Raw genomic sequence first — 57,671 nt, forward strand, 5'->3', positions numbered from 1 at the left:
ACAACGCGCTGGCGACGATGGGCGCGGGCCTGCCGTCGGCGATCATGGCCTCGATCCTGTATCCGCAGCGGCGGGTGCTGGCGGTGTGCGGCGACGGTGGTTTCATGATGAACAGCCAGGAGCTGGAGACCGCGCGCCGGCTGGGCCTGAACCTGGTGGTGCTGATCCTCAACGACGGTGCCTACGGCATGATCCGCTGGAAGCAGGCGGTGGATGGTTTCACCGATTACGGCATGACCTTCAGCAACCCCGATTTCGTCAAGTACGCCGAGGCCTACGGCTGCAGGGGGCACGAGGTGACGGCGATCGAGCAGTTCATCCCGACGCTGGAGGCGGCCTTCAACGAGGGCGGGGTGCACCTGGTGTCGGTACCGATCGATTACTCGGAGAACCAGCGGGTGCTGGTGGATGAGCTGCGGCAGGCGTTCCCCGGAACCCGGTAAGGCCGGAGCACGGCCGGCCGATCCGCCCGGTAGGTGTCGACCTTGGTCGACACGCAGAGCGCCAACCAAGGTTGGCGGCTACCGGGCCGGGGCCGGGGCAGGGCGGTTTTGGTATGCTGGGCAACCGGCTGTGCCGGGCGCAGCATCCCCCCTCACTACACGATTCCCGCAGATCCATGAGCGAAGCTACCGATACCCCCCCCGTCGACGAAAACAAGTTGATCGCCGAGCGCCGTGAGAAACTCAAAGCGCTGCGTGGGCAGGGCATCGCGTACCCGAACGACTTCCGTCGCGAGGACTTCGCCGGCCGCCTGCAGGAAGAATTCGCCGATGCCGAACAGTGGACCGCCGAGGCGCTGGAAGGCAACGGCCGCCAGGTGAAGATGGCGGGCCGCCTGATGGCCAAGCGCATCATGGGCAAGGCCAGCTTCGCGCAGATCCAGGACGAGTCCGGCCGCATCCAGCTGTTCCTGCAGGGTGCCGTGCTGGGCGATGCCTACACCGCCTTCAAGGGCTGGGACGTGGGCGACATCATTGCCGTTGAAGGCGGCCTGACCCGAACCAAGACCGGCGAGCTGTCGGTCAAGGCCGAATCGATCCGCCTGCTGACCAAGTCGCTGCGCCCGCTGCCGGACAAGTGGCATGGCCTGGCCGACGTCGAGCAGCGTTACCGCCAGCGTTACGTCGACCTGATCGTGACTCCGGAGTCGCGCGCGGTCTTCATCAAGCGCTCCAAGATCATCCGCGCCATGCGCGCGTGGCTGGACAACCGCGACTTCCTGGAAGTCGAGACGCCGATGATGCATTACATCCCCGGCGGCGCGGCGGCCAAGCCGTTCACCACCCACCACAATGCGCTGGACCTGGACCTGTACCTGCGCGTGGCGCCGGAGCTGTACCTCAAGCGCCTGACCGTGGGTGGCCTGGAGCGCGTGTACGAGATCAACCGCAACTTCCGCAATGAAGGCGTCAGCACCCGCCATAACCCGGAATTCACCATGATGGAGCTGTACGAGGCCTATGCCACGTACAACGAGATCATGGATCTGACCGAAGGCGTGATCCGTGACGTGGCCAAGGCGGTCAACGGCGGCACCGAGGTGGAGTGGGACGGCGCGAAGATCGACCTGGGCCCGGCGTTCCGCCGCTGGCGCATGGACGAGGCGGTGCGCCACCACAACCCGGAAATCTCCGCAGCGGACTGCACCGACCGTGACGCGCTGCTGCGCCATTGCGAGCGCCTGAAGATCCGCGTCAAGCCGTCCTACGGCTGGGGCAAGCTGCTGCTGGAGATCTTCGAGGCCACCGTCGAGCACACCCTCATCCAGCCGACCTTCATCACCGACCACCCGGTGGAGGTCTCGCCGCTGGCCCGTGCCAACGACAATGATCCGGGCTACACCGACCGCTTCGAGCTGTTCGTCAACGGCAAGGAGCTGGCCAATGGCTTCTCCGAGCTGAACGACCCGGAAGACCAGGCCCAGCGCTTCCAGGCCCAGGTGGCCGCGAAGGAGGGTGGCGACGACGAGGCCATGCACTACGACGCCGACTACATCCGTGCGCTGGAGTACGGCATGGCCCCGACCGGCGGCCTCGGCATCGGCGTCGATCGCCTGGTGATGCTGCTGACCGGCAGCAGCTCGATCCGTGACGTGCTGCTGTTCCCGTACATGCGTCCGGAGCAGTAAGTCGTCTTTTTGACTCCTGATTGTGCGCGCCGTCGCGAAACGAGACGGCGCGATTGACGCCTCCCGCACTCGGCGTATCGTTATTGCACTACCTTGACGCCTGTTATGGCTTGATCGGCGCCAAGGGGAGTGCACAGTGTGGAGAGCCCGCTTCACAATGTGATGACGATCATGAACCGGGACGCATGACACGGGAGTCAGGCCGATGCAGGGTGCGAGCGTTCGCAGCGGCAGAGTATCCTCGCCTGCTGATGATCCAGCATGGTCGAAAAACCAGGCAGAGTACGCGTTGAACATCGTCATTGTTGACGACCAGACTTCCGCCCGGACGATGCTGCGTCACGTCATCGAGGACATCGCGCCGGAACTGAGCGTGTATGACTTCGGCGATCCGCTGACCGCATTGGCGTGGTGCGAAGCGCATCCGGTCGACCTGCTGCTGCTCGATTACCGCATGCCGGAGATGGACGGGCTGGAATTCGCCCGCCGTTTCCGTCGCCTGCCCAAGCACCGCGACATTCCGGTGATCCTGATCACCGTGGTCGGCGACGAGCCGATCCGGCAGGCGGCGCTGGAAGCGGGTGTCATCGACTTCCTGGTCAAGCCGATCCGTCCGCGCGAACTGCGTGCGCGCTGCTACAACCTGTTGCAGCTGCGCCAGCAGACCGAGAACGTAAAGCAGCGGGCGTTGTCGCTGGAGCAGCGCCTGCTGGCCAGCATGCATGAAGTCGAAGAGCGGGAGCGCGAGACGCTGTCGCGGCTGGCGCGCGCGATCGAGTTCCGTGATGCCGGTACCAGCGCCTACCTGGAACGCATGGCGCGCGTGGCGGGCTTGATCGCCGACCAGCTCGGGCTGCCTGAAGAAGAGGTGCGCCTGATCGAGATGGCCGCGCCGCTGCACGACATGGGCAAGATCGCCATCCCCGATGCAGTGCTGCTCAAGCAGGGAAAGCTCAACGAGGAGGAGCTGGCGATCATGCGCCGGCACCCGCGCATTGGCCATGAACTGCTGAGTGGTAGCCAGAATCGCTTCATCCAGGTTGGCGCATTGATCGCACTGCGTCATCATGAACGCTACGACGGCAGTGGCTATCCCGATGGGCTGGTCGGCGATGCAATTCCGCTGGAAGCGCGCATCGTGGCCGTCGCCGATGTCTTCGACGCCCTGATATCACCCCGTCCGTACAAGGAAGCATGGACCATGGAAGCCACCCTGGCTTATCTCTACGCCCAGCGTGGCCGTCTGTTCGATCCCCGATGCGTGGACGCGCTGCTGCGCGGCCGCGAACAGTTGGACCAGATCTGCGCCGAGCATTCGATGGCGTCCGCGCGCCCGGGGCTGGGCGCGTGAAACGGCTGTTGTCGCAGCTGCGGCTGCGCCTGTCCCAGCGCCAGGACAGTGAGCACGGCCAGCAGATCGTCCGCATTGTCCTGATCAGCCTGATCCTGGCCTACGTGCTGTTGCCGGCGCCGCGCCACGATCTGCCGCACGCGCAGTACGTGGGCGTGCTGGCCATCGTACTGACCGGCCTGAGCCTGTCGCTGCTGCTGTTCGGTTGGCTGTTGTGGCGGCCGGCGCGTTCCGATCCACGTCGCGTGCTGGGCATGCTGGCCGACTACGGCCTGATCGCTGCCGGCATGGTGCAGATGGGTGAGCCGCTGGCGTGGGTCTACATCGTGGTGATGTGGGTGACGGTCGGCAACGGCATGCGCTTCGGCAACCACTACCTGTACGTGGCGGTGGCAATGGCGATGGCCAGTTTCGGTTGCACCGTGCTGCTGACCCCGTACTGGCAGCAGAATTTCCGCCTGGCCATCGGCCTCTGGCTCGGCCTGGCTGCGGTGCCGCTGTATTTCTCGACACTGCTGCGGCAGCTGACCGAAGCGATGGCCGAGGCGCGTCGCGCCAGCGAGGCCAAGAGTCGTTTCCTGGCCAATATGAGCCACGAGTTCCGCACGCCGTTGAACGGCCTCAACGGCATGACCGAAGTGCTGGCGACCACGCGCCTGGATGACGAGCAGCGCGAGTGCCTCAACACCATCCAGGCATCGTCGCGCAGCCTGCTGGCGCTGGTGGAGGAGGTGCTGGACATTTCGGCCATCGAGGCGGGCAAGCTGCGCGTGGTAGCCGAAGACTTCGCCGTGGCCGATGTGATCCAGGCGATCGGGCTGATCCTGTTGCCGCAGGCCAAGGCCAAGCGCCTGGATTACCGGGTGAAGGTGGCCGACGGCGTGCCGCCCCGCGTGCGCGGCGATGTCGGGCACCTGCGGCAGATCCTGCTGAACCTGGCCGGCAATGCGGTCAAGTTCACCGACCAGGGCCGGGTCGAAATCCGTGTCAGCGTGGTGCAGGCAGATACCAGTGGCGCGGTGCGGCTGCGCTTCGACATCCTCGACACCGGCATCGGCGTGGCCCCGGCCATGCGTGCTCGGCTGTTCGACGCCTTCGAGCAGGCTGACGTCAGCATGGCGCGCCGCCACGAAGGCACCGGCCTGGGTACGACCATCGCCAAGGGCCTGGTCGAAGCCATGGATGGCGACATCGGCTATCTGGAAAACCCGCCGCGCGGCAGCCACTTCTGGGTCGAGTTGCCGTTCGCGCCACCGCAGCCGTTGGTGCCGGGCGCGGTGCCGAGCCTGACCGGCGACGAGGATGTGGGGCCTGGCGGCAACGTGATCGCCTTTGCCGATCCGTTCCTGCGCCATCGCGCCCGCGTGCGCAGCATGCAGATCCTGGTGGCCGATGACCACGAGGCCAACCGCATGGTCCTGCAGCGTCTGCTGCAGAAGGCTGGCCACCGCGTGCTGTGCGTGGATGGCGGTGAGGCGGTACTGGATGCGCTGGCCGACAGCGAATTCGACGCGGTCATCGTCGACCTGCACATGCCGGGCATGAGCGGGCTGGACATGCTCAAGGAGCTGCGGGTGATGCAGGCCGGTGGCGGGCCGCGCACGCCGGTGCTGGTGCTCAGCGCCGATGTCACGCCCGAGGCGATCCAGCGTTGTACCCAAGCCGGCGCGCATGCGTTCCTGGCCAAGCCCGTGGTGGCGGTGCGCCTGCTCGATACCCTGGCCGAGATCGCCAGCAACGCCCAGTTGAAGACCATGGCCGCGCCGGTGGTGCGACCGATGGCGCTGCAGGATGGGGTGCTCGACAGCAGCGTGCTGGACGAGCTGGCCTCGCTGGGCATGGGGGAGGGCTTCGAACGTGAGTTCATCCGCCAGTGTCTGGAGGACGTGGCGAGCTGCATGGGCAAGGCCGAGCAGGCCGGCGAGGCCACGCAGTGGGATGTGTTCCGCGAACAATCCCACGCGATCAAGGGCGTGGCCAGCAACCTCGGCCTGATGCGCGCGTCCAATCGTGCCGGCGAGCTGATGCGGATGGCCGACTGGCAGCTCAAGACCGAATGGCGTCCGCGCCTTGGCATCCTGCAGGAGGCGATCAAGGAAGGCCGGCGCGCGCTGGAGGCACGGGCCGAACGCCGACTGCGCGGCACTGCTGATGATGGTGAGGCGCGCTAGGGTTTGATGGTTCGTCGCGCGAGTCCGAGAATCCGTTGTGCCGCTGATTTCGCTGTGCGCAGTATCCGGGCGAGGGCGTTTGACGCGCCCCTTGGCTTCTGATCGGAGTCGGACGGCTGACGTATCGATTCCCGATGTGTCAGCAGCAGGGTTTGCGGGTGCGGCTGGCGTTGGCCCCCCTCTACATACCAGCGGATCAAGGTGTGATTCGGCGCGTCGTACTCGATGCCTTCAACGAAGTACTCGGACATGCGTGGGTAGCGTTCCAGCAAGGGCCCGAGGTGGGTCTTCATCCATGCCAGGAGATCCATGTGAAAAGCACGCCAGGGCTCTCCATAAGGTGATTCGGCAGTGGTTGCCGAAAGGCCCAGAGCGTTGATGCAGAAGCTGAGCAGGTGGACAGCGTCCAGGCTGGGGCATTCACGGATGCTTGAGAGCATGCGTCCGGCGATGTGCTCCTGGAACTGCCTTCCTGCGGCCGACGCACGAATGGGGTGCGAGAACAGGTGTTCCCAGATGAGCGAGAACTGGATTTTTGTGGCCGAAGCCTGCGGGGCCTTCATCTCTGCGGCTGACTCGATCAATGAGAACGCCATGGCTTCGATATAGCTGATTGCCGGCTCCCCTCGTCCTGTCGATGGAAGCGGTGTCTCCGGAAGCTGGGCGATCAATCTGCCAATGAACTGCAGCTCCATTTCGACACGTTGGTAGGGCTCGCTCCGGAACGTTACAGGCTCCCTGATCTGTGCAAGGTCGGAGGTCTGGCGTTCAATGAAGAAGCGTGCCCAATGCAGTGCGTGGGGAGGTTTCGGCCACGGATTATCCATCCATGCTGCGTGCGCCAGGGATACCAGGCCGAGATAGGCGCGCCACTGGGGGAGGCTCAGTCTGACTGCAGACCCCTCGCGTGGAGCCAGCAGGTCTGAGGAGTAGTCGAGTAGCGCGCGGTTGCAGACGAGTGCGGAAGATGCCGGGTGAGGGGGCGCCTCATCATCGATGTCATTTGCGGGGAAGTAGTCCTCGTTGTAGAGGAACGATCCATCGAGTCTGATTGCTTCAGCAACCAGATTCTCTGCAAAACGGATGGCGGCGGGATGTGGCCGATCAGTGGATGGGATTTCCCTGAAGAATGCAGGAATGGCGGTCGGGCACTCAACTACGATGGTGCGACAGAAGTTCCGATCCTTGAATCGATGGGCGATTCGCTCTGCGCATGCGTGCACGGATTTTTCGTTGCTGGGCGCTGTTTCCGGTGCATGCAGGTGGCGAGCGATCGCTCCCATGGAGCGACCTAGTTCCTCGACCAGTACTGAAATTTCATCTGGCCGTCCGCGATCGATGATCTTCTGGACGGCCTCGGAAAAGCGGTTTGCGTTGGCGGCACTGAATCGATTCGATGATGAGAACGCCGCGATTGTCCAGGCGATCAATGTGGCGAAGAACACGGCAGCAAGAGCGGCCTGCCAGGTCTCGGGAGTGAGCAATGATCCGGCGATGACCGGCCGGGATGTGGCGCGCCACCAATCGGTGAGGAGAGTAAGGCAGCCCACCGAGATCATCGCAATCATCGCGAACTTCTCGACGTGAATTCTCGCGGTTGCGACGCGGAATCGATACCTCACGTCGAATATGGTCCAGACCAGAAGGAGCAACGCCAATCCCGAGAGAAACTCCGGGAAGCCGAAGAGGCGAGGGGCATCACTTCTGAGATGAATCCACTGGATTCCAGCACCGAACAAGCAACTGAACATTGATCCCTTCTTGCAGCCTCGACGGCTCCATTGCCATCAGCGGGATTATCGGTGTTCATCTTGCGTGCTGGATAGGCCCGAGGTTCGTTGTTCTGCCGGCCGGTCCGGCTGAAGTTGTTGCACCCATAAAAAAAGCCCGGTGGCCAACCGGGCTTGAACCCATCCTGGGGGAGGGATGAATCAGGCCGCGTCGAGGCTGGCGCGACGGGTCTGGGCCTTGATCAGGCGATCCATGGTGCGCAGCGAGCGGTCGCCGAGAGCCAGGGCAGAATCGACCCATACCTTGGTGATCTCCAACAGTTCGTCGTAGCTGACAGGCTGGGCAATGCCGCGCGCGGCGTTCATCGCCAGATAGGACTGCGGGGTGCGCTGCTGTTGGCGGATCAGTTCCTCGACCGCCGCGCGGCCTTCACCCTTCTTTACCAGCACGTCGACCACGCCCATCGCATGCATTTCCTCGGCGCTGTAGACCCGGCCGTCGAGGATGATCTTCTCGGCCAGGTGCGGCGATACCCGGCGGCACAGGAAGGAGTAGGCGCCCATGCCCGGGAACAGGCCGAACAGAACCTCGGGCAGGCCGAGGCCGCTGCCTTCCTCGGCGACGATGGTGTGGCAGGCCAGGGCCATTTCCAGGCCACCACCGAGGGCGTCGCCCTGGATCAGGGCGATCGAACGGACATCGCCGCCGAACCCGGTATGCAGGTGGTGCACACCCTCCACGCAGCGCTGGGCGTAGTTCAGCAGGAGGTCGCGGTTGCCTTCGCGGATCAGGCGGGTGAACAGGTCCAGGTCACCGCCCAGGTTGTAGGCGACGGCGTCGGAGGCCAGCACGAAATGCCGCAGGGTGCCGCTGTGGCGCTCGGCAGGGCTGCGGGTGATGGCCGCCATGTAGCTCCACATCTCGTCGAGCATGTCCTTGCGGCAGCAGGGACGGATGCCGGTGGCGGCATCGGCATGCATGAACAGCCAGTGGGCAGCGCCGTCGGCACTGTCTTCGGTACGGATGGTGGCAAAAGGCGAGCCGCTTGAGGGCAGCTTTTCGATGGTACTCATGGAAGGGTCCTCGGCATGCGGCCCGCAGTGTCAGGTGGGTGGCCGGCGGGCCGAACGGTCCACACACGCGGCGATGCTACACCGGCTCAGGGGCGTCGCATGCGAAAGGGCCCGGGACGTTTCCGCCCCGGGCCCTGTGCCGTTCAAATTGCCGGAAACCCTTACTGGGCGGGCGTATCGCGGAGTTCGCGACGGAGGATCTTGCCGACATTGGTCTTCGGCAGTTCCTTTCGGAATTCAACGATTTTGGGGTGCTTGTAGCCGGTCAGGTTGGCCCGGGCATGCTCCTTGACCATTTCGGCGGTCAGGTTCGGGTCCTTCTTCACGATGACTACCTTCACCACCTCACCGGACTTCTCGTCCGGCACGCCGACCGCGGCCACTTCGAGCACGCCCGGCATCATCGCGATCACGTCCTCGACTTCATTCGGGTACACGTTGAAGCCGGACACCAGGATCATGTCCTTCTTGCGGTCGACGATGTAGAAGAAGCCCTGTTCATCCATCTTCGCCATGTCGCCGGTGTGCAGCCAGCCGTCGGCGTCGATGGTCTTGGCGGTTTCCTCCGGGCGCTGCCAGTAGCCCTTCATCACCTGGGGGCCCTTGATGCAGAGCTCACCGACCTCGCCCAGCGGCAGGATCGCGCTGTTGTCGTCCTTGATGCAGGCGTCGGTGGACGGAATCGGCAGACCGATCGAGCCGTTGTACTCGGTCAGGGTGAGCGGGTTGATGCAGGCCGCGGGCGAAGTCTCGGTCAGGCCATAGGCCTCGACCAGGGTCACGCCGGTGACCTTCTTCCAGCGCTCGGCCACGGCGCGCTGCACGGCCATGCCGCCGCCCAGGGTGACCTTCAGCGAGGAGAAGTCGACCGTGTCGAAGCCGGGGGTATTGAGCAGGCCGTTGAACAGCGTGTTGACGCCGGTGATGGCGGTGAAGCGCACCGACTTGAGCTCCTTGACGAAGCCCTTCATGTCGCGCGGGTTGGTGATCAGGTGGTTGCAGCCACCGAATTTCATGAAGACCAGCCCGTTCGCCGTCAGCGCGAAGATGTGGTACAGCGGCAGGGCGGTGATGATCCACTCCTTGCCCATCTCGATGCCGGACGCACTGATCCAGGCCGAGGCCTGCTGCATGTTGGCGATCAGGTTGCGGTTGGTCAGCATCGCGCCCTTGGCGACGCCGGTGGTGCCGCCGGTGTATTGCAGGAACGCAATGTCGTCGTGGTCGATCTCGACCTTGGGCAGGCTGTGGCGGCTGCCGAGCTTGAGCGCCTGGCGGAAGCGCACCGCGCCCTTGAGATGGTAGTTGGGCACCATCTTCTTGATGTACTTCAGCACGAAGTTGACGATCACGCCCTTGGCACCGAGCAGGTCGCCCAGGCCAGTGGTGATCACGTGCTTGACCGGCGTATCGGCGATGACCTGCTCGACGGTGTCGCCGAAGTTGTCGACCACCACCAGTGCGGTCACGCCGGCATCGACCAGCTGGTGCTTGAGCTCGCGGGCGGTGTACAGCGGGTTGACGTTGACCACGGTCAGGCCGGCGCGCAGCACGCCGAAGGTGGCCACCGGGTACTGCAGGCAGTTGGGCATCATCAGGGCGACGCGGTCACCCTTCTTGAGCTTGAGCTCACCCAGCAGGTAGGCCGCGAACTGTTCGACCAGCGCGTCGGTCTCGCCGTAGGTGAGGACCTTGCCGAAGCTGGAGTAGGCGGGACGGTCGCGGAATTTCGCGACGGAAGCGTCGAAGACCGAAGCTACCGAATGGAACTCGTTGACGTCGATCTCGGCGGGAACGCCTTTCGGATAGCTCTGCAGCCAGGGACGATCCAGACTCATATTCCCCCTCCAGGAATCGTGATGTATTAGGTTCCGGCCCTGAGCGTATCGACAATGGCCGGTCATTGCAGCATACCCCGCCGTAGGGAAAACGCGAAGAGGCCCCGAAGGGCCTCTTTGCCTGGTAGTGCCGGCCGCTGGCCGGCATCTGCAGCAACCGCGATGTCGGGCAATGCCGGCCAGCGGCCGGCACTACCCTGGCCCGGGGCGGGCCGTCTGCGTCAACCCTGCTTGCGTACCGGTGCGCCGTTGGCCTTGTAGTACGGCGCGGTGCTGCGGGCCAGCGGGGTGCGGCCGCGGATCACGTCGGCCAGCTTCTCGGCCATCATGATGGTCGGCGCGTTGAGGTTGCCGGTCACCACCTGCGGCATGATCGAGGCATCGACGATGCGCAGGCCTTCCAGGCCGTGCACGCGACCCTGGCCGTCGACCACTGCCATCGGGTCATCGGCATGGCCCATCTTGTTCGAGCACGACGGGTGGTAGGCGGTCTCGGCATGCTCGCGCACGAACGCATCGATCTGCGCATCGGTCTGCAGCGCGCTGCCGGGGGAGATCTCGCGGCCGCTGTACGGTGCCAGCGCCGGCTGCGCGAAGATCTCGCGGGTGATGCGGATCGCCGCACGGAACTCGCGCCAGTCCTGGTCGTGCGACATGTAGTTGAACAGGATGCTGGGATGTTCGCGCGGGTCCTTCGAGCGCACATGGATGCGACCGCGGCTGGGCGAGCGCATCGAACCGACGTGCATCTGGAAGCTGTGCGCCTTGATCGGGTTGGAGCCGTTGTAATTGATCGCCACCGGCAGGAAGTGGTACTGCAGGTTCGGCCAATCGAACTCGGCGTCGCTGCGGATGAAGCCACCGGCCTCGAACTGGTTGCTGGCGCCGATGCCGGTGCCCAGGAACAGCCACTCGGCACCGATGGCCGGCTGGTTGTACAGCTTCAGTGCCGGCGCCAGCGACACCGGCTTCTTGCACTCGTACTGCAGGTACATTTCCAGGTGGTCCTGCAGGTTGGCGCCGACGCCCGGCAGGTGGTGCACCAGGTCGATGTCCAGGCTGCGCAGCAGGTCGGCCGGGCCGACACCGGAGCGCTGCAGGATCTGCGGCGAGGCGATGGCGCCGCCACACAGCAGCACTTCGCGGCGGGCGGTGGCACGCTGCGGCTGCTCGTTGTGCAGCCACTGCACGCCCACGGCGCGCTTGCCCGAGAACAGGATGCGGTCGGTCAGCGCGTGGGTGACGATGGTCAGGTTCGGGCGCGGCTTGGCCAGGTCCAGGTAGCCGCGGGCGGTGCTGGAGCGACGGCCCTTCGGGGTCACCGTGCGGTCCATCGGGCCGAAACCTTCCTGCTGGTAGCCGTTGAGGTCGTCGGTGCGCGGGTAGCCGGCCTGCACGCCGGCTTCGACCATCGCAGCGAACAGTTCGTTGTTGCCGGCCTTCGGCGTGGTCACGCGCAGCGGGCCTTCGCCACCGTGATAGTCATTGGCGCCGATGTCGCGGGTTTCCGCCTTGCGGAAGTACGGCAGGCAGTCCAGGTAGGTCCAGTCTTCCAGGCCCGGCATGCTGGCCCAGTTGTCGTAGTCCATCGCGTTGCCGCGGATGTAGCACATGCCGTTGATCAGCGACGAGCCGCCCAGGCCCTTGCCGCGGCCGCAGTCCATGCGGCGGTTGTTCATGAAGGGCTCGGGATCGGTCTTGTACGCCCAGTTGTAGCGCTTGCCCTGCAGCGGGAAGGCCAGTGCCGCCGGCATCTGGGTACGGAAGTCGAGCCGGTAGTCCGGGCCACCGGCTTCCAGCAGCAGCACGCTGACATCGGCATCTTCGGTGAGGCGGGTGGCCAGCACGTTGCCGGCCGAACCGGCGCCGATGATGATGTAGTCGTACTCGTTATGGGTGCTCATGGGTGTCTCCTGCAGGCCGGGGCGCGCTGCATGCAGGCGTCCCGGCGGGATGTCGGATCGGCGCGGTGGCCGGACGAGGGGGCGTGCTCGCGGCGCGCCGGTCAGAACACGCTGGCGTAGTCGCCCAGCTCGACCTGCACCGACTTGATGCGGGTGTAGTGGCCGAGGGTGGAGATACCGTTCTCGCGGCCGACGCCGGACTCCTTGTAGCCACCGACCGGCATTTCGGCCGGCGATTCGCCCCAGGTGTTGATCCAGCAGATGCCGGCTTCCAGGCGGTGGATGATGCGGTGGGCGCGGCTGACGTCCTTGCTGACCACACCGGCGGCGAGGCCGAAGGTGGTGTCGTTGGCGCGGCGCACCACTTCGTCTTCGTCGTCGTAGGCGAGGATGCTCATCACCGGCCCGAAGATCTCTTCCCGGACAATCGTCATGTCATCGCGGCAGTCGGAGAACACGGTCGGCAGCACGTAGGCGCCGTTGGCCAGCGCGCCTTCGGTGGCACGGCCACCGCCGGTCAGCAGGCGGGCGCCTTCGGCCTTGCCGCTTTCGATGTAGCGCAGCACGTTTTCCATGTGCGGGAAGCTGGTCAGCGGGCCGAAGTTGGTCTCGGCGGCCATCGGGTCGCCGATGCGGATGCGCTTGACGCGCTCGACAACGGCGGCTTCGAACGCGGCCAGCATGCTGCGCGGCACGAACACGCGGGTGCCGTTGGTGCAGACCTGGCCGGAGCTGAAGAAGTTGGCCATCACCGCGATGTCGGCGGCGCGGTCGAGGTCGGCGTCATCACAGATCACCAGCGGCGACTTGCCGCCCAGCTCCATGGTCACTTCCTTCAGCGACGAGGAGGCCGCGCTGGCCATCACCTTCTTGCCGGTGGCGACGCCGCCGGTGAAGGAGATCTTCTCGATCACCGGGTGCTCGGTCAGCCACTGGCCGATCTCGCGGCCCGGGCCCTGCACGACGTTGAACACGCCAGCCGGCACGCCGGCTTCGGTGTAGATCTCGGCCAGCCGGATCGCGGTCAGTGGGGTGACTTCGGACGGCTTGAACACCATCGCGTTGCCGGCGGCCAGCGCCGGGGCCGACTTCCACATGGCGATCTGGATCGGGTAGTTCCAGGCGCCGATGCCGGCGACCACGCCCAGCGGCTCGCGGCGGGTGTAGAAGAAGCTCGATTCGCGCAGCGGCAGCTGGATGCCTTCGATGGCGGTGGCCAGGCCGGCGTAGTACTCGACCACGTCGGCACCGGTGACGATGTCCACGGTGGTGGTTTCGGCCAGTGCCTTGCCGGTGTCCAGCGTTTCCAGGTGCGCCAGTTCATCGTTGCGCTCGCGCAGGATCTCGACGGCGCGGCGCAGGATGCGCGAACGTTCCATGGCGGTCATCGCCGCCCACACCTTCTGGCCTTCGGCCGCGCTCTGCACGGCGCGTTCGACGTCGGCCTGGCTGGCGACCTGCACTTCAGCGATCACTTCACCGGTGGCCGGGTTGACGGACTTGAAGGTCTTGCCGCTGGTGGCGTCGACCCGCTGGCCGTGGATGTAGAGCTGTTGGACGGGCAGGGTGGTCATGGGGCGTACTCCTTGGAAGGGGGCGGGTGCTGAAGCGCTTATAGCGCGACAGCCTGCAACTGGAAGTCGATGTAGCCGTAAGCGATGCGCCGGGACTTCTCGGCGTTGAACTGGCCGCCGACCAGGCTGCCACGCAGCCACAGGCCGTCGATCATCGCGGCCAGGCCGCGGGCGGCCAGGCGGGCCTGCGGGTGGGGCAGCAGGCGGTTGAACTGGTGGCACAGGTTGGAGAACAGGCGCTGGTCGTTGGCGCGCTGCAGCCGGGCCAGTTCCGGCTGGTGCATGCTCGCGGCCCAGAAGGTGAGCCAGACGCGCATCGCGGTGCCGTTGATCTGGCTGTCGTCGAAGTTGCCATCGACGATGGCGCGCAGCTGGTCGCGCGGGTCGTCGCCGACGTCGGCGCGGTAGCGGGCAACGGCGTCCTTCAACTCGCGCAGGATCTGCCGCATTGCAGCATTGAGCAGGCCGTCCTTGTCGCCGAAGTAGTGGGCGACGATGCCGCTGGACAGCCCTGCCTTCTTCGCGATGGTGGCGACGGTCGCATCGGCCATGCCGATCTCGTCGATGGTCTGGAAAGTGGCCCGGATCAGCTGTTCGCGCCGTACCGGTTCCACGCCTTTCTTCGGCATTGTCTCTCCACGGATTGCGACCCGAAGGATCGGGCTGCCCGCCATTATGCTTTTTATTGATTGAACGTTCAATCAATAAACCCTAGGATGCGCTCGCGCCCCACGCCATGGGCCCGGTTTACCGGTCCGGCCCCGCCCATGTGCTCCCTCGGACTTGATGAGACGACCCCATGTCTTCCCTGGCTCATCCCAAGCGTTCGCCCCTGCGCTTGAACCGTTTTGTCTTCTTCAGCTCCTCGGTGTCGATCGGCATCCTCGGGCTGCTCACCGTTCTCTATCCCGAAGGCAGCGAGCACTGGCTGCAATGGGCGCAGGCCGAGGTGTCGGCTGCGTTCGGCTGGTGGTACATGCTGCTGATCGTGCTGTGCCTGGGCTTCGTGCTGTGGCTGGCGTTCTCGCCGTATGGCCGCATCCGCCTGGGCCACAACGAGGAATCACCGGCCTTCGGCTACGTCGCCTGGGTCTCGATGCTGTTCTCGGCCGGCATCGGCATCGCGCTGCTGTACTACGGCGCCTACGAGCCGCTGGACCACTTCCTGCATCCGCCCGGGCAACCCGGCGGGACCGTGGCCGCCGGCCGCGAGGCGATGGTGCTGACCTTCCTGCACTGGGGCCTGCACGGTTGGGCGCTGTACGCGCTGGTCGGCGTGGCACTGGGCTACTTCGCCTACCGCCGCGACCTGCCGCTGGCGCTGCGCTCGGCGCTGTACCCGATCTTCGGTGAGCGCATCCACGGCCGCATCGGCGACATGGTGGATGGCTTCGGCATCCTGGCCACGCTGATCTCGATGGTGACCAACCTCGGCATCGGTGCGCTGGTGGTGCAGTCCGGCCTGGTCTACCTGTTCCACATCCCGGATACGCCGCAGGTGCTGGTCGCGATCGTGCTGGTGATGATGGTGGTGGCCACCATCGGCGTGGTCGCTGGTGTGGAAAAGGGCATTGCCTGGCTCTCCAACCTCAATGTGCGCCTGCTGTGTGGCCTGCTGCTGTTCGTGCTGATCACCGGCCCGACGCTGCACCTGTTCGACGGCCTGATCCAGAACACCGGAGATTATCTCGGCGCGTTCGTGCGCAAGAGCTTCGACATGTACCTCAACGACCCTAAGGGCCGTGAGTGGATGGGCTCGTGGACGCTGTTCTACTGGGCCTGGTGGATCGCCTGGGCGCCGTTCGTCGGTCTTTTCGTGGCGCGCATCTCGCGTGGCCGCACCATCCGCGAAGTGATCATGGGCGTGCTGCTGATCCCGCTCGGCTTCACCCTGGCGTGGCTGTCGATCTTCGGCAACACCGCCATCGACCTGGTGCTCAATCACGGCCAGGCGATCCTGGGTGACGTGGCCCAGCACGATGCGGCGATGACGCTGTTCAAGCTGCTGGAGTACCTGCCCGCCGCGCCCTACGTGGCCGGCGCCGCAGTGGTGATCGGCTTCGTGCTGTTCCTGACCCCGGTCGACTCGGGCACGCTGATGATCGCCAACCTGTGCACCCGTCGCGTTGATGATGGCGTCGAAGATGGCCATGACGCGCCGATCTGGCTGCGCGTGTTCTGGGCGGCCGGCATCACCGTGGCCAGCGTTGGCCTGCTGCTGGCCGGCAATTTCAGTGCGATGCAGACGGCGGTGGTGCTGTGCGGCCTGCCGTTCTCGTTCACCCTGGCGTTCTACATGTGGGGCCTGCTGAAGGCGCTGCGCACCGACCCGGACGCCCCGCGCCGCTGATCGGGCACCCGGCATCTATCCCGATGCCGTCGGTGACGCAGTAGAGCCAGGCCATGCCTGGCTGTGGAGAAACAGGAAGGGCCGGATCCGCGAGGATCCGACCCTTTTGTTGGGTAGTCGACTAGCAGTCGACTCTACCGAGAGCGCAGCGTTACTTGCTGGCCAACTGGCGCAGCACGTACTGCAGCAGGCCGCCATGACGGAAGTACTCGACTTCCTTCGGGGTCAGCAGCATCACCGAGACCTCGAAGGTCTTCTTCGTGCCATCGGCCTTGGTCGCGGTGACCGTGGCACGCTTGCTGGCACCGTCCTGCAGGCCGGTGATGTCGATCGTTTCCGAGCCGTCCAGGCCCAGGCTCTGCGCGTTCTCGCCGTTGCGGAACTGCAGCGGCAGCACGCCCATGCCGACCAGGTTGGAGCGGTGGATGCGCTCGAAGCTCTCGGCGATGACGGCCTTCACCCCCAGCAGCAGGGTGCCCTTGGCCGCCCAGTCACGCGACGAGCCGGTGCCGTACTCCTTGCCGGCCAGCACCACCAGCGGCACCTTGTCGGCCTTGTACTTCATGGCCGCATCGTAGATCGCCAGTTTCTCCGGCTGGCCACCGCCGGCCGGGTAGTACAGGGTGTTGCCACCTTCCTCGCCACCGAACATCAGGTTCTTGATGCGGATGTTGGCGAAGGTGCCGCGGACCATGACGTCATCGTTGCCGCGGCGGCTGCCGTAGCTGTTGAAGTCGGCCGGCTGCACGCCGCGCTCCTGCAGGAAGCGGCCTGCCGGCGAGTCCTTCTTGATGTTGCCGGCCGGGGAGATGTGGTCGGTGGTGATCGAATCGCCGAACAGGCCCATCACGCGTGCGCCGTGCACGTCGTCGATGCTGCCGGTCTGCATGGTCATGCCATCGAAGTACGGCGGATTCTTGATGTACGTGGAGGCATCGCTCCACTCGTACAGGTTGCCGTCCGGTGAGGCGATGGTGTTCCAGCGGGTGTCACCCTTGAACACGTCGGCGTAGTTCTGCTTGAACATCTCCGGGCCGATGGTGGCGGCGATGACATCGCCGATTTCCTTGTTGCTCGGCCAGATGTCGCGCAGGAACACCGGCTGGCCATCGCTGCCGGTGCCCAGCGGCTGGGTGGTCAGGTCGATGTCGGTGGTGCCGGCGATGGCGTAGGCCACCACCAGCGGCGGGCTGGCCAGGTAGTTCATTTTCACTTCGGGGTGCACGCGGCCCTCGAAGTTGCGGTTGCCGGACAGTACCGAGGTGACGACCAGGTCGCCGGTGGCGATGCCGGCGCTGACTTCGGTCGGCAGCGGGCCGGAGTTGCCGATACAGGTGGTGCAGCCGTAGCCGACAACGTAGAAGCCGATCTTCTCCAGCTCCTTCAGCACGCCGGCCTTTTCCAGGTAATCGGTGACCACGCGCGAGCCCGGCCCGAGCGAGGTCTTCACCCACGGCTGGCGGTTCAGGCCCTTGGCCGCCGCGTTGCGGGCCAGCAGGCCAGCACCGATCATCACCGCCGGGTTGGAGGTGTTGGTGCACGAGGTGATGGCAGCGATGACCACCGCACCGTCCTTCAGCCGCACCTTGCGGCCTTCGGTTTCGATATCGGCGTAGCCCTTGGCCAGCTGCTCATTGCCGACTGCTGCGCCGCCGCCTTCGTTGACGAACGAGGAGACGTCATCGCTGCGCTTGTCACGATTGGTGGTCAGGCCGACCAGTGCTTCGCGGTAGTTCTTCTGCACGTCTTCCAGAAGCACGCGGTCCTGCGGACGCTTGGGGCCGGCCAGCGAGGGCTTCACCGTGCCCATGTCCAGTTCCAGCGTGGTGCTGTACTGCGCGTGCGGGCTGTTGGCGTCGTGCCACAGGCCCTGTGCCTTGGCATAGGCCTCGACCAGATCGATCTGCTCTTCGCTGCGGCCGGACAGGCGCAGGTAGTTCAACGATTCGGCATCGATCGGGAAGATGCCGCAGGTGGCGCCGTATTCGGGGGCCATGTTGCCGATGGTGGCGCGGTCGGCCAGCGGCAGGTGCTGCAGGCCGTCACCGTAGAACTCGACGAACTTGCCGACCACGCCCAGCTTGCGCAGCATCTGGGTGACGGTCAGCACCAGGTCGGTGGCGGTGGCGCCCTCGGGCAGCTTGCCGGTCAGCTTGAAGCCGACCACCTGCGGGATCAGCATCGACGACGGCTGGCCCAGCATGGCAGCTTCGGCTTCGATGCCGCCCACGCCCCAGCCGAGCACGCCGATGCCATTGATCATGGTGGTGTGGCTGTCGGTGCCGAACACGGTATCGGGGTAGGCCACCGCCTTGCCATCCTTGTCCGCGGTCATCACCACGCGGGCCAGGTTCTCCAGGTTCACCTGGTGGACGATGCCGGTGTTCGGCGGCACCACCTTGAAGTTGTCGAAGGCCTTCTGGCCCCAGCGCAGGAAGCCGTAGCGTTCCTGGTTGCGCTGGAATTCGATCTTGCCGTTGAGGTCCAGCGCGTCGGGCTTGCCGAACACATCGACCTGCACCGAGTGGTCGATGACCAGTTCGGAGGGGATCTGCGGGTTGATCTGCTCAGGCGAGCCGCCAAGCTTGACCACCGCATCGCGCATCGCGGCCAGGTCGACCACGCAGGGCACGCCGGTGAAGTCCTGCAGGACCACGCGCGCCGGCATGAAGGCGATCTCGGTGTCCGGCTCGGCCGCCGGGTTCCAGCGGGCCACGGCTTCGATGTGGTCCTTGCCGACGGTGATGCCGCCATCCTCGTGCCGGAGCAGGTTCTCCAGCAGGATCTTCATCGAGTAGGGCAGGTGGGAGATATCGAAGCGCTGGCCCAGCGTGGGCAGGCTGAAGTAGTCGTAGGTCTTGCCGCCGACGTTCAGCTGGCTGCGGGTGGAGAACGAATCGCTCATGCGGGGTAACTCCTTCTTGCGGATGGCTTGCTCTGGCCCGTGCGTTGACGGGCCTGCTTGCGGTCGCCGCGGACCTGGCGGCCCCGGTGGTCCCAGTATGAACCCCAGACTGAATGGATTCATCCGGGCCGGGTTCCGGCCTGCGGCATCGGTTCCAGACTACAGGGGAAGGTGTATGGCGTATGTCACGTTTGTGGCCGATCCTTTGCGAGGCAAGGGCTGGCGGGTTGCCGGTCCTGTTCAGGGTGGAAGTATGCCCGGGGAAGTATGTATAATTTGTGCATACTCTGGAGGGCCTACCGATGGAAGCCACTGTTGCAGAACGCGGACAGATCACCCTGCCCAAGGCGGTGCGTGATGCCCTCGGCCTGACCAAGGGCACGCTGCTGAAGGTCGAGCTGGACGGCAGCCGCATCATCCTGCGCAAGAGTGTTGACGATGCCATTTCACGGGCGCGCGGCAAGTTCGCGCTGGACGGCTTCGAATCGTCCGACGCGGCGGTACGCGCGGTGCGTGACGAGGAATAAGCCGTGATGATCGCCGTCGATTCACCGGTGCTGGTCGAGCTGCTCAGCAATGGTCCGCAGGCCGATGCAGTCGAAGCCATCCTCAGGCAGAGCCTGGTCGGTGGCCGCGTGGTGGTCTGCGGCGCGACCCTGGCCGAGGTCTGCGCATCGCTGCGCGGCGGCGCCGAGGTGCTCGAAGCGCTGGAAGAAATGGGCGTGCACTTCAACCCGATGGAAGCCAAGTCGGCGTTGCGCGCCGGCGAGATGCACCGCCGCCACCGCCAGCGCAGCGGCAGCCGCCGCAGCCTGGACGAATTCATGGTCGGCGCCCACGCACTGTTGCAGTGCGACGGCCTGATCACCTGGAACGACACGTTTTACCGCGACTACTTCAAGGGCCTGAAGCTGATCGTGCCGCAAGCCTGAGCCCACTTTTTTTCAACCTACGCATTACCCGGGAGTTGTCATGTTGGAAGCCTACCGCCACCACGTCGCCGAGCGCGCTGCGCTTGGCATCCCGCCGCTGCCGCTGAGCGCGCAGCAGACGGCCGATGTCATCGAACTGCTGAAGAACCCGCCGCAGGGCGAGGCCGAGTTCCTGCTCGACCTGCTGACCCACCGCGTGCCGGCCGGCGTCGATGACGCGGCCAAGGTCAAGGCCTCGTACCTGGCGGCGATCGCCCTGGGCAGCGAGCAGAACCCGCTGATCAGCCGCGAGCGCGCCACCGAACTGCTGGGCACCATGCTTGGCGGCTACAACGTCGCACCGCTGGTGCAGCTGCTGGACGACGCCAGCGTCGGCACCATCGCCGCCAACGGTCTGAAGAAGACCCTGCTGGTGTTCGATGCCTTCCATGACGTGCAGGAAAAGGCCAAGGCGGGCAACGCCAACGCCCAGTCCGTGCTGCAGAGCTGGGCCGATGCCGAGTGGTTCACCAGCAACCCGGAAGTGCCGCAGAGCCTGACCGTCACCGTGTTCAAGGTGCCGGGCGAGACCAACACCGACGACCTGTCGCCGGCGCCGGACGCGACCACCCGCCCGGACATCCCGATGCACGCCCTGGCGATGCTGAAGAACAAGCGCGACGATGCGCCGTTCACCCCGGAAGAAGACGGCAAGCGCGGCCCGATCCAGCAGATCCTGTCGCTGAAGGACAAGGGCCACCTGGTGGCCTACGTCGGCGACGTGGTCGGCACCGGTTCCTCGCGCAAGTCGGCGACCAACAGCGTACTGTGGTGGACCGGCGATGACATTCCGTTCATCCCGAACAAGCGCGCTGGCGGCGTCTGCCTGGGTTCGAAGATCGCCCCGATCTTCTACAACACCATGGAAGATGCCGGTGCGCTGCCGATCGAGCTGGATGTGTCGAAGATGGAGCACGGCGATGTGGTCGAGCTGCGTCCGTACGAAGGCAAGGCGCTGAAGAACGGTGAAGTGATCGCCGAGTTCCAGGTCAAGTCCGAAGTGCTGTTCGACGAAGTGCGCGCCGGTGGCCGCATTCCGCTGATCATCGGCCGTGGCCTGACCGGCAAGGCGCGCGAAGCGCTGGGCCTGGCCCCGACCGATCTGTTCCGCCTGCCGGTGCAGCCGGTCGATACCGGCAAGGGCTTCTCGCTGGCGCAGAAGATGGTCGGCCGCGCCTGTGGCCTGCCGGAAGGCCAGGGCATGCGCCCGGGCACCTACTGCGAACCGAAGATGACCTCGGTCGGCTCGCAGGACACCACCGGCCCGATGACCCGTGACGAGCTGAAGGACCTGGCCTGCCTGGGCTTCTCGGCCGACCTGGTGATGCAGTCGTTCTGCCACACCGCCGCTTACCCGAAGCCGGTGGACGTGAAGACCCACCACACCCTGCCGGAGTTCATCTCCACCCGTGGCGGCGTTTCGCTGCGCCCGGGCGACGGCGTGATCCACAGCTGGCTCAACCGCATGCTGCTGCCGGACACCGTCGGCACCGGCGGTGACTCGCACACCCGTTTCCCGGTGGGCATTTCGTTCCCGGCCGGTTCGGGCCTGGTCGCCTTCGCTGCTGCCACCGGCGTCATGCCGCTGGACATGCCGGAGTCGGTGCTGGTGCGCTTCAAGGGCAAGATGCAGCCGGGCGTGACCCTGCGTGACCTGGTCAACGCGATCCCGCTGTACGCGATCAAGTCGGGCCTGCTGACCGTGGCCAAGGCTGGCAAGAAGAACATCTTCTCCGGCCGCATCCTGGAAATCGAAGGCCTGCCGGAGCTGAAGGTCGAACAGGCGTTCGAACTGTCCGACGCCTCGGCCGAGCGTTCGGCCGCCGGTTGCTCGGTGCGCCTGAACAAGGAACCGATCATCGAGTACCTGACCAGCAACATCACCCTGCTGAAGTGGATGATTGCCGAGGGTTACCAGGATCCGCGTTCGCTGCAGCGCCGTATCGAGAAGATGGAAGCCTGGCTGGCCAACCCGGAGCTGCTGGAGCCGGATGCCGACGCCGAGTACGCCGCCGTCATCGAGATCGACCTGGCCGACATCCACGAGCCGATCGTGGCCTGCCCGAACGATCCGGACGACGTGAAGACCCTGTCCGAAGTGGCCGGCGCCAAGATCGACGAAGTGTTCATCGGTTCGTGCATGACCAACATCGGTCACTTCCGTGCGGCGGCCAAGCTGCTGGAAGGCAAGCGTGACCTGCCGACCCGCCTGTGGGTGGCCCCGCCGACCAAGATGGACGCCTCGGAGCTGACCAAGGAAGGCGTGTACGGCACCTTCGGCGCCACCGGCGCCCGCATGGAAATGCCGGGCTGCTCGCTGTGCATGGGCAACCAGGCGCAGATCCGCGAAGGCTCCACCGCGATGTCGACCTCGACCCGCAACTTCCCGAACCGCCTGGGCCGCAACACCAACGTGTACCTGGGTTCGGCCGAACTGGCCGCGATCTGCTCGCGTCTGGGCCGCATCCCGACCAAGGAAGAGTACATGGCCGATGTGGGCGTGATCGCTGCCAGCGGCGCGGAGATCTACCGCTACATGAACTTCGACCAGATCGAGGAATACCAGGACGTGGCCAAGACGGTCGCTGCCTGATGCGGTAACGCCGGCCACTGGCCGGCATCCCGTTCAAACGAAGAGCCCCCGGTGAAAGCCGGGGGTTTTTTTTTGCGCCGCGCTAGACTTGCCGCTTCGTTCGTTGGAGTACACGGATGTCGCAGGATCGATTGAGAGGGAGCCGCCCCCGCTGCTGGCGCTGCGTTGGCAGTGCGGTGGTACTGGCCACGCTGATGATGGCCCACGGCGCCATGGCGCAGCAGGAGACGCAGCAATCGGTTGTCGAGAACGTTCGCCGTGCACACGTGCCTGCGTCGATCGTGTTGGAGACCAAGCACAATAACCCGCCGCGCTATCCGTCGCAGGCCTTTCGCGAGGAGAAACAGGGCGAAACGATGCTGATGGTGAAGGTGGCTGCCGATGGACAGTGGCTCGACGCGATCGTTCTGGAGAGCAGCGGCTGGCCGGAGCTGGACGAGGCCGCGCAGGCGGCGACTCGCAAGTGGCAATATCTGCCGGCGAGCGAAGACGGCGTGCCGGTGCCCGGAGAGATCCGCGTGCCGGTGTCGTTCAAATTGTGGTGATGCTGCGGGCTTCGGCGCAGGCCTGAGCGGGGTGATGGCTGGGCCAAGCGTTCGCGGTGGCCTAGCCCATGCGCATCGCGGTGAGAGACTGCTCCTGGGCGTAGTCTTGCTGGGCAACCTGCTGTGCCTGCGACATCTGTTCGACCTTGGCGAACGACTGCTCCACGGGCGTACTGATTGCCTCGCTGATCGCTACCGACGCCCGCAGATGTGCCGGATTGTCGAGCGCTCCCTGCACAACGAACATGCGAGGGCCGGAGCCGTCGCTGGGTGGATTGCCCAGGACCACGTGATCGACGCGTTCCAGGCCACTGCTCTTGGCCGCCGCAAGCAGGCTGGCCGCCATCCGCTCACTGGTTTCATCGAAGCTGCGCCCGTGCCTGGCATCCACAGCGGATACACCGTCGCGAATCTGCCGGTAGAGAGGTTGGTCTGGGTGGCCTTCCTTCCTGGGGTCCGGGCCTGCCTTGTCCAGGGTGGATTCGATGCTCTGCTGCAATGGGTTCCTGGGAGAGAAGCCGGGATTGCCGAGGGAGGGCGAGCCCTGGTCGGTTGCATTCTGGATCAGTTGCTCCCCAGGCTTGAGCGCAGTGTGGGCCCGCTGCTCCGTTTCAGCTTCGTTGCGGGCGTACGCACCGGCTTCCTCGGTACCGCGCAGGTAATTAGCCCCGTCGCGCAACAGACCAGGTCCGCCGCCGACAAGCACGGTCGCCGCCGCGCGCAGTTGATGAACATCGTTGCGGTAGTCGGCAATCCGGCGCAGGTCTTCAGGATCCGTGATCCGGGCCTGGGGATTGTCCAGTACAGACTGCACGGGACCCTTGTCGGTCATGCGATCAAGGAAATGAACCAATCGATGGGAGTCACCCAATTGGACCGCGACGGCGGCGGACATGACATGGCCGCTTTTCATCCCGAGCGTTCCGAGCGAGGCGATGCGCTGGCCATGCTCGGCGTTGCGTAGAACCTCCAGTTCCCTGGGCAGCGCATACATCTCGACCTTGCCGTAATGAGGGCCGCCCGCGCTGACCAGGTCGCCTGCCATCACATGGTTGGTGAAGGGCGCCGCATTGGCCGGCTGGCCCTCAGGGAGGCGATACGCCAGCCCCGCGGCACCGTAAGGATTGAAGGCGTCGCCGGGGAGGTTGTAGTGATGGGCGGTGATCTGTGCGAGGGCACCGCCGAGGGAGTGGCCGGTAACATATACAGACCCGGATCCCCTTTCATCAGCTAATTTGATGGCTTGCTTTGTGAGCGAGAGGGCGTCGCCGATTTGCGCGTTGACTCTGGCGGTGACCATTGCGGCGTCGATGCCGCCATCAAGCATGGGCTGACGATCAAATTCGGTGCCGCGGTGGGCGACGATGACTTCCTTTGTATTGATGTTGAGGTAGGCAATGCCCTGATATCCGCTCCCGGAGTCACGACAGGCTAGGACCTCGTACTTTGTTCCGCCGATGGTGATGTCGGAATTGGCGGGCGGAAGCGGGTCATTATAGACACTGTCCGAGAGCGTCGCGCTTTCTCTAGGATTCATTGCGATGCTCCTTCAATCCGTGTGGAGACTTCGATTGGAAAGTATTCCTTGCGCTTTTCTGGCGGCATCTTCTCGTACCAACTTGAAGGCTCCGTTGGAGTCCGCTCCGGCGATTGTCCTGTGGTCAAGGGCGGCAATGCCCGCTTTATGTAGGCAGTGAAGGTTCTCCCGCCCTCAATCTCGGTGAATAGTGCTGCGACGGACGCGCGGATTGGGCGATCATCAGTGATGAAGGAAAACGAAGCTTCTACGAGGGCAGGTGTCCAAGTGCACGGACCCCGACCGTAATAGTCGGCAACTTCCATGCCGTCGTTGAATACAACACTGCTGAATTCAGTAGCACTGAGGCGCTGTGCCTGAAGCTCAACCTTGTGCTGATTCGGCTCGTACTGAACCCCCTCCCAATTGTTGACCGGAGGGAGACAGAGTGGGTCTATCTCGTACGTGACGAAGACCGAAGGAATGGGGACATCCACGGGTGCATCGTGGACCCGAACCACAATCGGCAGCGCATCCTTGGGCGCAGGATTCTCGCGATAGACCGGGAACGAGCGTTCCTTGTTGCAGCCCGGAACGGCCAGTGTGATCAAGGCGATCAACGCAACATGAGCAAGGCTGGGGACGGGTTTCAGCATGAGCGGTCCATGTCGCTGATCAAGGTTTTGCGGGGTGCGGCGACACCATGAAGGGCATCTCGGGGCAGATGCGACGGATTGCGCATTTCATGCTGGGGGCACGCCGGCACTTCATCCTTATGTGCCGGTGCCTCGGGGCGTTGCGACGTATCGTTCATCGGCGTTCCATTGCTCTGCGACGTCTGACTATACGACCCGGTGCAGCTGTGCTCCAAGGCCGAAGTACAGCGCCGGTGGCGTCCACTGGGACGCCGCCCGGCATTCAGCCGCTTGCTAGCAGGCGACGTGCAGCGACTGCCGCAACCATGCATCCAGCTGCACGCTGGTGAAGGCGGGATTCTCCAGGGTCGAGATATGCCCCGCGCCGGGTATCGATTGCAGGCGGCAACCGATCACCCTGGCCATCTGCTGCGCTTCGGTCAGCGGGCGTGGCAGGTCCTGTTCGCCGCTCAGGATCAGCGTTGTTTCCCGGTCCAGATCCTTCAATGCGCCCAGCCGGTCCGGGCGACCGAAGATCAGGCGACCCAGCGGAACCACCGCGTTCAGCAGGCGCTCGCGAGGCCAGGACAGCAGCCGTTGCAGGAACAGCAACCGGATCGGATCGTCGGTGGCGATGCCCGGGCGGAAGAACAGCGGCACGATCTGGTCGGCCATGGCTTCGGGGATGCAGCCCAGCTGTTCGATCATGTCGAGCATGCCGAAGTAGCGTTGCCGGGAGGCCTCCGGTTCCGCACCGAGGTAGGTGTCCATCAGGATCAGCGAGCGGACCTGCTCGGGGCGCTGCAGCGTCAGTTCCGCCGCCCACATGCCGCCGACCGACAAGCCAGCCACCGCGTACTGCCGGATGCCCAACGCATCCAGCAAACGGCCGACTTCGCGTGCGAGGCACGCCGGTGAGGTGAAGGCGGCTGACAGCGGCAGATCGTTGTCGTGGCCGGGCAGCTCCGGAAGGATCAGGCGGTAGCGCCGCGACAACAGCTCGACCTGCGGCGCCCACATGTCGCGGCCCCAGAGATAGCTGCCGCCAAGGACGATGGGAAAGCCGGTGCCGATATCGTGATGGGTGAGTAGGGGCAAGGGGAGGCTCCATGGAAGGGAGCCTCACGCTGCGTGGGGTAGGGGAAGCACGTCCAATGTGGAGGATCGACGAGGGGCCATCCCTGGGTGCAAATGAGGTGATTGCGACGCCGATGTGCGCAAGTCGCACTGTTGAAGCGCCGCTGTCCGACGTTGCTGGAAGCACAAACGGGTTGAATGCGACGTCTGGCCGGTCTGTCTTGCCGATGCGGAGCCGAGCATGGGCTATGCCGGGCGTCCTTGCCCGGCCCCCTGCGGGCCGTCGCAAGCGACGTTGGCAACGGCTCCTGCCGTTGCCTTCGGCTCTACAGTCGTCCCATCAGCCGCGCGCCAGCGCCAGCAACCGCTCGGCAATCCGTTCCAGCGGCACCTGTTCCTCGGCGGCGCCGAGCTTGAACGCTGCACCCGGCATGCCCCAGACCACGCTGGTGGCCTCGTCCTGCACCAGTGTCGGCGCGCCGGCCTGGCGCATCTCCAGCAGGCCACGTGCGCCGTCATCGCCCATGCCGGTGAGGATGGCGCCGATGGCGTTGCCGCCGGCGTTCTGCGCGACCGAGCGGAACAGCACGTCCACTGCGGGCTTGTGCCGGTTCACTGCCGGGCCGTCGTCGACGCGGCAACGCCAGCGCGCACCGTCACGGATGATCCGCAGGTGCTTGCCGCCTGGCGGCAGGTAGGCATGGCCGGGCAGCACCGCTTCGCCGTCGCTGGCCTCGCGCACGGCCATCGCCGAGTGCCGGTCCAGGCGTTCGGCGAAGGCGCTGCTGAAGCTGGCCGGCAGGTGCTGGGTCATCACCACGGCGGGCGCGTCGGCAGGCATGCCTTCCAGCACCACGCGCAGCGCTTCGGTACCGCCGGCCGATGAGCCGATTGCGATCAGCCGGTCGGTGGTACGGAACTGCGGCGCAGCGGGACGCATCGCAGGCGCGGCGTCCAGCAGGAGCTTCGGCGCGGCAGCGCGCACCAGCGGGCGGACCCGCGAGCGCGCCGCCATCTTGACCTTGGCGATGATCTCGTCGGCGTAGGCCTGCAAGCCGCGCGCCACGTCCAGCTTCGGCTTGGAGACGAAATCCACCGCACCCAAGGCCAGCGCCTGCAGCGTGGTGTCGGCGCCGCGCTCGGTCAACGAGGAGATCATCACCACCGGCAGCGGGTGCAGGCGCATCAGGTTTTCCAGGAACGCCAGCCCGTCCATGCGCGGCATTTCCACATCCAGCGTGATCACGTCCGGGGCCAGGCGCTTGATCTTCTCGCGCGCCAGCAGCGGGTCGGCGGCGGTGCCGACCACGTCGATGGACGGATCGCTGGACAGGATTTCGGTGAGCATCTGGCGCACGACGGCGGAGTCGTCGACGATCAGGACCCGGCAGGGGGCGTTGCCGGTCAGGGTCATTCGAACAGCTCCACGCCGCCGGTGACCGGGGCCTTGGACAGGCGCGCACGCACCGCCGATTCGGTCGCGGCCACTTCGGCCTCATGGGCATGCGGCAGGCGCTGCACCACCACGCGGCCGGTATCGGCGAAGAACCAGATCTTGCGCGGATGGATGCCGCACAGGTCCTCGGCAATGATCGGGATGTGTTCGGCCTGCAGGTACTGGCGCACGAACTCGGCGTTGCGGGTGCCGACCGGGTTGCTGGTGAAACCCTTCAGCACGTTGGCACCGCCGAACACCTTGGCTTCGATGCGCTTGCGGTGGGCGCCACGCTTGAGCATGTCGTTGATCAGCAGTTCCATCGCATAGCTGCCGTAGCGTGCGGGCGCACCGTCGCCAGCATTGCCTTCAGGCAGCAGGAAGTGGTTCATGCCACCGATCTTCAGCACCGGGTCGCGCAGGCAGGCGGCCACGCAGGAACCCAGGGTGGTGGTCAGCGCGGTGGTGTCATCGACCACCAGGTATTGGGTCGGCAACAGCTTGGCGGCGATGGTCTTGAAGCGTGCGTCCTGATAGCGCATCACATCGTCGGTACGCAGCGAGGCGTTCATGCGCCGGCCTTTGCCGCACGGCGGTACAGGGTGCGGCCGCAGGGCTGGATCAGGTCGGCGGCGTGCAGATAGTTTTCCGAGTGACCGGTGTAGAGCAGGCCATCGTCGGACAGGTGCTGCACCAGGCGGCCGAGGATGGCGCGCTGGGTCGGCTTGTCGAAGTAGATCATCACGTTGCGGCAGAACAGCGCGTCGAACGGGCCGCCGACGTCGTAGCGCGGGGCGAGCAGGTTCAGCGGGCGGAACTCGATCAACTCGCGCAACGCCGGCAACACGCGACACTGGCCCTCGTTGGGGCCGCTGCCGCGCTGGAAGTAGCGGCGGCGCAGGTCCGGATCCAGGCTGGTGACGCGATCGATGTTGTAGACACCGCGGCCGGCGGTGGCCAGCACCTGGGTATCGACGTCGGTGGCAATGATGCGTACCGGCGGCTTCAGGGTGCCGAAGGCCTCGCAGGCGGTGATCGCCATCGAGTAGGGCTCTTCGCCGGTGGACGCCGCGCACGACCACAGCAGCAACGGCGTGCGGCTGGAGCGCTGCTGCAGCTCCTCGCGCAGCTTGTCGAAGTGGTGCGGTTCGCGGAAGAACGAGGTCAGGTTGGTGGTCAGCGCGTTGGTGAACGCCTGCCACTCGTCACCGTCCTCCTGCTCCAGGTGGTCCAGGTACTGCTGGAAGCTGCGCATGCCCAGCGTACGCAGGCGGCGCGACAGGCGGCCATAGACCATGTCGCGCTTTGCCGGCGCAAGGGCGATGCCCACGCGCTGGTAGATCAGGTCGCAGACGCGGCGGAAATCACGGTCGGCGAACTCGAATTCGCGCGGGCCGGTGACGATGGGAGTGGGACTTTGCACGGGGGACATGTCCATCGGCAGAGGCGGCGGCCGAAGCCGCCGCGGGTGGGTCTCAGAATTCCTGCCAGTCGCTGTCGCTGTCGCTGGCGGCGAAGGTGCTGGCGTTGCTGCTACGGCGTGCCGGTATCGGTGCCGGTGCGGGCGTGCGGCTCGGCTGGGGGCGTGCCACGGCGGCGACGCGCACCGGCTCGACATGCGCGGCCACGGCCTGCATCGCGGCCGAGACCTGGTTGTCGAGGCGGAAGATCGCCACGGCGTCGGCCAGCTCGCCGGCCTGGTCTTCCATCGCGCGTGCGGCGGCGGTGGCTTCTTCCACCAGCGCGGCATTCTGCTGGGTGGTTTCGTCCATCTGCACCACGGTCTGGTTGACCTGCTCGATGCCAGCCGACTGTTCCTGCGAGGCAGCGGAAATCTCGGCCATGATGTCGGTCACGCGCTGCACCGAGGCGACGATCTCGCCCATGGTGCTGCCGGCCTGGTGGACCAGGCTGGAACCTTCGGCGACCTTGCCGACCGAGTCGTCGATCAGGCCCTTGATCTCCTTGGCGGCGGCGGCCGAGCGCTGGGCGAGAGTACGCACCTCGCTGGCGACCACGGCGAAACCGCGGCCCTGTTCACCGGCACGCGCGGCTTCCACCGCGGCGTTCAGCGCCAGAATGTTGGTCTGGAAGGCGATGCCGTCGATGACGCTGATGATCTCGGCGATCTTCTTTGACGAGGCTTCGATGGCCGACATGGTGGTGACCACCTGGCCGACCACATCGCCGCCCTGCGATGCGACGCCGTGTGCGCCGATGGCGAGCTGGTTGGCCTGGCGGGCGTGCTCGGCGTTCTGGCGCACGGTGGAGGTCAATTCCTCCATCGAGGCAGCGGTTTCTTCCAGATTCGCGGCCTGCTGCTCGGTGCGGCGCGACAGGTCGCTGTTGCCGGAGGCGATCTCGCCGGCGGCCAGGGTGATGCTGGAAGCACTGGCCTGGATCTGGCCGACGATCTGGGTCAGCTGCGAGACCGTGGTGTTGGCATCGTCACGCATGCGTGCGAACACGCCCTGGTAGTCGCCGTGCATGCGCGCGGTCAGGTCGCCTTCGGCGATGGCCGACAGCAGCTGCGAGAGCTTGCCGAGGTTGTCATCGCTGACCGCCATCATCGCGTTGAGGTTTTCCAGCATCAGGCGGAAATCGTGATCGAAACGCTGGGCGTCGCCACGGCGGCTGAAGTCGCCCGCAGCGGCGGCGCTGGCCAGCTGCTTGATCTCGGCGTTGATGCGGCCGAGGTTGGCCTTGACCGTGTCGACGGTGGTGGTCATCGCCGCCTTTTCGCCGGGATAGCGCGCGATGTCGCGGCTGAGATCACCGACCGCGTACTGCTGTACCACGTCCAGCACATCGTGCAGGGTCTGTACGTGGCCGCCGACCAGCGCGTTGGTTTCCTGCACCATCAGCCCGTACTCGCCGGGGAAGGCGCTGGCGTCGATGCGGTAGCTGAGTTCGCCACCGTCGTGGCGGCGGGCCATTTCGCGCTGGCCCGTGATGACCGCATGCAGCTGCTGCTGCATGCCGGCCATGGCGTGCAGCAGGCGACCGGTCTCGTCGTGCGGCTGCGCGCCGATGTGGCTGTCGAGCTTGCCGGCGGCGATGCCTTCGGCGACGGCCGTGGCCTGCTTCAACGGCACGGCGATGCGGTTGCCGATGACCCAGCTCAGGGCCAGCACGATCAGTACCAGCACACCACCGGAGAGGGCCATGATGGCGGTGAACACGAGGGCCTGTTTCTGCACATCGTCCATGTAGACGCCACTGCTGATCACCCAGTTCCAGGGGGCGAACAGGCCGGCGTAGGCGACCTTCTCGACGTCGCCCTTGCTGCCGGGCTTGGCCCAGCGGTAATTGACGAAGCCACCGCCGGCCTTCGCCGCTTCGACCTGGTCGTAGTAGATGCGCACACCGTCGTCGGTGCGGAAGTCCTTCATGTCCTTGCCGACCAGGTCCTTGCGGAACGGGTGCATCAGCAGCTGGTAGCCGGTGTCGTAGACGTTGAAGTAGTAGGTATCGTTCTCGGCACGCATCACTTCCAGCGCCTGCAGCGCGGCGCTCTTGGCAGCCTCTTCGCTGAGTTCGCCGGTACCGGCCAGGCGGTGGTAGTGCTGCAGGATGCCGTAGCTCAGTTCGACCTGGGTCTTCAGCGCGGTCTTGCGGGTCTCGGTGAGATCCAGGTACTGCATGCGGGCGGCGATCACCGAGAGCGCGATCACGCCGAGCGCGATGAGCAGCGTCAGCAGGTTGAGCTTGCGCCGGACGGAAAGATTGCTGAAGTAGTGTTGCCAGCGATGCAGGAGATTCATCGAGCAGGACCAGGTCGAAGCGGGCGGGCGGCGCCGAGCCGGTCAGCGGCGGGATACGCCGTGACAACCCCGTTATCGGCCGCGCGGGCGGGGGATTGAGGAGCGGTGTCCGAACGTATTCAGGTTTCCTTGCAGCGGCGGCTGCGGCGCTGCCTGCGGCAGGCTTTTGAAGCAACAGCAGCGGCAACGGCAGGTCATGGCGATGGGTTGCTACGGATTGGCCGGGTCGGGGTGGGCAGGCAGGACACGCCGTGAACCCATCCATGGGGGCTCGATGGCGCCATCCATGGCGCCAACGGTCCTGCCTACCCACCCCGACCCGGCCCGCCAAGGCTTCACTTCGGCGGACGGCAAGAGCGTTGGGTTTCCAAGTGGAAAGAGGGGTCAGATCCGTTTTCCTGCGGAAAACGGATCTGACCCCGGAAGCGACCAGGCTTTTGCTTTTCGCTCTTTTCTTTTCAATCCGGGGTGGACGTGCACGGAAACTGTCCGTGGCCGGGAGGGTGGGTTGCGCAGGGGTGTAAGCGCCATGGGCCCGAGGCATGCCTCGGGCGGGTTGGCAGGACGCCCAACCCCGGTCTTGCCGTGTGCGCAGGACAGCGCACACGAGCAAGGCGCGCCCGAGCCTACAAGGACGTATTCACGGCGGCCCCTGCGCAATCCACCCTCCCGGCCAACCCTCAGCAGCCCAGCTTTTCAAGCGACCCACCCCGAGGGGCTTCGCCGTTGGCTGGACATCCGGATACCCCGTAAACGAACACGCCCCGGCGCAGGGCCAGGGCGTGTTCGTGGATCAGGTCAGGCAGGCGTCAGAACTCCTGCCAGTCTCCGTCGGCCAGTTCGGTGGCCATCGGGCGACCGCCAGCGGTGCGGCGGGCCGGCGGTGCCACCGGTGCCGGGGCGACCGGCGCAGTGGCTCGCGGGGCCGGGGCGGCGGCGACGCGCGGGGCGGTGACGACCTCGGCTTCGTCGACCACGAAGATCGACACCGCTTCGCTGAGATGGCCGGCCTGTTCTTCCATTGCACGTGCGGCGGCGGTGGCTTCCTCCACCAGCGCGGCATTCTGCTGGGTGGTCTCGTCCATCTGCACCACGGTCTGGTTGACCTGCTCGATGCCAGCCGACTGTTCCTGCGAGGCAGCGGAAATCTCGGCCATGATGTCGGTCACGCGCTGCACCGAGGCGACGATCTCACCCATGGTCGCGCCGGCCTTGTGCACCAGTGCCGAGCCATCGTTGACCTTGCCGACCGAGTCGTCGATCAGGCCCTTGATCTCCTTGGCGGCGGCGGCCGAGCGCTGGGCGAGGGTACGCACTTCGCTGGCGACCACGGCGAAACCACGGCCCTGTTCACCGGCACGCGCGGCTTCCACTGCGGCGTTCAGCGCCAGGATGTTGGTCTGGAAGGCGATGCCGTCGATGACCGAGATGATCTCGGCGATCTTCTTCGACGAGGCTTCGATGGCCGACATGGTGGTGACCACCTGGCCGACCACGCTGCCGCCCTGCGAGGCGACGCCGTGTGCGCCGATGGCGAGCTGGTTGGCCTGGCGGGCGTGCTCGGCGTTCTGGCGCACGGTGGAGGTCAGTTCCTCCATCGAAGCAGCGGTTTCTTCCAGGTTGGCGGCCTGCTGCTCGGTGCGGCGCGACAGGTCGCTGTTGCCCGAGGCGATCTCGCCGGCGGCCGAGCTGATCGCGCGGCTGGACTGCTTGATGCGGGTGACGATCTCGCTCAGCTGCGCGGCGGTGGCGTTGGCATCGTCACGCATGCGGGCGAACACGCCCTGGTAGTCGCCGTGCATGCGCACGGTCAGGTCGCCCTGCGACAGCGCGGCAAGCAGTCCGGAGATCTGTTCGATGCTGCCAGCGTTGGCGTCCAGCAGGCCGTTGATCTGCTGGGCCAGCTGCAGGAAGAAGCCTTCCTTGTCGGTGGCGTCGATGCGGCCGGACAGGTCACCAGCGGCGGCCTGGGCGATCACGCGTGCCACTTCGGCTTCGACCTGCGCTTCCTGGGTGCGGTCGCGCCATTCCACCACGTAGCCGACGGTGTCGCCGCCTTCGTTGCGGATGGTCGAGACCACCTGGGCGAACTGGGCATCGCCATACTGCATCGGGCGACGGGCGACGCCGTGTGCCTTCAGGTTGCCCAGCAGGGTCTGGTCCATCTCGCCGCGGTGTTCAAGCACGGTGACCGGCTTGCCGATCAGCGAGGCCTGCGCATCGAAGTCCGGCAGGTCGCGGCGCACGTCGTCCTGGTACTGGCTCAGGGTCTGCTGCAGGGCGCGGTTGCTGTAGACGATGGTGTTGCTGGTGTCGGTCAGGTACACGCCGGTCGAGCTGTAATCCAGCGCGGTACGGATGCGCAGGTTCTCGCGGGCGATGGCCTGGTCGGTCTCGATGCGCTCGCGCAGGTCGCGCTGCATGCGCTGCATGGACTGCATCAGTTCGCCCACTTCGTCCTGGCGGCTGACGTCGATGTGGCCATCGAGCTTGCCGCCGGCGACGTCGTTGGCGACCGAGACGGCGCCACGCACGCTGCCGACCAGGGCGCGGGCAAACAGCCACACCAGCACCAGGCCGAGCGCGGCGCCGCCCAGTAGGGCGATCACGGTCAGCACGGCCGAGGCGGAGTAAGTGGATTCGGCCTCTTCGCGCGAGGCGCGGGCGAGGCGGTTGTCTTCGGCGATCAGCGCTTCCAGCGCCGAGGCGGCCTTGCGGTGCTTGGTGCGGGTTTCGCCGACGAAGGTATCGATGGCGTCGTCCGGCAGGTCCAGTTCCAGCATCTCGGTGACGCTGTCATAGGAAGCCAGGGCGTCCTTCCATTCCTTGGCGAAGGTGTCGAACAGCTTCTTCTGCTGCGGGTTGTCGACCAGTGCCGGATAGCCCTTGATCGACTTGTCCATGCTCTCGCGCAGTTCGACGGCCTGCTTGCGTGCATCGGACTTGACGTCGTCGCTGGCGCGGATCAACTGCTGGTAGGCGGCATTGCGGTATTCGCCCAGCATGCCGCGCATCTCGCCGGCCATGCGGATGCTCTCCATGCGCGAACCGGCCAGTTCGGTGGTGACGTTGTTCAGCGAATGCAGGCCACGATAGGCGACGATGCCCTGCAGCAGCATCACCAGCAGGATGACGCCGAAGGTCAGCATCAGCTTCGGCATCAGTTTCAGGTTGTTGATCCACGGCATGGGCGTTGCAGGCTCCTAAGGCAGACGCGCCCGGGCATCGGGCCCGGTTGCAGCAGGAACCACGCCGGCACCAGGTCCGGCGTGGCTCGACGAACAGCGGATTACTTGATGTTGGCCAGCTTCAGTGCCGACGGCGAGCTGACTTCGATTTCCGCACGCGAAGCGTCGCGCTGGATCTTGCCGATCACGCAGACGGTCTTGCCTTCCAGGGTTTCCAGCGGGAAGGAGAACTTGCCGCGGTTCTCACCGGCGATGCGGGCCGAGAAGGTGTGGCGCGGGAAGGCGCCGCCCATGTACAGGAAGGTCGGCTGGCCTTCGGAACCTTCTGCGTAGCGGGCCTTCTCGACCTTGCCACAGACCATGCCGTCCTTGCCGACCGAACGCGGTGCCAGTTCCGGCGGGATCATGTCGGCCGACTGGGCGAAAGCGGAGGCGGCGGTGGTGGCCAGGACAGCGGCCGAAACGAACGCAAGCAGGGACTTCATCGAGGGGTATCTCCGGGGATGGTAACGGTCGGGCCGGTCCTGCGCGCTCCTGCGCGGCCGGCTTCTGTCCCCCTATCGGCATCGCCGGGGGGAACTGAAGGGTCTTGTGACTGGAACGTGAAGCAGTTCCGTTTACTCAGGCGGCGACGTCTTCGGCGAGGCTGGCCTGGCCCATGTCGGCGCTGTCGAGCAGGGTCTCGATGTCCAGCAGGATCAGCATGCGATCGTCGTGGGTACCGATGCCGGAGATGAAGCGGGTATCGACGGCGGCACCGAATTCCGGGGTCGGGCGGATCTGCTCGGCCGACAGCGGGATCACGTCGGAGACGCTGTCGACGACGATGCCGACCACGCGGTCTTCCACGTTCAGCACGATCATCACGGTGAAGGCGTCGTAGCGGGCGTTGTCCAGGCGCAGCTTCAGGCGCAGGTCGATGACCGGGACGATGGTGCCGCGCAGGTTGATCACGCCCTTGATGTAGTCCGGCGCATCCGGCACGCGGGTGACGGCGTCGTAGCCACGGATTTCCTGCACCTTGAGGATGTCCACGCCGTAGTGTTCGTCACCAAGGGTGAAGCTGAGGAATTCGCCACCGGCGCTGGCGGCGGAGCTGGTCTTGTCGTTCATCGAGGGGTCCTGGTTCTGCCGGAAGTCCCGGTGTCAGGCTCGATATCGGCCCCGTTGGAGGGGACTTTAGGAGCCGGGGGGAGGGCATCCACGCATGGCGTGGATCTACCGGGGAGCGTGCGTGGATGGGGTCAGATCCCTTTTCAGGGAAAAGGGATCTGACCCGGCATGCGTTCCAGGGTTGCCGGCCAGCGACCGGCACGACCGGTCGGACGGCCTCAGAGCTCGCCGTTGCGGCGCGCCTTGCGTTGGCGGTCGATGCGGAAGATGTAGCGCTGGATGGCGCTGTCGGCGCCGCGCGGCAGGCTTTCGAAGCGCATGCCCACGCGCTTGACCTCGATGCCGTTGGGCTGGCGCTGCGGCAGCAGATTGCAGACCACCAGTTCGATGTCGAGGTCGGGGCCATCGGGCAGCGACAGCTGCGCCGGATAGCGCTTCTGCAGGCCGAACACTGCACAGTCACTGGGAACCACCACGGCCAGGCCGCCGCCGCTGATGTCCACCACCCGCATCGACAGCGCTTCGGCACGCGCTTCGCCGGGTGGCAGCAGCAGCTGCGGCGAGTCGGTGACGGGGGTTTCCAGCCGGTACAGCTCGCGGCGCTGCAGGTGCACCAGTTCGTCCGGCAGCGGGGCGCGGAAGGCCACGTGGCCGTCGTTGTCCACGCGCTGCAGTTCGTGCAGGCGGAAGCGCACCAGGACCCGTTCGAGCTGTGCGAAGCACAGCAGGTGATCGGCCTGCTCGGCGGCGCGGTTGGCGGCTTCCTGCGGGCTGCCATCGAGCAGCAGAAAGTCCTCGTCCTCGTCGAGGTCGAGCAGGGCGGTCGGGAAGGAACGGTCGCGGCCGTCGATATGGGCGTTGATCAGCGATCGCTGGTCGATCAGCGAGCGCAGCAGCTGGCGCAGCTGACGCGGGTTGCGGACCAGGAAACGCTCGTCAGCGGCGTCAGCCGCGTGGACATCATGCACTGCAGTGTCGTTGCCGTCGGACATGGAATCTACGGTCAGGGGCGGGCGCCAGCACGCGTTGGTGCGAGGCTCGATGGGGATATCGGCCTCTGCACCGGATTATGAAGTGAGATTTGCATCACTTTCCATGCGTGAGGGGTCAGATCCCTTTCCCGCGAGGAAGGGATCTGACCCCGGGTGCATCAGAACTCCTGCCAGTCGCCGTCCGCGGCCAGCGCCGGCTGGGCCGTCGCCGTACGTAGCGCACGCGCCGGGGCCGGCTTTGCGGCCGGTGCGGCGGCTGCGACCTGGCGCGGTACCGGCGCCGCCAGCGGGCGTGCCGGGATGGCCGTCGTGCCCTGCGATGCCAGCCGGAAGCGGGCCACGGCTTCACCCAGCTGCATGGCCTGGTCTTCCATTGCGCGTGCGGCGGCGGTGGCTTCCTCCACCAGCGCGGCATTCTGCTGGGTGGTCTCGTCCATCTGCACCACGGTCTGGTTGACCTGCTCGATGCCGGCCGACTGTTCCTGCGAGGCGGCGGAGATCTCGGCCATGATGTCGGTCACGCGCTGCACCGAGGCGACGATCTCGCCCATGGTGCTGCCGGCCTGGTGGACCAGGCTGGAACCTTCGGCGACCTTGCCGACCGAGTCGTCGATCAGGCCCTTGATCTCCTTGGCGGCGGCGGCCGAGCGCTGGGCGAGGGTGCGCACTTCGCTGGCGACCACGGCGAAACCACGGCCCTGTTCACCGGCACGCGCGGCTTCCACCGCGGCGTTCAGCGCCAGGATGTTGGTCTGGAAGGCGATGCCGTCGATGACGCTGATGATCTCGGCGATCTTCTTTGACGAGGCTTCGATGGCCGACATGGTGGTGACCACCTGGCCGACCACATCGCCGCCCTGCGAGGCGACGCCGTGTGCGCCGATGGCGAGCTGGTTGGCCTGGCGGGCGTGCTCGGCGTTCTGGCGCACGGTGGAGGTCAATTCCTCCATCGAGGCAGCGGTTTCTTCCAGGTTGGCGGCCTGCTGCTCGGTGCGGCGCGACAGGTCACTGTTGCCCGAAGCAATCTCACCGGCGGCCAGGGTGATGCTGCCGGCGCTGGCCTGGATCTGGCCGACGATCTGGGTCAGCTGTGCAACGGTGGTATTGGCATCGTCGCGCATGCGTGCGAACACGCCGTTGAACTGGCCGTCCATGCGTGCGGTCAGGTCGCCGGCGGCGATCGACTGCAGCAGCTGCGAGAGCTGGCCGAGGTTGCCGTCGGCCACCTGCATCATGGTGTTGAGGTGCTCGATCATCAGCTTGAAGTCGTGCTGGAAACGCTGGGCGTCGCCGCGCTGGCTGAAGTCACCGGCGGCGGCCGCCGCGGCCAACTGCTGGATCTGCGAATTGATTGCCAGCAGGCTGGCCTTGGCTGCATCCATGGATTCGTGCAGGATCGCGCGGCTGCCGGGCAGGCGGCGTGCATCCGGGGTGAGGTTGCCGATGGCGTACTGGTTGAGCACGTCGATGGCATCGCGGATCGAGTCGAGATGTTCGAAGATGACCGTGTTGATACCGCCGGCCAGCTGGCCGTAGACGCCCGGGAAGTCTTCCGGGATACGGTGGCTGATGTCCGGTCCGGCATGCATCTGCGCCATCAGCTGGGTCTGTTCGCTGAAGCGGCGCAGCATCGCGGTCATCTCGGCAGTGGCGGCCAGCATCTTGCCGGCTTCGTCCTTGCTGGTGGCCTGGGTGCTGACGCTCAGGTCGCCGCGGGCGACGGCCTGGATGGCATGCACGGCCTTGCCGAGCGGACCGGTAACGGCGCGCGAGATGACTGTGGCCAGCGCGGCGGCCACCAGCGACAGCAGCACGATGCAGCTGACGATGGCGATCATGCTGGTGCGATGGGTGGCGTTGGCATCGGCGATCTTGCCGTCCATCAGACCGGCGATGTGGGCGCCCAGGGTCTTCATTGCGGCGAACAGGTCGCGGCGCGCCGGACGCGACTGCTCATCGGAGATCTGCTGTGCGAGGGCGCCATCACCTGCGGCTACGGCTTCGCGCATGGCTTTGTTGGCGGCGAAGTAGCGATCCAGCTGCGCGCTGGCGGCACGATACAGCTCACGTTCCTTGGCCAGTGCCGGCAGTGCCGAATAGGCGGCCAGTTCCTCATGCACGGTCCTGGCGGTGTCGTCCATGCGCTTGTTGTAGTCGGTCACTTTGTCCGGCTGGTCGAGCATGCTCAGCAGGGCCAGTTCGTAGGTGCGGAACTCCCCCAGCTGTGAGCGCGCCTCGCCCAGGTGCTGGACCGACGGAATATCGTTGCTGGCCATCTCGCCGAGCTGCTTGTTGGCCTCGCTCAGGCGCAGCAGGGCGAAGGCGCCGAGGACCAGGGTCATCAGCGTGGTAAGCGTGAACCCCACGGCCAGCTTGCGGGCGATGGGCAGATCTTGGAACCACTTCATGCGGGGTGCTCCAGGTGGGCAGGGTGCCGGCGGCGGTGCGCCGGCTGGGGGTGGTTGCATCGCGAACGGTGGTGCCCGGTGGGGGTTCGGTGACGGCCGTCAAAGCGAAATAGCGGCGCAGTTCGGATGGACTTTATGGACGCAGATCACATTCGGTTGCGTAGGGATGACAGTGCGAAAGTGCTGCAGTGGCGGGGCTTTCGCTTGCGTGAGGTGGTTGCATGCGCAAGCGCTGCAACGACAGAGTTCACAGAAGGGATGGGTCAGATCCCTTCTCCTTGAAAAGGGATCTGACCCCGGGGTGGGACCTCTTGGCAGAGCGCGCACAAACAAAAACCGCCGCCCCGAAGGGCGGCGGTCCAGTGCACGCATGCAGCGTGGGTCAGGCGGCCTGCGGCATCCGCAGCGAGCGCACCAGCCCGCCGATATCGACGATCAACGCGACGCGGCCGTCGCCGAGGATGGTGGCACCGGACACCCCGCCGATGCGGCGGTAGTTGTTCTCGATGTTCTTCACCACCACCTGCTGCTGGCCGACGAGCTCGTCTACTTCCAGCGCGATCTTCTGGCCATCGCCTTCAACCACCACCACCAGCGATTCGCTGCCCGGTGCGCGGTTGCCGTAGCCGTAGTACTCGCTCAACGACAGGATCGGCAGGTACTCGCCACGCACGCGCAGTACGCGGCCTTCGCCGGCCATGCTGCGGATGTCCTCGGCCTGCGGCTGCAATGCCTCAAGCACATAGGCCAGCGGCAGGATCAGGGTTTCACCGGCCACCGCCACGGTCATGCCATCGAGGATGGCCAGGGTCAGCGGCAGGCGGATCAGCGTGCGGGTGCCGGCGCCGAGGCTGCTTTCGATCTGCACCTCGCCCCCGAGCGCCTGGATGTTGCGGCGGACCACATCCATGCCGACGCCACGCCCGGACAGGTCGGTGACCGCATCGGCAGTGGAGAAGCCGGGCTGGAAGATCAGGTCCCAGACCTGCGAATCGGTCGGGTTGTCCGGCACCGCCAGGCCACGTTCGTGAGCCTTGGCCAGGATCTTGGCGCGGTCGAGGCCGCGACCGTCGTCGCTGACTTCGATGACGATATGGCCGCCCTGATGCGAGGCCGCCAGCGTGATCGTGCCGGTCTCGTCCTTGCCCGCGCCGCGACGCACGTCGGGCATTTCCAGGCCGTGGTCGATCGAGTTGCGCACCAGGTGCACCAGCGGATCGGCGATCTTCTCGATCAGTCCCTTGTCCAGCTCGGTGCCTTCGCCGACGGTGCGCAGGCGCACCTGCTTGCCCAGGCGGCTGGACAGATCGCGGACCAGGCGCGGGAAGCGGCGGAACACCGCATCGACCGGCAGCATGCGCACGCCGATCACCGCTTCCTGCAGGTCGCGGGTGTTGCGTTCGAGCTGGTCCAGGCCGGCGAACAGGCTCTCGGCGTGGACCGGGTCCAGCGCATGCGAGACCTGCTTGAGCATGGCCTGGGTGATGACCAGTTCGCCGACCAGGTTGATCAGCGCATCGACCTTGTCGACGCTGACGCGGATCGAGGTTTCCGCTTCCTGGCTGGCACTACCGCTGGCGGCAGGCGCGGCAGGTGCCGACGGCGCCGCTGCGACCGGAGCGGGAGCCGCTGCGGCCGGGGCCTGGGTGGCCAGGCTCGGCGGCGCGGCCGGACGGATGTCCAGCTCGCAATCGTCCAGCACCCAGGCGAAGGTGTCTTCGATCTTGCTGCGTGGCACCTTGCCGACCAGGCCCAGATCCCACGCCAGGTGGGCTTCGAGCGGATCGAGCTGGGCGAAGCCCGGCAGGCGGTCCATGCGCGCGGCGACCTGCAGCGAGCCAAGGTGTTCCAGTTCGCGGATGATGCGCAGCGGATCGTTGCCGCTCATGAACAGCGACGGCGCCGGGGTGAAGCCGATCTGCCAGGCTTCCGGCGTATCGTCCACCTTGGCTGCGGCGGCAGCCGGGGCGCTCGCTGCGGCCTGGCCGGAAAGAACCGCTTCCAGGCGTGCCTTCACCGCAGCGACCGCAGCCGGATCGGCGGCCTGGCCGTGTTCGGCTTCGCGCAGCAGGGCGCGCAGCACGTCCACCGAGGACAGCATGGCGTCGACGGCGTGGCCTTCCAGTGCCCGCTTGCCGGCGCGCAGCTCATCGAGCAGCGTCTCCAGCACGTGGGTCAGGCCGGCGATCGCCTCGAAGCCGAAGGTGCCGGCGCCGCCCTTGATCGAGTGGGCGGCGCGGAACACCGAATTGATGATCTCCGCGTCCTGCTGCCCCGATTCCAGGGCCAGCAGGCCAGCCTCCATCGCGTCGAGGCCTTCGCGGCTCTCCTCGAAGAAGGTGGCGTGGAAGCGTTGCAGGTCCATGCTCATGGCAGTGGTGGTCCGGAAGCGAAGAGGGGGAGCGGTGCGGGGCGATCAGCCCAGCACTTTCTGCACGGTGGCGACCAGCTGTTCGGGATTGAACGGCTTGACCAGCCAACCGGTGGCACCGGCGGCCTTGCCTTCGGACTTCTTGTCGGCGGCAGATTCGGTGGTCAGCATCAGCAGCGGGGTGAACTTGTAGTCCGGCAGCTGGCGCAGTTCGCGGATCAGCGCGATGCCGTCCATGTTGGGCATGTTGACGTCGGTGACCACCGCATTGAAGCGCTGGCCCTTGGCACGACCGAGCGCGACCGCGCCGTCTTCAGCTTCTTCGACGGTAAAACCGGCCGAGGTGAGGGCGAAGGACACCATCTGGCGCATCGACGCCGAATCGTCCACCACCAAGATACGTGCGCTCATGCAGCGTTCTCCACAGATTTCAGGTTGTCATGGGTTACGTCCAGGCCCAGGGCCTGGGTGACGCCCAGCAGGCGCGCGGCGTCACGGAAGGTTGCGGTGCAACCGTGGAAGCCGGTGCCCAGGCCTGCCTCGCGGCGGGCCTGCACGAACGCACACAGCACCTGCACGGCGGCCGTGTGGATGCGGGCGACCTGGCTGGCATCCAGGGTCAGCTCGCCTGCCTGCTCCACCAGTGGGGCGAGGCGGTTCTTGAGCTCGGTAGTGCTCTCGATGCCGAGATCCCCACCCAGTTCGACAGTGCTCATCGTTGCTCCGGACAAACGGTTCCGTGATCCATAACGGCAACCCGGTGGGGTTCTTTAGGGGAATCGACGCGGTGCGTCGATGCGGTCGCTGTTGAAAAGGGGACGGAGGGGATTAAGTCGCAATCGACCTGGCTCTACTGCAGTCCCCTCGGCAACGGCGTCCCCGACAGGCACCGCTTCGGCGCAAAGCGCCGAGCCACTTGCGACTTAATCCCCTCCGTCCCCTTTTTCTTTTTGGTTCAGCTCAGCAGCCGGGTGGCGTCGAGCAGGATCATCGGGCGCTGGCTGACCCGGGCCACGCCGCGGAACAGGTCGTTTGAGATCTGGCAGATGCGCGCGGTATCGGGCGGTTCAATCTGCGAATCGGTGAGGTTGGCGACATCTTCCACCGCGGACACGCGCAGGCCGATGGTTTCGCCGTCTTCCTCCAGCACCACGATGCGGGTCTGTGCGTCGTCCTCGGCGGCGGCCGCGCCCAGGTGCAGGCCCAGATCCATCACCGGAACCACCTGGCCGCGCAGGTTCATGATGCCCAGCATTGCTGCAGCGGTGCCGCGCAACGGCAGCAGCGGTACCGGCAGCACGACCTCCTGAACCTTCAGCAGTTCCAGGGCATAGGCCTGGGTGCCGCAGCGCAGGCGCAGCCAGCGCGAGGTGCGTTCGCCGGCGCGACGGTTCTGCGGATGCGGGCTGCGGGCCGGTTGGTGGGCCTGCGCCTGCAGTTCCTGCCAGGTGCCGGGGCGGTTGCCTGCGGGGGCATCGACGGCGACGCGTGGCGGCGGTGTGGCGGCGCGTGCGGCCGGGGCCGGGGCCGGTGCAGGACGTGCCGCCGACGGTGCCACCGCTGCTGCAACAACGGCGGGTGGCGGCGTGGGCACGTCTTCGCCACCGGCGGCCGCTTCGAAGGCGGCCTGCAGGCCGGGGCTGTCGGTGTGGGCGAGGCGATGGCTGTCCGCCGGGTCGGTCTCGTAGATCACTTCGTCCGGAAGATCGTCCCAAGTGGGTTCCGGACCCGTTTTGGCAGCGGCCGCAGCCGGTGCCGGCGCGGTTTCGTGGATGACTTCGTCGGGAAGGTCATCCCAGGTCGGCTCGCGTTCCGTGATCGCGGTGCTGGCCGGTGCGGCGGCGGCCTCGAAGGCCGCCTCCAGTGCAGCCTCATCCTCGGACGGGGCCGCAACGACGGCATCCGTTTCGTAGATCACTTCGGCCGGCAGATCGTCCCAGGTGGGTTCGCGTTCTGCATCGATCACGCTGACGGGCGCGGAGGCGGCATCGAAGGCAGCTTCCAGCGCGGGGTTGTCCTCGCTCGGCATGGCGGCGACGGATTCCGTTTCGTAGATCACTTCGGCCGGCAGGTCATCCCAGGTCGGCTCGCGCTCGGCGACCGCTTCGACCGCCGGGCCCGGCCCGGCGCTGGCGGGCGACAGCACGGCAGGCGGCGGCGCGACAATCGCTTCGCCCAACAGTTCGTCCAGGTAATCGTCGAGGATGCCGGTGCTGTTCATGCGGCCTGCTCCAGGGCGCGGGCATCCTCGCCCAGGATCCAGTTCAGCGCACGGCGGTAGGCGGCCAGGCCGCGGCCCGGGTAGTCCTCGCCAACGCTCGGCAGGGTCAGGCCGGCGGCATTGCTGATGCGGGTGTCGATCGGAATCGCGTCTTCCCACACGCGGCTGCCATGACGGTCCTGCATGGTGCGCAGCGACTCGTTGCCGGCGCGGGTGCGGCGGTCGAACAGGGTCGGCAGGATCGAGATCGGCAGCGGGCGGCGGCGCGAACGTTCGACCATCTCGCCGGTGCGGACCATGCCATCCAGGCCGTGCAGGGCCAGCGGCTCGGCCTGGGTCGGGATGATCAGGCGATCGGCTGCGGCCAGCGCGTTGATCATCAGCAGGCCGAGGGTCGGTGCGCAATCCAGCAGGATGTAGTCGTGCTGGCCCTGGTGGCGCGACAGGGCGTTCTGCAGGGCCAGGCCGAGACCGGGTTGGTTGGCGCTGCGGCGTTCCAGCGTGGCCAACGCCGACTGTGCGCAGACGTAGTCCAGGCCATGGATGCTGCTGGCATGGCACAGGCCGGACAGGTCCGCTGGCGGTGCGCCGAACAGTTCCAGTACGCCGGCCGGCGGCGGGTCCACCGGCACGCCGAAGGCGCGGCTGAGCGAGGCATGCGGATCGAGGTCGATCAGCAGCACGCGATGGCCGAGCGCGGCCAGGCCGCGGCCGAGGGCGAGGGTGGTGGTGGTCTTGCCGACTCCGCCCTTCTGGTTGGCGACTGCCCAGATGCGCATCGGATTACTCCTTCATTGCCGGGGGAACGGCGGCGCCGACGCGGCTGCCAGCCGGCACCGGCGGCAACTTCACCGGTGCGATGGGGGAGGTGGGGGCGCTGGCCGGAGTTGCGGCGGCCTGTTCGTTAGCGGTGCTGTCGGTGGCGCCGGTGGCTGCGTTCAGGCGCTGGCCGAGCGGGTCCACCGAGTGCGACGTGTCGGCCAGGATGATGACCATCACCCGGCGGTTACGGTTGCGGCCCTGCGCGCTGTCATTCTCTTCGCGCGGGCGGAACTGGCCATAGCCGACCATCGCCAGCCGCGACGGCTGCACGGCCTGGTCGGCGAACAGATGCACCACGCTGGCGGCGCGTCCGGCTGACAGCTCCCAGTTCGACGGGAAGGTGGCGGTGGCGATCGGCACGTTGTCGGTGTGGCCTTCCACGCGCACGCTGTTGGGTACGTCGCGCAGCACCTCGGCCAGGCTGGCCAGGGTCTGCCGCGCATGCACGTCCAGCGCGGCCGAGCCGGTGGGGAACAGGATGTCGCTGTTGATCTCGACCTCGATCCACAGTTCCGTGCGGCGCACGCTGATCATGCCGCGGTCGATCAGCGGCGCCAGCGCGGCGGTGAGGCGGTCGGCGATGCTGTTGAGCTGGCGCTCGGCACGCGCGATCTGCTCCTGGTTGTGCACCGAGACCGGCATGCGCATCTGCGAGGCCATCGACGGCAGCAGGGTCGGGTCGTGCGAGGGTGCCGGTGCGGAGGGGCCGACCTTGGTGCCGGACTTGATCACCGAGGGGCTGTCCCAGCCGCCGCCCTGCACCTGCTTGTTGCCGACCTGCACCGGGTTGATCGTGCGCGGTGCGCCACCGAAGGCATCGGTGAGCGCGTCGGCCATGATCCGGTACTTGCCCTCGTTGACCGAGGAGATCGCGTACATGACCACGAAGAAGGCGAGCAGCAGCGTCATCAGGTCGGCATAGGGGATCGCCCATGCTTCGTGGTTGGCGTGCTCTTCGTGGTGCTTGCGGCGGGCCATGTCAGTGCAGGAAGCCGGAGAGGTTGGTTTCGATGTTGCGCGGGTTCTCGCCCTGGGCAATCGAGATCAGGCCTTCGATGACCATCTCGCGGTCGCGCGTGTTGTGCGAGATCACACTCTTGAGCTTGGCCGAGATCGGCAGGAACAGCAGATTGGCCGAGGCAATGCCGTAGATCGTTGCGGTGAACGCGGCGGCGATGCCGTGGCCGAGCTTGCTGGGGTCGGCCAGGTTCTTCATCACCGCGATCAGGCCCAGCACGGCACCGATGATGCCGAGCGTCGGTGCGTAGATGCCCATCGCTTCGAACACCTTGGCGCCGGCCTGGTCCTGGTGTTCCTGGCTGCCCAGTTCGATTTCCAGCATGTGCCGCATCGATTCGGGTTCGACACCGTCCACCAGCAGCTGCAGGCCCTTGCGCAGGAACGGGTCCTGCTGCGCTTCCACCTGCGATTCCAGGCCCAGCAGGCCCTGGCGGCGGGCGATGTTGCTCCACTCGACGATCTGCTGGATCAGCTCGCGGCGATCGCTGTGTGGCGGGCGCACGACCCAGCGCACGATCTTGAAGGCGTGCTTGAACACTGCCGGCGAGGTGTGCAGCAGGATCGCGGCCACGGTGCCGACGATGACGATCACGAACGCCGCAGGCGACCACAACGACGCCAGGCCGGCGCCCTTGAGGATGCTGCCACCGACCAGCGAGGCCAGGGCGAGAAAGAGTCCAATGAGGCTGAGTCTATCCATGGATCCGGTATCGGCTTGTATGAATGGGACTTGAGACACCGGTACGGTCTACTGGTGCGACTTCACAGTTTTACGGGTTCAGCAAGTGGGTCAGTCGTGCGGGCTGCGCAGGCCGTCCACATCCAGGATCAGCGCCATGCGACCATCGCCGATCAAGGTTGCACCGGCGTAACCACGCAGGCCGCGCAGGGCTTTCGGCAGCGGCTTGATGACCACTTCCTCGCGCCCGCGCACCTGGTCCACGACCAGGCCGAAGCGCGCTTCACCGGCCTGCAGCACCACGATGGTCAGCAGGGTCGACGCAGCGGGCGTCACATCCAGCCACTGGCGCAGATCGACCAGTGGCAGCGTGTGCGAACGGCGGTCGAGCACGGCGCGGCCATCGAACCAGCCCAGCGAGGTGCGCGGTGCGTGCAGCACTTCCATCACGCGCGCCAGCGGCAGCGCATAGACGTCCTCGCCGGCCTGCACCAGCAGGGTCGGCAGGATCGCCAGGGTGAGCGGCACGCGGATCAGGAAGCGGCTGCCGCGACCCAGCTCCGACTGGATCTGGATCTGGCCACTCAGTTCGCGGATGCGTGACTGCACCACGTCCATGCCAACGCCACGGCCGGAGATATCCGTGACCTGCTGCTTGGTCGAGAAGCCGGGCAGGAACACCAGGTGCAGGCACTCCTCGCTGCTCAGGCGGGCGGCGGCTTCCGGATCGATCAGGCCCTTCTCGCGCGCCTTCGCGCGCAGCTTTTCCGGGTCGATGCCGGCGCCATCATCCTGCACCTCGATGCTGACGTAGTCGCCTTCCTGCTGCGCCGACAGGCGCACATGGCCCATCCGCGGCTTGCCCTGTGCTTCGCGCAGGTCGGGCATTTCCACGCCATGGTCGATGGCGTTGCGGACCAGGTGCACCAGCGGGTCGGCCAGCGCTTCGACCAGGTTGCGGTCGAGCTCGGTCTCGGCGCCGATCAGCTCCAGGTCCACTTCCTTCTTCAGCGAGCGGGCGACATCGCGGGCGACCTTGGGGAAGCGCGAGAACACCTTGCCCACCGGCTGCATGCGGGTGCGCATCACCGCCGACTGCAGGCGCGCGGTCGCGATGTCCAGGGTGGAGACGGCGCGATCCAGTTCCTCGTCGCGCAGGCGCGCACGCAGGGTCTTGAGCCGGTTGCGCGACAGCACCAGTTCGCCGATCAGGTTGACGATCGCGTCCAGGCGTTTGGTGTCCACGCGCACGGTGTGTTCGGCTTCGGCCAGCGGCTTGGCGGCTGGCTTGGCCGCCGGTGCCGGTGCGGCCGCCGGGCGCGGGGCAGCGATCGGTGCCGGTGCCACCACGGCAGCGGGCTTGGCGCCGGGTGCGGCGCCACCGTGCAGCTGGTCGAGCAGGGCTTCGAACTCGTCTTCGCTGATCAGTCCGTCGTCGGCCTTCGTTGCCGGCGCCACCGCAGTCGGTGCGTTGCCGCCGTGCAGCTGGTCGAGCAGGGCCTCGAATTCGTCGTCGGTGATCAGGTCGCCAGCACCGGCCGCCGGTGCGGCGGCAGCGGCGGCGGGCGCGGCGGCGCCGCCATGCACATCGAACTGGGCGATCAGGTCCGGCGGTGCGTAGCCCGGCTCGGTTCCGGAAGACACGGCGTCCAGCATCGACTGCAGGTAATCCAGCGATTGCTGGGCAGCGTCGAAGTGATGGGCCTGCAGCACGGCCTGGCCGGCGCGTGCGGCGCCCAACGCTTCTTCAGCGGCGTGGCACAGCTCGACCATGGCGGTGACGCCAAGGAAGCCGGCGCCGCCCTTGAGCGTGTGGTAGCCCCGGAACACCGCGTTGAGCTGTTCGGTGTCCTGCGGTGCCTGCTCCAGCGACACCAGCTGTTCGCCGAGGCGATCCAGGATTTCCTGTGCCTCGATGATGAAATCGGCAGTGATGTCGTCGGATACCGCGCTCATGCTTACAGCCCCAGATCCGACAACAGGTCGTCGGCGTCGTTCTGCGAGACCGCGTGGCGGTCCAGTCCTTTCAGTGCCGGCCCGGCCAGTTCCGGGTCGGTGCGATGCTGTTCCGGCGGCAGGCCGAGCGCGCCGAAGCCTTCGTGCACGCGGCGGACGATGCCGACCACGCGACGGATGATCTGCCCGGTCAGGTCCTGGTAGCTCTGGGTCAGGGCGATCTCGGTCAGGTTGTGGCGGATGCGCTCGAGTTGCGCGTCCTGGCCTGGCTGCAGGCCTTCGGCGCGCAGCTGTTCGGTCAGGCTGCGGCATTCCTCGGCCAGGTCCAGGGTACGGTGGGTGGCCTGTTCGGTCATCGCCACCACGTGGTCCAGGCGCGCGCAGGCATCGTCCAGTTCACCGGCTTCGCTGGGCACGGTCGGCAGTTCACCCAGCGCCTGTCCCAGCTCGCGGGCCAGCCGCGAGAGACCGCTCATCATCGGCTGCGTACGCAGCGCGACCAGTCCGTCGATGCGTTGCCGCCACGCGGCTTCGTCACCGGACTCCAGTGCGTCCAGGGCTTCCTGCAGGCGCAGGGCGAGGGCGTTCTTGTCGACCGTGGTATCCATCAGGCGCTGGCCGCCAGGCGTTCGAAGATCTTGCCCAGCTTCTCTTCCAGCGTCTGTGCGGTGAACGGCTTGATGATGTAGCCGTTCACGCCGTTCTGGGCCGCTTCGATGATCTGCTCGCGCTTGGCTTCAGCGGTGACCATCAGCACCGGCAGGGTCTTCAGCTTGGCGTCGGCACGGATCGCCTTGAGCAGCTCGATGCCGGTCATCACCGGCATGTTCCAGTCGGTGACCACGAAGTCGAACGGCTGGCTCTGCAGCAGCGACAGTGCGGCATGCCCGTCCTCGGCTTCGGCGGTGTTGGTGAAGCCCAGATCGCCCAGCAGGTTCTTGACGATTCGACGCATGGTCGAGAAGTCGTCGACGATCAGGATGCGCATGTTCTTGTTCAAAGCAGAGTTCCTTTGTTGTTCATTCCGGGCGGCCGGGGGCAGCCGCCTCGGGGATGTTCATTCTTCGAGGCCAGCGTCGACGGCTTCGAATATCTTCAGCCGGCCGCGCAGGCGCAGCACGGCCTGGCCATGGATCTGGCAGACCCGCGACTCGCTCACGCCGAGCACCGCGCCGATCTCCTTCAGGTTCAGTTCCTGCTCGTAGTAGAGCGAGAGCACCAGCTGTTCGCGCTCGGGCAGGTGGCCGATGGCCTTGCCCAGCTCGCGGCCGAATTCGCCGCGCTCCAGCACCTGCTGCGGGGTCGGGCCACCCTGGGCGACCGTGTCCAGCTCGCCCTGGTCTTCGATGCGCGATTCCAGGCTCAGCACCTGGCCGCGCGCGGCGTCTTCCATCAGGCGCAGGTACTCGGGCAGCGGCATCTCCATCGCGGCGGCGACTTCGGTGGCGCTGGCGGCACGGCCGCTGCTCTGTTCCAGGCGGCGGATGGTGGCGGCGGCATCGCGGGCACGGCGGTGCACCGAGCGCGGTACCCAGTCGCCACGGCGAATCTCGTCGATCATCGAGCCGCGGATGCGGATCGAGGCATAGGTCTCGAACGAGGCGCCCTGGTCGGCGTCGTAGCTGCGCGAGGCTTCGATCAGGCCCATCATGCCGGCCTGGATCAGGTCGTCGACTTCGACGCTGGCCGGCAGGCGCGCGGCCAGGTGGTGGGCGATGCGCCGCACCAGGTCCGAATGCTGGGCGATGACGTCGTTGGCCGCCGAGCGCTGGACTTCCCTGTACTGGGCCGCGCCTTTCATGCTGCCACCCCGCGCTGCTTGAGGATGCGTTCGAGGAAGAACTCGACGCCACCACGTGGTTCGGTCGGCGCCTGCCAGCGGGCGGTGCGGCGCGCGATCTCGGTGATCGCCAGCGCCGCCGGGCTGGACGGATAGGCCTTCACCACCGGCTGCTGGCGCTGCACCGACAGGCGCAGCCAGTCATCCTGCGGCACGCAGCCCAGGTAGTTCAGCGAGACATCGGCGAGGAATTTTTCGCAGACGCGGGTCAGCTTCTCGTACAGCACGCGGCCCTCGTTGGGGTCACGCACCATGTTGGCCACCACCTGGATGCGGTCCACGCCACGTTCGCGCGACAGCACCTTGATCAGCGCGTAGGCATCGGTGATCGAGGCCGGCTCGTCACAGACCACCACCACGGTGTCCTGTGCGGCCTGGCAGAAGGTCAGTACGCCATCGGTGATGCCGGCGGCGGTGTCCACCACCATGATGTCGAGTTCGCGTTCCAGTTCGGAGAACACGTTGACCAGGCCGACGTGCTCGGCCGGGGCCAGCTCGGCCATGTGCCGGCGGCCGGATGCCGCCGGGACCACCAGCACGCCGTTCGGGCCTTCGACGATGACGTCGTCCAGCGTGCAGCGGCCGGCGACCAGGTCGGCCAGGGTAAAGGTGGGATTCAGCCCCAGGATCACGTCGATGTTGGCCAGGCCGAGGTCGGCGTCCAGCAGCAGCGTGCGCTTGCCCATGCCGGCCAGCGCCACGGCCAGGTTGGCCGACACGTTGGTCTTGCCCACGCCGCCCTTGCCGCCGGTCACGGCAATGGTGCGCACAGGGCCGAGCGGCTCGCTGCGGGTGGCCGACAGCGGGAAGGTCTTGGTCAGCTTGGCGTACTCACGCGACGGCATGGTTCAACTCCGGGTTGCAGGGCATATCGGCCGCTCGGCGCAAATCTTCAAGGCGAAGTACGAGATTGGCCGCACTGGCCCGGTGCAGGTCCTCCGGAACGTCCTGGCCATCGGTCACCCAGGTGATCGGCAGGGCGTGGTCCACGGCCACCGACAGGGCGTTGCCGAAGCGGCCGGTCTCGTCCAGCTTGCTCAGCACCAGGCCCTGCAGGTTGGCCGCACCGAAGCGGCGGACCACCTCGTCCATGTCGCCGAAACTGGTATTGGCCGGCAGCACCAGCAGGGTGCGCACCTGGCGCGCGGCCCGCAGCCACTGCAGCTGGGCGGCCAGCGCACGGTCGCGCGGCCCCAGGCCGGCGGTGTCGATCAGCACCAGCTTGTAGTCCTTCAGGCGTTCCAGCAGCTGGTCCAGGTCGGTGCCGCTGTTGGCCTCGTGCACGGCGATGCCGAGCTGGCGGCCGTAGCCATACAGCTGCTCGCGGGCGCCGATGCGGGTGGTGTCGGTGGTGACCAGGGCGACGTCACGCGGCGCGTGCTTCTCGGCGAAGCGCGAGGCCAGCTTGGCGATGGTGGTGGTCTTGCCGGCACCGGTCGGGCCCACCAGCGCGATCACGCCGCCTTCCTCCAGCGGGTCGACCGGGGCGATCGGCAGCTTGCGCGAGATCAGCCCCAGCATCAGGCCGCGGCCGCGATGGGCTTCGGTCTCCAGCGGGATCTGCATGGCCACGTCGCGGGCCAGGCCGGCATCGAAGCCGTATTCGTCCATCAGGTCCAGAGCGGTGGCGCGCACCGGGCAGCCGCGCAGGCGTTCGTCGGTGAAGCGGTTCATCTCGCGCTCGATCACCTGGCGCATGCCGGCCACTTCCTGGCGCAGCTGGCGGATCTCGGCGTCGTCCTGGGCGACCACAGTCAGCACCGGGGCCGGGGCGAGGGTGGGCTCCGGCGCGGTTTCGACGCCGGCATCGGCCAACGCCGGTTCGCTGGCGGCAGTGGCCGGCTGTACGTCGGCGAGGGTAGCGGTCGGCAGCGGCGGCGGCTGCAGTGCCGGCGCCGGCGCCGCGCTTTCGTGATGCGCCTCGTGCGGCGGATCGATCTGGAAGCGGGCGCGGTTGGCCGGCACGGCGGCGGCCGGAGCGACGATCGCTTCGGCGAACGGGGCGAAGATCTGTTCCGGCAGTGCCGGTTCGTTGACGGCAGCACGTGCCAGGGTGGCGGCGAAGCCGGTGCTGCCGCGGGTCGGCACGATCTCGTCGGCGCTGTCCAGGGTGCGGCCGGTGGCACCGACGGCGGCGCGGGCGAGGGCGGCCACCGCCGAGGTGGTGGCGGCGACCGGTTCCGGCGCCGGGGTGCTGCTGCGGCGGCGGGTGACGGCGGCGATCACCGCGTCGGCGGCGGTGCGCGGCTTGGGTGCCGGCGGCGGTGAAACGTCACGGCGCGAGGCTTCCAGTGCACGCTGCACGGCGCTCTCGTCGTAGTTGGCGGCGGCGACGATCTCGATGCCTTCCTCGATCCGGCGGTTGGACAGGATCACGGCGTCAGGACCATGTTCCTTGCGCACCAGGTTCATGGCCGAGCGCATGTCGGCGGCGACGAATCGTTTGATTTTCATGCTGTGGTCACGGGACGAAGACGGCGGGGTGGCGGTCGGAGAACTCGGGTGGTCGGTGGTCTGCACGGTGCGGGTTCCCCTTGGTATCTGTCTGTTGCGTTGGTTCGAAAGTGGTGTCTGTTTTCTGGCGCATCGGAGGGCGGCGTCAGCTGATCGTTCCGACCAGCTTCAGTCGCTTGTCCTCCGGCACCTCGCTGTAGGCCAGGACCGACAGCGACGGAACGCTGTGGCGGACCAGGCGGGCCAGCGCGGCGCGCACCGGGCCAGGTACCAGCACGACCGCGGGCTCGTTGCGGGCTTCCTGCTTGCTGACACATTCGGCCAGGCTCTGGTGCAGTCGCTCAGCGAGTCCGGGTTCCAGCGCGGCGCCGTTGCCCTGCGTGGACTCCTGCAAGACACGTTCCAATTGCGGGTTGAGGGTGAACACCGGCAGCTCCGCCGACATTCCGGCGATCTCCTGCACGATGAAGCGGCCCAGTGCGGTGCGCACGGCGGCGGTCAGCACGGCCGGGTCCTGGCTGCTGGGCGCGTGTTCAACCAGTGCCTCGGCGATCTTGCGCAGCTGGCGGATCGGAATGCGCTCAACCAGCAGGTTCTGCAGCACGCGCACCACCGCCGACAGCGGCAGCGCCTTCGGCGTCAGATCTTCGACGAGCTTGGGCGCGCTCTTGGCCAGGTTGGCCAGCAGGTGCTGCACTTCTTCGTGGCCGAGCAGCTCGGGCGCGTGTTCGCGGATCAGGTGCGACAGATGGGTGGCGACCACGGTGGCCGGGTCGACCACGGTGTAGCCCAGCGTTTCGGCCTGGGCACGCTGGTGCGGCTGGATCCAGGTGGCATCCAGGCCGAACGCGGGGTCCTTGCCGGCGATGCCTTCCAGCGCGCCGAGCGCACTGCCCGGGTCCAGCGCCAGTTCGCGATCAGGATGGATCTCGGCGGTGGCCACCGGCACGCCGTGCACCAGCACGCGGTAGCCGTTGGCGGGCAGTTCCAGGTTGTCGCGGATGTGCACCGACGGGATCAGGAAGCCGACATCCTGGGTCAGCTTGCGGCGCACGCCCTTGATGCGTGCCATCAGTTCGCCGCCCTGGTTGCTGTCCACCAGCGGAATCAGCCGGTAGCCGACCTCCAGGCCCAGCGGATCGACCGGGCGCAGTTCGTCCCAGCTCAGTTCGGCGGTGGGTGCCGGCGCGGCCGGGCGGCCGAGTGCATTGAGCGCCGCGGCGTCAGTGCCTGCGGCTGCTGGATCGGTGGCTGCGGCCTTGCCCTTGCGGTACACCTTCCAGGCGATGAAACCGAGGATCGCGGCCAGCGTCAGGAAAGCGACGTTGGGCATGCCCGGTACCAGGCCGACCACGCCGATGATGCCGGCGGTGATCGCCAGCGCGCGGTACTGGCCGAATACCTGGCCGGTCATGGCCTGGGCCATGTCCTGCGAACGCGAGGCGCGGGTGACCAGCATGGCCACGGCGCTGGAGACCAGCAGGGCCGGCAGCTGCGCCACCAGGCCGTCACCGATCGACAGGAGGGTGTAGGTAGCCGCCGCGTCGCCGAACGGCATGCCATGCTGCAGTACGCCCACGGCCAGGCCGCCGAGCATGTTGATGAACAGGATCAGGATGCCGGCGATGGCGTCGCCGCGGATGAATTTGCTGGCACCGTCCATCGCACCGTAGAAGTCGGCTTCCTCGCGGACTTCCTCGCGGCGCAGCTTGGCTTCTTCACGCGTCAGCAAACCGGCGTTGAGGTCGGCGTCGATCGCCATCTGCTTGCCGGGCATCGCGTCCAGGATGAAGCGCGCGGTCACTTCCGAGACGCGGCCGGCGCCCTTGGTGATCACCACGAAGTTGATGATGGTGAGGATCGCGAACACCACGATACCCACCGCGTAGTTGCCGCCGATCACGAATTCGCCGAAGGCGGCAATGACCTTGCCCGCGGCGTCGTGGCCGTTCTGGCCGTTGAGCAGGATGACGCGGGTGGAGGCCACGTTCAGCGCCAGCCGCAGCATGGTGGTGATCAGCAGCACGATCGGGAAGATGGTGAAATCCAGCGGGCGCTTCACGTAGACCACCGCCAGCAGCACCATCAGCGAGATGGCGATGTTGAAGGTGAACAACGCATCGAGCACCGGCGCGGCCAGCGGCACCACGACCATCGCCAGCAGGGCCAGCACGATCAGCGGTGCGCCAAGGCCCTGGCGGATCATTTCCAGGGCGCGGCGGGTGTTGAAACCGGTCGAGGGCTGGGCGCTCACGGGCGGCCTCCCTTGCCGAATTCATCCACCTGGATGTGCGGGGCGTCCGGCATCGGACCAGTGCGCCAGGCGCGCAGCTGGTAGACGTAGGACAGGACCTGGGCGACGGCCGAATACAGTCTCACGGGGATTTCCTTTCCGAGTTGGCCTTCCCGATACAAGGCGCGTGCCAAAGGCGGGGCGGAGACGATCGCCACCTTGTTGCCGTCGGCTACTTCACGGATGCGCAGGGCGGTCTCGTCCACGCCCAGCGCGACCACGGTGGGGGCGTTCATGGCGCCGCCCTCGTACTTCAGCGCCACCGCGTAGTGGGTGGGGTTGACCACCACTACGTCGGCAGTGGGCACCGCTTCCATCATCCGGCGGTTGGCCATCTGCTGCTGCAGCTGGCGGATGCGGCCCTTCACCTCGGGGCTGCCCTCGCTTTCCTTCATTTCCCGGCGCAGCTCTTCACGGGTCATCTTCAGCTTGCGCATCCAGTTCCAGCGCTGGTACGGGGCATCGATCGCGGCCAGCACCAGCATGGCGCCGGCGGTGGCCAGCAGCAGGCGCAGGGTGAAGCCGAGCCCGTCGGTGATGGCGGTCTCCAGCGGGTGGTGGATCAGCCCGCGCAGGGTGTCGAAGCCGGTCCAGACCACCAGCCCGGCGGCCACACCGACGAAGGCCACGCGCAGCAGCGATTTGGTGAACTCGGCAATGGCCTCGGGGCCATACAGGCGCTTGAGCCCGCTCATCGGGTTCATGCGGTTGATATCGGGCAGCAGCGCCTTCTGCGACCAGCGCAGGCCCCCCATCACCAGCGGGGCGACGAAGCTGGCCAGCAGGCAGACCAGCACCAGCGGTGCGATCACCAGCATGAACTGCAGCAGCAGGTCGCCGAAGTGGCCGAACAGTTCCTTCGGGTTCTGTCGCAGGCTCTGTTCCGGGCTGAGCGCGTGCTTCATCCAGGCCGTGGCGCCACGGCCGATCGAGCCGCTCATGGCCATCACTGCCAACACGCCGGCGCCGAACACGGCGGCGGTGCCGAGTTCGCGCGAACGCGGCAGGTTGCCCTGTTCACGGGCGTCGCGCAGGCGTTTTTCGGTTGGTTGTTCGGTTTTTTCGCCGGCGGATTCGTTCTCGGACATCACGGGCACTGCGGCAGGGGTTGCCGGAGTGCGTGCAAGAACTGTTCCGTGATGGGTTCATGTGCCAACCAAGGTTGGCACCTGCCAGAGCAGGCACCGGTAGCGCCAGGCCGTGGCCGGCGTCCTTGGCTACAGAGGAGCGTTGCCACTGGGTGGCGGGCTCTGCGCCAGTTCCACCCGCGGCCGGGGCAGGTCGTGCAGCTGCATGAAGCGCGCCGCATCGACCGGGCGGCCGAGCAGGTAGCCCTGCAGGAAGTCGCAGCCCAGGCGCTCCAGGTAGGCGCGTTGCGCGGCGGTCTCCACGCCCTCGGCCACGATGTCCATGTCCAGCGCATGGCCCAGCGCCACGATCGCCGAGACGATCACCACGTCTTCGGCGCTGTGTTCCAGGTCGCGCACGAACGCGTGGTCGATCTTGATCTCGGTGGCCGGCAGCCGCTTCAGGTACAGCAGGCTGGAATAGCCGGTTCCGAAATCATCGATGGAGATGCCCACGCCCAGCGCCGACAGCGCCTGCAGCAGGCGCAGGCTGGTATCGGTATCGCGCATCACGGTGCTTTCGGTGATCTCCAGCACCAGGTGGCGCGCGGGGATGCCATGGCGCTCGATCACCTCGCGCACATCGTGCAGCAGGTGTGGCGAGCTGAACTGCACCGGCGACAGGTTCACCGACATCGACCAGCCGTCATGCCCGGCGTCGTGCCAGCGCCGCAGCTGCTGGCAGGCCTGGTCCAGCGCCCAGCGACCGATCTCGTTGATCGCGCCGCTGCGCTCGGCCAGGCGGATGAAGCGGTCCGGCGGGATCAGGCCGTGGTCCGGATGGCGCCAACGGATCAGGGCTTCAGCGCCCGCCACCTTCTGCGTGGCCACGCGGATCTTCGGTTGATAGTGCAGGAACAGCTGTTCGCTGCCGATCGCGCGGCGCAGGTCGGCCAGCAACCGGAACTGCTGCTCGGCACTGTCGTTCATCCAGTCTGCGAACAGCACGAAGGCGTTGCGTCCGGATTCCTTGGCCTGGTACATCGCCGCATCGGCGAAGGCCATCAGCTGGCGCTCGCTGGCAGCGTGGTCCGGGCAGATCGCCACGCCGATGCTGGCAGTCACCTGCAGTTCGTTGTCCGGCAACAACGGGCCGCTGCCCACTGCCTGCAGGATGCGACGGGCCAGGGTCGGCAGGTCCTCGTCGTGCTCGATGCGCACCACCAGCACGAACTCATCGCCGCCCAGCCGTGCCAGCAGGTCGTGCGGGCGCAGCAGCTGGCGGGTGCGTTCGGCCACCGCCACCAGCAGCGCATCACCGGCCTGATGGCCATAGGCATCATTGACCTGCTTGAAGCCGTCCAGGTCCATGAACATCACCGCGAAGCGGTTGCCGCCTTGTTCGGCCTCGGCCAGCGCCTGCACGATGCGCCGCTGCAGCAGCAGGCGGTTGGGCAGGCGGGTGAGCGGATCATGCAGCGCGGCCTGGGTCAGTTCCTGCTGGGCATCGGTCAACGAGGTGCTCAGCATCGAATTGCGCAGCCGCAGCAGTTGCGCCTCCACGCGCTGGTCCAGCCATGAGACCACCAGCACCACCGCCAGGATCGCCACGGTCAGCACCACCACCAGCATCGCCAGCCATTCGTTCTGCAGGCCATCGCCCACGGCAGCGCCACACACGCT

Annotated in this window: 44 protein-coding genes (2 of these 44 only partly in view); 9 read left to right on the plus strand and 35 right to left on the minus strand. The window is 66.6% G+C overall.

Annotated elements, in window-relative coordinates; all coding sequences use genetic code 11:
* The 4 genes from EGM71_RS09575 to EGM71_RS09590 all read left to right on the plus strand — a co-directional run.
* Positions 1-443: the 3' portion of an acetolactate synthase large subunit gene (locus EGM71_RS09575; RefSeq protein WP_188489461.1), read on the plus strand. Its footprint begins 1,198 nt before the window's first position; the window shows 443 of its 1,641 coding nt (coding positions 1,199-1,641); its start codon lies off the left edge, out of view; its stop codon occupies positions 441-443.
* A 176-nt stretch (positions 444-619) separates the two neighbouring features.
* Positions 620-2,131 carry a lysine--tRNA ligase gene (gene lysS, locus EGM71_RS09580; protein ID WP_019338545.1) on the plus strand — a complete coding sequence of 504 codons (1,512 nt, stop codon included), beginning with the start codon at positions 620-622 and terminating at the stop codon, positions 2,129-2,131.
* Positions 2,132-2,336: 205 nt separating this feature from the next.
* On the plus strand, positions 2,337-3,482 hold the full coding sequence (locus EGM71_RS09585; protein WP_014037069.1) for a response regulator: 1,146 nt from the start codon (positions 2,337-2,339) through the stop codon (positions 3,480-3,482).
* On the plus strand, positions 3,479-5,653 hold the full coding sequence (locus EGM71_RS09590; RefSeq protein WP_188489463.1) for a response regulator: 2,175 nt from the start codon (positions 3,479-3,481) through the stop codon (positions 5,651-5,653). Before EGM71_RS09585 ends, EGM71_RS09590 begins: the two co-directional genes overlap by 4 nt.
* On the opposite strand, the gene EGM71_RS09595 is transcribed toward EGM71_RS09590, so the two are convergent.
* The 6 genes from EGM71_RS09595 to betI all read right to left on the minus strand — a co-directional run bounded on the left by EGM71_RS09595 (position 5,650) and on the right by betI (position 14,402).
* On the minus strand, positions 5,650-7,404 hold the full coding sequence (locus tag EGM71_RS09595; protein WP_188489465.1) for a hypothetical protein: 1,755 nt from the start codon (positions 7,402-7,404) through the stop codon (positions 5,650-5,652). The two genes, EGM71_RS09590 and EGM71_RS09595, sit on opposite strands and share 4 nt — an antisense overlap.
* Positions 7,405-7,584: 180 nt before the next feature.
* On the minus strand, positions 7,585-8,457 hold the full coding sequence (locus EGM71_RS09600) for a crotonase/enoyl-CoA hydratase family protein (RefSeq protein ID WP_188489467.1): 873 nt from the start codon (positions 8,455-8,457) through the stop codon (positions 7,585-7,587).
* A gap of 161 nt (positions 8,458-8,618) precedes the next feature.
* Positions 8,619-10,295 carry a long-chain fatty acid--CoA ligase gene (locus EGM71_RS09605; RefSeq protein WP_188489469.1) on the minus strand — a complete coding sequence of 559 codons (1,677 nt, stop codon included), beginning with the start codon at positions 10,293-10,295 and terminating at the stop codon, positions 8,619-8,621.
* 221 nt (positions 10,296-10,516) lie between these two features.
* Positions 10,517-12,199 carry a choline dehydrogenase gene (gene betA, locus EGM71_RS09610; protein ID WP_100441723.1) on the minus strand — a complete coding sequence of 561 codons (1,683 nt, stop codon included), beginning with the start codon at positions 12,197-12,199 and terminating at the stop codon, positions 10,517-10,519.
* Between the two features lie 101 nt (positions 12,200-12,300).
* Entirely contained in the window at positions 12,301-13,773 is a 1,473-nt protein-coding gene (gene betB / locus EGM71_RS09615) for a betaine-aldehyde dehydrogenase (RefSeq protein WP_053449653.1), read from the minus strand.
* Positions 13,774-13,811: 38 nt separating this feature from the next.
* Positions 13,812-14,402: a transcriptional regulator BetI gene (gene betI / locus EGM71_RS09620; RefSeq protein WP_049455864.1), complete on the minus strand. Its 591-nt coding sequence runs from the start codon at positions 14,400-14,402 to the stop codon at positions 13,812-13,814.
* Positions 14,403-14,572: 170 nt separating this feature from the next.
* Between betI and EGM71_RS09625 the strand changes: the two genes are divergently transcribed.
* Positions 14,573-16,123: a BCCT family transporter gene (locus tag EGM71_RS09625; protein WP_088025862.1), complete on the plus strand. Its 1,551-nt coding sequence runs from the start codon at positions 14,573-14,575 to the stop codon at positions 16,121-16,123.
* Between the two features lie 151 nt (positions 16,124-16,274).
* Here EGM71_RS09625 and acnA read toward each other — a convergent pair whose 3' ends face one another.
* Positions 16,275-19,028 (minus strand): aconitate hydratase AcnA, encoded by a 2,754-nt coding sequence (acnA, locus tag EGM71_RS09630; protein WP_188489471.1) that lies wholly within the window; start codon positions 19,026-19,028, stop codon positions 16,275-16,277.
* Between the two features lie 302 nt (positions 19,029-19,330).
* Between acnA and EGM71_RS09635 the strand changes: the two genes are divergently transcribed.
* The 4 genes from EGM71_RS09635 to EGM71_RS09650 all read left to right on the plus strand — a co-directional run bounded on the left by EGM71_RS09635 (position 19,331) and on the right by EGM71_RS09650 (position 23,137).
* Complete coding sequence (locus EGM71_RS09635; RefSeq protein ID WP_005409505.1) at positions 19,331-19,555, plus strand: AbrB/MazE/SpoVT family DNA-binding domain-containing protein; 225 nt, start codon at positions 19,331-19,333, stop codon at positions 19,553-19,555.
* 6 nt (positions 19,556-19,561) lie between these two features.
* Entirely contained in the window at positions 19,562-19,960 is a 399-nt protein-coding gene (locus tag EGM71_RS09640) for a type II toxin-antitoxin system VapC family toxin (RefSeq protein ID WP_008267153.1), read from the plus strand.
* Positions 19,961-20,000: 40 nt separating this feature from the next.
* Positions 20,001-22,592: a bifunctional aconitate hydratase 2/2-methylisocitrate dehydratase gene (gene acnB, locus EGM71_RS09645; RefSeq protein ID WP_136639721.1), complete on the plus strand. Its 2,592-nt coding sequence runs from the start codon at positions 20,001-20,003 to the stop codon at positions 22,590-22,592.
* A 116-nt stretch (positions 22,593-22,708) separates the two neighbouring features.
* Positions 22,709-23,137 carry an energy transducer TonB gene (locus EGM71_RS09650; RefSeq protein WP_188489473.1) on the plus strand — a complete coding sequence of 143 codons (429 nt, stop codon included), beginning with the start codon at positions 22,709-22,711 and terminating at the stop codon, positions 23,135-23,137.
* A 61-nt stretch (positions 23,138-23,198) separates the two neighbouring features.
* Here the strand turns inward: EGM71_RS09650 and EGM71_RS09655 are convergent, their stop codons facing one another.
* The 28 genes from EGM71_RS09655 to EGM71_RS09790 all read right to left on the minus strand — a co-directional run.
* Positions 23,199-24,674: an XVIPCD domain-containing protein gene (locus EGM71_RS09655; RefSeq protein WP_188489475.1), complete on the minus strand. Its 1,476-nt coding sequence runs from the start codon at positions 24,672-24,674 to the stop codon at positions 23,199-23,201.
* Positions 24,671-25,309 (minus strand): hypothetical protein, encoded by a 639-nt coding sequence (locus EGM71_RS09660; RefSeq protein WP_188489477.1) that lies wholly within the window; start codon positions 25,307-25,309, stop codon positions 24,671-24,673. Before EGM71_RS09660 ends, EGM71_RS09655 begins: the two co-directional genes overlap by 4 nt.
* A 273-nt stretch (positions 25,310-25,582) precedes the next feature.
* Positions 25,583-26,386: an alpha/beta fold hydrolase gene (locus tag EGM71_RS09665; RefSeq protein ID WP_188489479.1), complete on the minus strand. Its 804-nt coding sequence runs from the start codon at positions 26,384-26,386 to the stop codon at positions 25,583-25,585.
* 319 nt (positions 26,387-26,705) lie between these two features.
* Complete coding sequence (locus tag EGM71_RS09670; protein WP_101765397.1) at positions 26,706-27,779, minus strand: protein-glutamate methylesterase/protein-glutamine glutaminase; 1,074 nt, start codon at positions 27,777-27,779, stop codon at positions 26,706-26,708.
* On the minus strand, positions 27,776-28,372 hold the full coding sequence (gene cheD, locus EGM71_RS09675) for a chemoreceptor glutamine deamidase CheD (RefSeq protein ID WP_008264676.1): 597 nt from the start codon (positions 28,370-28,372) through the stop codon (positions 27,776-27,778). Before cheD ends, EGM71_RS09670 begins: the two co-directional genes overlap by 4 nt.
* Positions 28,369-29,238: a CheR family methyltransferase gene (locus tag EGM71_RS09680; protein WP_188489481.1), complete on the minus strand. Its 870-nt coding sequence runs from the start codon at positions 29,236-29,238 to the stop codon at positions 28,369-28,371. Before EGM71_RS09680 ends, cheD begins: the two co-directional genes overlap by 4 nt.
* A 37-nt stretch (positions 29,239-29,275) precedes the next feature.
* Positions 29,276-31,564 (minus strand): methyl-accepting chemotaxis protein, encoded by a 2,289-nt coding sequence (locus tag EGM71_RS09685; protein ID WP_188489483.1) that lies wholly within the window; start codon positions 31,562-31,564, stop codon positions 29,276-29,278.
* Positions 31,565-32,373: 809 nt separating this feature from the next.
* Positions 32,374-34,752: a methyl-accepting chemotaxis protein gene (locus tag EGM71_RS09690; RefSeq protein ID WP_188489485.1), complete on the minus strand. Its 2,379-nt coding sequence runs from the start codon at positions 34,750-34,752 to the stop codon at positions 32,374-32,376.
* 101 nt (positions 34,753-34,853) lie between these two features.
* Entirely contained in the window at positions 34,854-35,237 is a 384-nt protein-coding gene (locus tag EGM71_RS09695; RefSeq protein ID WP_188489486.1) for a hypothetical protein, read from the minus strand.
* Positions 35,238-35,373: 136 nt separating this feature from the next.
* Positions 35,374-35,865 (minus strand): chemotaxis protein CheW, encoded by a 492-nt coding sequence (locus EGM71_RS09700; RefSeq protein WP_014037088.1) that lies wholly within the window; start codon positions 35,863-35,865, stop codon positions 35,374-35,376.
* Positions 35,866-36,083: 218 nt separating this feature from the next.
* Positions 36,084-36,857 carry a flagellar brake protein gene (locus EGM71_RS09705; RefSeq protein ID WP_188489488.1) on the minus strand — a complete coding sequence of 258 codons (774 nt, stop codon included), beginning with the start codon at positions 36,855-36,857 and terminating at the stop codon, positions 36,084-36,086.
* A gap of 158 nt (positions 36,858-37,015) precedes the next feature.
* Entirely contained in the window at positions 37,016-39,265 is a 2,250-nt protein-coding gene (locus tag EGM71_RS09710; protein ID WP_188489490.1) for a methyl-accepting chemotaxis protein, read from the minus strand.
* A gap of 382 nt (positions 39,266-39,647) precedes the next feature.
* The gene (locus EGM71_RS09715) at positions 39,648-41,636 is read right to left on the minus strand and encodes a chemotaxis protein CheA (protein WP_188489492.1); all 1,989 of its coding nucleotides are present in this window, start codon (positions 41,634-41,636) and stop codon (positions 39,648-39,650) included.
* A gap of 45 nt (positions 41,637-41,681) precedes the next feature.
* Positions 41,682-42,047 (minus strand): response regulator, encoded by a 366-nt coding sequence (locus tag EGM71_RS09720; protein WP_188489494.1) that lies wholly within the window; start codon positions 42,045-42,047, stop codon positions 41,682-41,684.
* Positions 42,044-42,352: an STAS domain-containing protein gene (locus EGM71_RS09725; protein WP_014647026.1), complete on the minus strand. Its 309-nt coding sequence runs from the start codon at positions 42,350-42,352 to the stop codon at positions 42,044-42,046. Before EGM71_RS09725 ends, EGM71_RS09720 begins: the two co-directional genes overlap by 4 nt.
* A 239-nt stretch (positions 42,353-42,591) precedes the next feature.
* Entirely contained in the window at positions 42,592-43,857 is a 1,266-nt protein-coding gene (locus EGM71_RS09730; RefSeq protein WP_188489496.1) for a chemotaxis protein CheW, read from the minus strand.
* On the minus strand, positions 43,854-44,636 hold the full coding sequence (locus EGM71_RS09735) for a ParA family protein (protein WP_188489498.1): 783 nt from the start codon (positions 44,634-44,636) through the stop codon (positions 43,854-43,856). The genes EGM71_RS09730 and EGM71_RS09735 overlap by 4 nt, the downstream gene beginning before the upstream one ends.
* A 4-nt stretch (positions 44,637-44,640) precedes the next feature.
* A complete protein-coding gene (motD, locus tag EGM71_RS09740; RefSeq protein WP_188489500.1) occupies positions 44,641-45,657 on the minus strand; it encodes a flagellar motor protein MotD in 1,017 nt (338 codons plus the stop codon).
* Position 45,658: 1 nt separating this feature from the next.
* Entirely contained in the window at positions 45,659-46,399 is a 741-nt protein-coding gene (locus EGM71_RS09745) for a flagellar motor protein (RefSeq protein ID WP_014037096.1), read from the minus strand.
* A gap of 90 nt (positions 46,400-46,489) precedes the next feature.
* Positions 46,490-48,334 carry a chemotaxis protein CheA gene (locus tag EGM71_RS09750; RefSeq protein ID WP_188489502.1) on the minus strand — a complete coding sequence of 615 codons (1,845 nt, stop codon included), beginning with the start codon at positions 48,332-48,334 and terminating at the stop codon, positions 46,490-46,492.
* 2 nt (positions 48,335-48,336) lie between these two features.
* Complete coding sequence (locus tag EGM71_RS09755; protein WP_006442968.1) at positions 48,337-48,942, minus strand: protein phosphatase CheZ; 606 nt, start codon at positions 48,940-48,942, stop codon at positions 48,337-48,339.
* Entirely contained in the window at positions 48,942-49,334 is a 393-nt protein-coding gene (gene cheY, locus EGM71_RS09760) for a chemotaxis response regulator CheY (protein ID WP_005413247.1), read from the minus strand. Before cheY ends, EGM71_RS09755 begins: the two co-directional genes overlap by 1 nt.
* 57 nt (positions 49,335-49,391) lie before the next feature.
* A complete protein-coding gene (locus EGM71_RS09765) occupies positions 49,392-50,135 on the minus strand; it encodes an RNA polymerase sigma factor FliA (RefSeq protein ID WP_188489504.1) in 744 nt (247 codons plus the stop codon).
* On the minus strand, positions 50,132-51,019 hold the full coding sequence (locus EGM71_RS09770) for a MinD/ParA family ATP-binding protein (RefSeq protein ID WP_010482449.1): 888 nt from the start codon (positions 51,017-51,019) through the stop codon (positions 50,132-50,134). Before EGM71_RS09770 ends, EGM71_RS09765 begins: the two co-directional genes overlap by 4 nt.
* Positions 51,006-52,628: a flagellar biosynthesis protein FlhF gene (gene flhF, locus EGM71_RS09775; protein ID WP_188489506.1), complete on the minus strand. Its 1,623-nt coding sequence runs from the start codon at positions 52,626-52,628 to the stop codon at positions 51,006-51,008. The genes EGM71_RS09770 and flhF overlap by 14 nt, the downstream gene beginning before the upstream one ends.
* A 145-nt stretch (positions 52,629-52,773) precedes the next feature.
* A complete protein-coding gene (gene flhA, locus EGM71_RS09780) occupies positions 52,774-54,834 on the minus strand; it encodes a flagellar biosynthesis protein FlhA (protein WP_188489795.1) in 2,061 nt (686 codons plus the stop codon).
* A gap of 44 nt (positions 54,835-54,878) precedes the next feature.
* The gene (flhB, locus tag EGM71_RS09785) at positions 54,879-56,009 is read right to left on the minus strand and encodes a flagellar biosynthesis protein FlhB (protein WP_014037101.1); all 1,131 of its coding nucleotides are present in this window, start codon (positions 56,007-56,009) and stop codon (positions 54,879-54,881) included.
* 129 nt (positions 56,010-56,138) lie between these two features.
* Positions 56,139-57,671: the 3' portion of a putative bifunctional diguanylate cyclase/phosphodiesterase gene (locus tag EGM71_RS09790; RefSeq protein ID WP_188489508.1), read on the minus strand. The gene runs 603 nt beyond the window's last position; 1,533 of the gene's 2,136 nt are visible here — the last part of the coding sequence; the start codon falls outside the window, past its right edge — the gene reads right to left on this strand; the stop codon is at positions 56,139-56,141.

This window comes from Stenotrophomonas maltophilia, from assembly GCF_006970445.1.
Taxonomy (GTDB): Bacteria; Pseudomonadota; Gammaproteobacteria; order Xanthomonadales; family Xanthomonadaceae; genus Stenotrophomonas; species Stenotrophomonas maltophilia_AU.

What these genes read in the sequence shown, in the direction of transcription:
- lysS (WP_019338545.1), top strand. Translation starts at nt 620, where the DNA reads ATGAGCGAAGCTACCGATACCCCCCCCGTCGACGAAAACAAGTTGATC.
- EGM71_RS09585 (WP_014037069.1), top strand. Translation starts at nt 2,337, where the DNA reads ATGCAGGGTGCGAGCGTTCGCAGCGGCAGAGTATCCTCGCCTGCTGAT.
- EGM71_RS09595 (WP_188489465.1), bottom strand. Translation starts at nt 7,404, where the DNA reads ATGTTCAGTTGCTTGTTCGGTGCTGGAATCCAGTGGATTCATCTCAGA.
- EGM71_RS09600 (WP_188489467.1), bottom strand. Translation starts at nt 8,457, where the DNA reads ATGAGTACCATCGAAAAGCTGCCCTCAAGCGGCTCGCCTTTTGCCACC.
- EGM71_RS09605 (WP_188489469.1), bottom strand. Translation starts at nt 10,295, where the DNA reads ATGAGTCTGGATCGTCCCTGGCTGCAGAGCTATCCGAAAGGCGTTCCC.
- betA (WP_100441723.1), bottom strand. Translation starts at nt 12,199, where the DNA reads ATGAGCACCCATAACGAGTACGACTACATCATCATCGGCGCCGGTTCG.
- betB (WP_053449653.1), bottom strand. Translation starts at nt 13,773, where the DNA reads ATGACCACCCTGCCCGTCCAACAGCTCTACATCCACGGCCAGCGGGTC.
- betI (WP_049455864.1), bottom strand. Translation starts at nt 14,402, where the DNA reads ATGCCGAAGAAAGGCGTGGAACCGGTACGGCGCGAACAGCTGATCCGG.
- EGM71_RS09625 (WP_088025862.1), top strand. Translation starts at nt 14,573, where the DNA reads ATGTCTTCCCTGGCTCATCCCAAGCGTTCGCCCCTGCGCTTGAACCGT.
- acnA (WP_188489471.1), bottom strand. Translation starts at nt 19,028, where the DNA reads ATGAGCGATTCGTTCTCCACCCGCAGCCAGCTGAACGTCGGCGGCAAG.
- EGM71_RS09635 (WP_005409505.1), top strand. Translation starts at nt 19,331, where the DNA reads ATGGAAGCCACTGTTGCAGAACGCGGACAGATCACCCTGCCCAAGGCG.
- EGM71_RS09640 (WP_008267153.1), top strand. Translation starts at nt 19,562, where the DNA reads ATGATCGCCGTCGATTCACCGGTGCTGGTCGAGCTGCTCAGCAATGGT.
- acnB (WP_136639721.1), top strand. Translation starts at nt 20,001, where the DNA reads ATGTTGGAAGCCTACCGCCACCACGTCGCCGAGCGCGCTGCGCTTGGC.
- EGM71_RS09650 (WP_188489473.1), top strand. Translation starts at nt 22,709, where the DNA reads ATGTCGCAGGATCGATTGAGAGGGAGCCGCCCCCGCTGCTGGCGCTGC.
- EGM71_RS09655 (WP_188489475.1), bottom strand. Translation starts at nt 24,674, where the DNA reads ATGAATCCTAGAGAAAGCGCGACGCTCTCGGACAGTGTCTATAATGAC.
- EGM71_RS09660 (WP_188489477.1), bottom strand. Translation starts at nt 25,309, where the DNA reads ATGCTGAAACCCGTCCCCAGCCTTGCTCATGTTGCGTTGATCGCCTTG.
- EGM71_RS09670 (WP_101765397.1), bottom strand. Translation starts at nt 27,779, where the DNA reads ATGACCCTGACCGGCAACGCCCCCTGCCGGGTCCTGATCGTCGACGAC.
- cheD (WP_008264676.1), bottom strand. Translation starts at nt 28,372, where the DNA reads ATGAACGCCTCGCTGCGTACCGACGATGTGATGCGCTATCAGGACGCA.
- EGM71_RS09680 (WP_188489481.1), bottom strand. Translation starts at nt 29,238, where the DNA reads ATGGACATGTCCCCCGTGCAAAGTCCCACTCCCATCGTCACCGGCCCG.
- EGM71_RS09685 (WP_188489483.1), bottom strand. Translation starts at nt 31,564, where the DNA reads ATGAATCTCCTGCATCGCTGGCAACACTACTTCAGCAATCTTTCCGTC.
- EGM71_RS09690 (WP_188489485.1), bottom strand. Translation starts at nt 34,752, where the DNA reads ATGCCGTGGATCAACAACCTGAAACTGATGCCGAAGCTGATGCTGACC.
- EGM71_RS09695 (WP_188489486.1), bottom strand. Translation starts at nt 35,237, where the DNA reads ATGAAGTCCCTGCTTGCGTTCGTTTCGGCCGCTGTCCTGGCCACCACC.
- EGM71_RS09700 (WP_014037088.1), bottom strand. Translation starts at nt 35,865, where the DNA reads ATGAACGACAAGACCAGCTCCGCCGCCAGCGCCGGTGGCGAATTCCTC.
- EGM71_RS09705 (WP_188489488.1), bottom strand. Translation starts at nt 36,857, where the DNA reads ATGTCCGACGGCAACGACACTGCAGTGCATGATGTCCACGCGGCTGAC.
- EGM71_RS09710 (WP_188489490.1), bottom strand. Translation starts at nt 39,265, where the DNA reads ATGAAGTGGTTCCAAGATCTGCCCATCGCCCGCAAGCTGGCCGTGGGG.
- EGM71_RS09715 (WP_188489492.1), bottom strand. Translation starts at nt 41,636, where the DNA reads ATGAGCATGGACCTGCAACGCTTCCACGCCACCTTCTTCGAGGAGAGC.
- EGM71_RS09720 (WP_188489494.1), bottom strand. Translation starts at nt 42,047, where the DNA reads ATGAGCGCACGTATCTTGGTGGTGGACGATTCGGCGTCGATGCGCCAG.
- EGM71_RS09725 (WP_014647026.1), bottom strand. Translation starts at nt 42,352, where the DNA reads ATGAGCACTGTCGAACTGGGTGGGGATCTCGGCATCGAGAGCACTACC.
- EGM71_RS09730 (WP_188489496.1), bottom strand. Translation starts at nt 43,857, where the DNA reads ATGAACAGCACCGGCATCCTCGACGATTACCTGGACGAACTGTTGGGC.
- EGM71_RS09735 (WP_188489498.1), bottom strand. Translation starts at nt 44,636, where the DNA reads ATGCGCATCTGGGCAGTCGCCAACCAGAAGGGCGGAGTCGGCAAGACC.
- motD (WP_188489500.1), bottom strand. Translation starts at nt 45,657, where the DNA reads ATGGCCCGCCGCAAGCACCACGAAGAGCACGCCAACCACGAAGCATGG.
- EGM71_RS09745 (WP_014037096.1), bottom strand. Translation starts at nt 46,399, where the DNA reads ATGGATAGACTCAGCCTCATTGGACTCTTTCTCGCCCTGGCCTCGCTG.
- EGM71_RS09750 (WP_188489502.1), bottom strand. Translation starts at nt 48,334, where the DNA reads ATGAGCGCGGTATCCGACGACATCACTGCCGATTTCATCATCGAGGCA.
- EGM71_RS09755 (WP_006442968.1), bottom strand. Translation starts at nt 48,942, where the DNA reads ATGGATACCACGGTCGACAAGAACGCCCTCGCCCTGCGCCTGCAGGAA.
- EGM71_RS09765 (WP_188489504.1), bottom strand. Translation starts at nt 50,135, where the DNA reads ATGAAAGGCGCGGCCCAGTACAGGGAAGTCCAGCGCTCGGCGGCCAAC.
- EGM71_RS09770 (WP_010482449.1), bottom strand. Translation starts at nt 51,019, where the DNA reads ATGCCGTCGCGTGAGTACGCCAAGCTGACCAAGACCTTCCCGCTGTCG.
- flhF (WP_188489506.1), bottom strand. Translation starts at nt 52,628, where the DNA reads ATGAAAATCAAACGATTCGTCGCCGCCGACATGCGCTCGGCCATGAAC.
- flhA (WP_188489795.1), bottom strand. Translation starts at nt 54,834, where the DNA reads ATGATCCGCCAGGGCCTTGGCGCACCGCTGATCGTGCTGGCCCTGCTG.
- flhB (WP_014037101.1), bottom strand. Translation starts at nt 56,009, where the DNA reads ATGTCCGAGAACGAATCCGCCGGCGAAAAAACCGAACAACCAACCGAA.